At 68.7% G+C, this 53,642-nt stretch carries 64 protein-coding genes and 1 tRNA gene (2 of these 65 running past the window's edge); 27 read left to right on the plus strand and 38 right to left on the minus strand.

Annotation, left to right across the window (positions count from 1 at the left end; genetic code table 11):
• From ACVFI9_RS19500 to ACVFI9_RS19520, 5 genes are all read left to right on the plus strand, one after another.
• Positions 1-510, plus strand: partial view of a hypothetical protein gene (locus ACVFI9_RS19500; protein ID WP_474763831.1) — the 3' portion only. It extends 321 nt beyond the left edge of the window; the window shows 510 of its 831 coding nt (coding positions 322-831); the start codon falls outside the window, past its left edge; the stop codon is at positions 508-510.
• A 91-nt stretch (positions 511-601) separates the two neighbouring features.
• Complete coding sequence (locus ACVFI9_RS19505; protein WP_474763832.1) at positions 602-865, plus strand: ribbon-helix-helix protein, CopG family; 264 nt, start codon at positions 602-604, stop codon at positions 863-865.
• Complete coding sequence (locus ACVFI9_RS19510) at positions 862-1,101, plus strand: BrnT family toxin (protein ID WP_474763833.1); 240 nt, start codon at positions 862-864, stop codon at positions 1,099-1,101. The genes ACVFI9_RS19505 and ACVFI9_RS19510 overlap by 4 nt, the downstream gene beginning before the upstream one ends.
• 656 nt (positions 1,102-1,757) lie before the next feature.
• Positions 1,758-1,840 (plus strand) — tRNA-Gly (locus ACVFI9_RS19515).
• Positions 1,841-2,113: 273 nt separating this feature from the next.
• Positions 2,114-3,364, plus strand: a complete 1,251-nt coding sequence (locus ACVFI9_RS19520; RefSeq protein WP_474763374.1) for a DDE-type integrase/transposase/recombinase — start codon at positions 2,114-2,116, stop codon at positions 3,362-3,364.
• 179 nt (positions 3,365-3,543) lie between these two features.
• Here the strand turns inward: ACVFI9_RS19520 and ACVFI9_RS19525 are convergent, their stop codons facing one another.
• Entirely contained in the window at positions 3,544-4,035 is a 492-nt protein-coding gene (locus tag ACVFI9_RS19525) for an RNA polymerase sigma factor (protein WP_474763834.1), read from the minus strand.
• A 29-nt stretch (positions 4,036-4,064) separates the two neighbouring features.
• A complete protein-coding gene (locus tag ACVFI9_RS19530) occupies positions 4,065-4,718 on the minus strand; it encodes a hypothetical protein (protein ID WP_474763835.1) in 654 nt (217 codons plus the stop codon).
• A 201-nt stretch (positions 4,719-4,919) separates the two neighbouring features.
• Between ACVFI9_RS19530 and ACVFI9_RS19535 the strand changes: the two genes are divergently transcribed.
• Entirely contained in the window at positions 4,920-5,246 is a 327-nt protein-coding gene (locus tag ACVFI9_RS19535; protein ID WP_474763836.1) for a hypothetical protein, read from the plus strand.
• A gap of 52 nt (positions 5,247-5,298) precedes the next feature.
• Positions 5,299-5,658: a WapI family immunity protein gene (locus tag ACVFI9_RS19540; RefSeq protein WP_474763837.1), complete on the plus strand. Its 360-nt coding sequence runs from the start codon at positions 5,299-5,301 to the stop codon at positions 5,656-5,658.
• Here ACVFI9_RS19540 and ACVFI9_RS19545 read toward each other — a convergent pair.
• Positions 5,617-6,021: a hypothetical protein gene (locus ACVFI9_RS19545; RefSeq protein WP_474763838.1), complete on the minus strand. Its 405-nt coding sequence runs from the start codon at positions 6,019-6,021 to the stop codon at positions 5,617-5,619. The genes ACVFI9_RS19540 and ACVFI9_RS19545 overlap by 42 nt on opposite strands.
• A gap of 47 nt (positions 6,022-6,068) precedes the next feature.
• Positions 6,069-6,362 carry a hypothetical protein gene (locus tag ACVFI9_RS19550; RefSeq protein WP_474763839.1) on the minus strand — a complete coding sequence of 98 codons (294 nt, stop codon included), beginning with the start codon at positions 6,360-6,362 and terminating at the stop codon, positions 6,069-6,071.
• 157 nt (positions 6,363-6,519) lie between these two features.
• On the opposite strand from ACVFI9_RS19550, the gene ACVFI9_RS19555 reads away from it, so the two are divergent.
• Positions 6,520-7,044: a hypothetical protein gene (locus tag ACVFI9_RS19555; RefSeq protein WP_474763840.1), complete on the plus strand. Its 525-nt coding sequence runs from the start codon at positions 6,520-6,522 to the stop codon at positions 7,042-7,044.
• Positions 7,045-7,479: 435 nt separating this feature from the next.
• Here ACVFI9_RS19555 and ACVFI9_RS19560 read toward each other — a convergent pair whose 3' ends face one another.
• The gene (locus tag ACVFI9_RS19560) at positions 7,480-8,001 is read right to left on the minus strand and encodes a hypothetical protein (RefSeq protein WP_474763841.1); all 522 of its coding nucleotides are present in this window, start codon (positions 7,999-8,001) and stop codon (positions 7,480-7,482) included.
• A gap of 188 nt (positions 8,002-8,189) precedes the next feature.
• On the opposite strand from ACVFI9_RS19560, the gene ACVFI9_RS19565 reads away from it, so the two are divergent.
• On the plus strand, positions 8,190-8,780 hold the full coding sequence (locus ACVFI9_RS19565; RefSeq protein WP_474763842.1) for a heme exporter protein CcmD: 591 nt from the start codon (positions 8,190-8,192) through the stop codon (positions 8,778-8,780).
• A gap of 622 nt (positions 8,781-9,402) precedes the next feature.
• Here ACVFI9_RS19565 and ACVFI9_RS19570 read toward each other — a convergent pair.
• The gene (locus tag ACVFI9_RS19570) at positions 9,403-9,819 is read right to left on the minus strand and encodes a PNPOx family protein (protein WP_474763843.1); all 417 of its coding nucleotides are present in this window, start codon (positions 9,817-9,819) and stop codon (positions 9,403-9,405) included.
• 285 nt (positions 9,820-10,104) lie between these two features.
• On the opposite strand from ACVFI9_RS19570, the gene ACVFI9_RS19575 reads away from it, so the two are divergent.
• On the plus strand, positions 10,105-10,779 hold the full coding sequence (locus ACVFI9_RS19575; protein WP_474763844.1) for a hypothetical protein: 675 nt from the start codon (positions 10,105-10,107) through the stop codon (positions 10,777-10,779).
• Positions 10,780-10,827: 48 nt separating this feature from the next.
• Here the strand turns inward: ACVFI9_RS19575 and ACVFI9_RS19580 are convergent, their stop codons facing one another.
• Both ACVFI9_RS19580 and ACVFI9_RS19585 read right to left on the minus strand, forming a co-directional pair.
• On the minus strand, positions 10,828-11,397 hold the full coding sequence (locus ACVFI9_RS19580; protein WP_474763845.1) for a dihydrofolate reductase family protein: 570 nt from the start codon (positions 11,395-11,397) through the stop codon (positions 10,828-10,830).
• Between the two features lie 404 nt (positions 11,398-11,801).
• Complete coding sequence (locus tag ACVFI9_RS19585) at positions 11,802-12,959, minus strand: endo-1,4-beta-xylanase (protein ID WP_474763846.1); 1,158 nt, start codon at positions 12,957-12,959, stop codon at positions 11,802-11,804.
• A 381-nt stretch (positions 12,960-13,340) separates the two neighbouring features.
• Here ACVFI9_RS19585 and ACVFI9_RS19590 point away from each other — a divergent pair, with 381 nt between their 5' ends.
• Complete coding sequence (locus ACVFI9_RS19590) at positions 13,341-14,051, plus strand: hypothetical protein (RefSeq protein ID WP_474763847.1); 711 nt, start codon at positions 13,341-13,343, stop codon at positions 14,049-14,051.
• A 16-nt stretch (positions 14,052-14,067) separates the two neighbouring features.
• Here ACVFI9_RS19590 and ACVFI9_RS19595 read toward each other — a convergent pair whose 3' ends face one another.
• From ACVFI9_RS19595 to ACVFI9_RS19605, 3 genes are read right to left on the minus strand one after another with little or no spacing between them, the layout of a single operon-like run.
• Positions 14,068-14,919: an alpha/beta hydrolase gene (locus ACVFI9_RS19595; RefSeq protein WP_474763848.1), complete on the minus strand. Its 852-nt coding sequence runs from the start codon at positions 14,917-14,919 to the stop codon at positions 14,068-14,070.
• A 22-nt stretch (positions 14,920-14,941) separates the two neighbouring features.
• Positions 14,942-15,793: a fumarylacetoacetate hydrolase family protein gene (locus ACVFI9_RS19600; RefSeq protein WP_474763849.1), complete on the minus strand. Its 852-nt coding sequence runs from the start codon at positions 15,791-15,793 to the stop codon at positions 14,942-14,944.
• A 23-nt stretch (positions 15,794-15,816) separates the two neighbouring features.
• On the minus strand, positions 15,817-16,707 hold the full coding sequence (locus ACVFI9_RS19605; protein ID WP_474763850.1) for a VOC family protein: 891 nt from the start codon (positions 16,705-16,707) through the stop codon (positions 15,817-15,819).
• A gap of 103 nt (positions 16,708-16,810) precedes the next feature.
• Here ACVFI9_RS19605 and ACVFI9_RS19610 point away from each other — a divergent pair, with 103 nt between their 5' ends.
• Complete coding sequence (locus ACVFI9_RS19610; protein WP_474763851.1) at positions 16,811-17,518, plus strand: GntR family transcriptional regulator; 708 nt, start codon at positions 16,811-16,813, stop codon at positions 17,516-17,518.
• Positions 17,519-17,562: 44 nt separating this feature from the next.
• On the opposite strand, the gene ACVFI9_RS19615 is transcribed toward ACVFI9_RS19610, so the two are convergent.
• The 14 genes from ACVFI9_RS19615 to ACVFI9_RS19680 form a co-directional block, all read right to left on the minus strand.
• Positions 17,563-18,555, minus strand: coding sequence for an ABC transporter substrate-binding protein (locus tag ACVFI9_RS19615; protein WP_474763852.1), 993 nt, complete (start codon positions 18,553-18,555; stop codon positions 17,563-17,565).
• Positions 18,556-18,593: 38 nt separating this feature from the next.
• On the minus strand, positions 18,594-20,588 hold the full coding sequence (locus ACVFI9_RS19620; RefSeq protein ID WP_474763853.1) for a flavin-containing monooxygenase: 1,995 nt from the start codon (positions 20,586-20,588) through the stop codon (positions 18,594-18,596).
• On the minus strand, positions 20,585-22,243 hold the full coding sequence (locus tag ACVFI9_RS19625; RefSeq protein WP_474763854.1) for an FAD-dependent oxidoreductase: 1,659 nt from the start codon (positions 22,241-22,243) through the stop codon (positions 20,585-20,587). Before ACVFI9_RS19625 ends, ACVFI9_RS19620 begins: the two co-directional genes overlap by 4 nt.
• Positions 22,240-23,085 carry an ABC transporter ATP-binding protein gene (locus ACVFI9_RS19630; RefSeq protein ID WP_474763855.1) on the minus strand — a complete coding sequence of 282 codons (846 nt, stop codon included), beginning with the start codon at positions 23,083-23,085 and terminating at the stop codon, positions 22,240-22,242. The genes ACVFI9_RS19625 and ACVFI9_RS19630 overlap by 4 nt, the downstream gene beginning before the upstream one ends.
• Positions 23,075-23,848 (minus strand): ABC transporter permease, encoded by a 774-nt coding sequence (locus ACVFI9_RS19635; RefSeq protein WP_474763856.1) that lies wholly within the window; start codon positions 23,846-23,848, stop codon positions 23,075-23,077. The genes ACVFI9_RS19630 and ACVFI9_RS19635 overlap by 11 nt, the downstream gene beginning before the upstream one ends.
• Positions 23,845-24,690 (minus strand): ABC transporter permease, encoded by an 846-nt coding sequence (locus ACVFI9_RS19640; RefSeq protein ID WP_474763857.1) that lies wholly within the window; start codon positions 24,688-24,690, stop codon positions 23,845-23,847. Before ACVFI9_RS19640 ends, ACVFI9_RS19635 begins: the two co-directional genes overlap by 4 nt.
• A 73-nt stretch (positions 24,691-24,763) precedes the next feature.
• Positions 24,764-25,759 (minus strand): ABC transporter substrate-binding protein, encoded by a 996-nt coding sequence (locus ACVFI9_RS19645; RefSeq protein ID WP_474763858.1) that lies wholly within the window; start codon positions 25,757-25,759, stop codon positions 24,764-24,766.
• 148 nt (positions 25,760-25,907) lie between these two features.
• Positions 25,908-27,533, minus strand: coding sequence for a bifunctional 3-(3-hydroxy-phenyl)propionate/3-hydroxycinnamic acid hydroxylase MhpA (gene mhpA, locus ACVFI9_RS19650; RefSeq protein WP_474763859.1), 1,626 nt, complete (start codon positions 27,531-27,533; stop codon positions 25,908-25,910).
• Positions 27,530-28,300 (minus strand): HpcH/HpaI aldolase family protein, encoded by a 771-nt coding sequence (locus ACVFI9_RS19655; protein ID WP_474763860.1) that lies wholly within the window; start codon positions 28,298-28,300, stop codon positions 27,530-27,532. The genes mhpA and ACVFI9_RS19655 overlap by 4 nt, the downstream gene beginning before the upstream one ends.
• Complete coding sequence (locus ACVFI9_RS19660; protein WP_474763861.1) at positions 28,297-28,767, minus strand: nuclear transport factor 2 family protein; 471 nt, start codon at positions 28,765-28,767, stop codon at positions 28,297-28,299. Before ACVFI9_RS19660 ends, ACVFI9_RS19655 begins: the two co-directional genes overlap by 4 nt.
• 14 nt (positions 28,768-28,781) lie before the next feature.
• The gene (locus ACVFI9_RS19665; protein WP_474763862.1) at positions 28,782-29,576 is read right to left on the minus strand and encodes a 2-keto-4-pentenoate hydratase; all 795 of its coding nucleotides are present in this window, start codon (positions 29,574-29,576) and stop codon (positions 28,782-28,784) included.
• Entirely contained in the window at positions 29,573-30,463 is an 891-nt protein-coding gene (locus ACVFI9_RS19670; protein WP_474763863.1) for an alpha/beta fold hydrolase, read from the minus strand. The genes ACVFI9_RS19665 and ACVFI9_RS19670 overlap by 4 nt, the downstream gene beginning before the upstream one ends.
• Positions 30,460-31,395 (minus strand): 3-carboxyethylcatechol 2,3-dioxygenase, encoded by a 936-nt coding sequence (locus tag ACVFI9_RS19675; protein WP_474763864.1) that lies wholly within the window; start codon positions 31,393-31,395, stop codon positions 30,460-30,462. The genes ACVFI9_RS19670 and ACVFI9_RS19675 overlap by 4 nt, the downstream gene beginning before the upstream one ends.
• 60 nt (positions 31,396-31,455) lie before the next feature.
• On the minus strand, positions 31,456-32,808 hold the full coding sequence (locus ACVFI9_RS19680) for an MFS transporter (protein ID WP_474763865.1): 1,353 nt from the start codon (positions 32,806-32,808) through the stop codon (positions 31,456-31,458).
• 131 nt (positions 32,809-32,939) lie between these two features.
• On the opposite strand from ACVFI9_RS19680, the gene ACVFI9_RS19685 reads away from it, so the two are divergent.
• Positions 32,940-33,575, plus strand: coding sequence for a TetR/AcrR family transcriptional regulator (locus ACVFI9_RS19685; protein ID WP_474763866.1), 636 nt, complete (start codon positions 32,940-32,942; stop codon positions 33,573-33,575).
• Positions 33,568-34,305: an SDR family oxidoreductase gene (locus ACVFI9_RS19690; RefSeq protein ID WP_474763867.1), complete on the plus strand. Its 738-nt coding sequence runs from the start codon at positions 33,568-33,570 to the stop codon at positions 34,303-34,305. Before ACVFI9_RS19685 ends, ACVFI9_RS19690 begins: the two co-directional genes overlap by 8 nt.
• Before the next feature lie 11 nt (positions 34,306-34,316).
• On the opposite strand, the gene ACVFI9_RS19695 is transcribed toward ACVFI9_RS19690, so the two are convergent.
• The 5 genes from ACVFI9_RS19695 to ACVFI9_RS19715 all read right to left on the minus strand — a co-directional run bounded on the left by ACVFI9_RS19695 (position 34,317) and on the right by ACVFI9_RS19715 (position 36,904).
• Positions 34,317-34,655: a hypothetical protein gene (locus ACVFI9_RS19695; RefSeq protein WP_474763868.1), complete on the minus strand. Its 339-nt coding sequence runs from the start codon at positions 34,653-34,655 to the stop codon at positions 34,317-34,319.
• A 79-nt stretch (positions 34,656-34,734) separates the two neighbouring features.
• Complete coding sequence (locus tag ACVFI9_RS19700) at positions 34,735-35,022, minus strand: hypothetical protein (protein ID WP_474763869.1); 288 nt, start codon at positions 35,020-35,022, stop codon at positions 34,735-34,737.
• A gap of 54 nt (positions 35,023-35,076) precedes the next feature.
• Complete coding sequence (locus tag ACVFI9_RS19705; RefSeq protein ID WP_474763870.1) at positions 35,077-35,817, minus strand: hypothetical protein; 741 nt, start codon at positions 35,815-35,817, stop codon at positions 35,077-35,079.
• Positions 35,814-36,554: a hypothetical protein gene (locus ACVFI9_RS19710; protein ID WP_474763871.1), complete on the minus strand. Its 741-nt coding sequence runs from the start codon at positions 36,552-36,554 to the stop codon at positions 35,814-35,816. The genes ACVFI9_RS19705 and ACVFI9_RS19710 overlap by 4 nt, the downstream gene beginning before the upstream one ends.
• A complete protein-coding gene (locus tag ACVFI9_RS19715) occupies positions 36,551-36,904 on the minus strand; it encodes a PadR family transcriptional regulator (protein WP_474763872.1) in 354 nt (117 codons plus the stop codon). Before ACVFI9_RS19715 ends, ACVFI9_RS19710 begins: the two co-directional genes overlap by 4 nt.
• A gap of 186 nt (positions 36,905-37,090) precedes the next feature.
• On the opposite strand from ACVFI9_RS19715, the gene ACVFI9_RS19720 reads away from it, so the two are divergent.
• Positions 37,091-38,218 (plus strand): DUF4232 domain-containing protein, encoded by a 1,128-nt coding sequence (locus ACVFI9_RS19720; RefSeq protein WP_474763873.1) that lies wholly within the window; start codon positions 37,091-37,093, stop codon positions 38,216-38,218.
• Between the two features lie 83 nt (positions 38,219-38,301).
• Here the strand turns inward: ACVFI9_RS19720 and ACVFI9_RS19725 are convergent, their stop codons facing one another.
• Both ACVFI9_RS19725 and ACVFI9_RS19730 read right to left on the minus strand, forming a co-directional pair.
• Positions 38,302-38,643: a MerR family DNA-binding protein gene (locus ACVFI9_RS19725; protein WP_474763874.1), complete on the minus strand. Its 342-nt coding sequence runs from the start codon at positions 38,641-38,643 to the stop codon at positions 38,302-38,304.
• A gap of 35 nt (positions 38,644-38,678) precedes the next feature.
• Positions 38,679-38,909 carry a hypothetical protein gene (locus ACVFI9_RS19730; RefSeq protein WP_474763875.1) on the minus strand — a complete coding sequence of 77 codons (231 nt, stop codon included), beginning with the start codon at positions 38,907-38,909 and terminating at the stop codon, positions 38,679-38,681.
• A gap of 106 nt (positions 38,910-39,015) precedes the next feature.
• On the opposite strand from ACVFI9_RS19730, the gene ACVFI9_RS19735 reads away from it, so the two are divergent.
• The gene (locus tag ACVFI9_RS19735) at positions 39,016-39,201 is read left to right on the plus strand and encodes a hypothetical protein (protein WP_474763876.1); all 186 of its coding nucleotides are present in this window, start codon (positions 39,016-39,018) and stop codon (positions 39,199-39,201) included.
• Between the two features lie 62 nt (positions 39,202-39,263).
• Positions 39,264-40,304: a LacI family DNA-binding transcriptional regulator gene (locus ACVFI9_RS19740; RefSeq protein WP_474763877.1), complete on the plus strand. Its 1,041-nt coding sequence runs from the start codon at positions 39,264-39,266 to the stop codon at positions 40,302-40,304.
• 52 nt (positions 40,305-40,356) lie between these two features.
• On the opposite strand, the gene ACVFI9_RS19745 is transcribed toward ACVFI9_RS19740, so the two are convergent.
• Genes ACVFI9_RS19745 through ACVFI9_RS19760 form a run of 4 tightly spaced genes read right to left on the minus strand, consistent with a single transcriptional unit; the run spans position 40,357 to position 43,713 of the window.
• The gene (locus tag ACVFI9_RS19745) at positions 40,357-41,298 is read right to left on the minus strand and encodes a leucine-rich repeat domain-containing protein (RefSeq protein ID WP_474763878.1); all 942 of its coding nucleotides are present in this window, start codon (positions 41,296-41,298) and stop codon (positions 40,357-40,359) included.
• 24 nt (positions 41,299-41,322) lie between these two features.
• The gene (locus ACVFI9_RS19750) at positions 41,323-42,111 is read right to left on the minus strand and encodes a DivIVA domain-containing protein (protein WP_474763879.1); all 789 of its coding nucleotides are present in this window, start codon (positions 42,109-42,111) and stop codon (positions 41,323-41,325) included.
• A gap of 11 nt (positions 42,112-42,122) precedes the next feature.
• A complete protein-coding gene (locus tag ACVFI9_RS19755; RefSeq protein WP_474763880.1) occupies positions 42,123-43,316 on the minus strand; it encodes a globin domain-containing protein in 1,194 nt (397 codons plus the stop codon).
• A 4-nt stretch (positions 43,317-43,320) separates the two neighbouring features.
• Entirely contained in the window at positions 43,321-43,713 is a 393-nt protein-coding gene (locus tag ACVFI9_RS19760) for a group I truncated hemoglobin (protein WP_474763881.1), read from the minus strand.
• 136 nt (positions 43,714-43,849) lie between these two features.
• Between ACVFI9_RS19760 and ACVFI9_RS19765 the strand changes: the two genes are divergently transcribed.
• The 10 genes from ACVFI9_RS19765 to ACVFI9_RS19810 all read left to right on the plus strand — a co-directional run bounded on the left by ACVFI9_RS19765 (position 43,850) and on the right by ACVFI9_RS19810 (position 50,727).
• Entirely contained in the window at positions 43,850-44,185 is a 336-nt protein-coding gene (locus ACVFI9_RS19765; RefSeq protein WP_474763882.1) for an ArsR/SmtB family transcription factor, read from the plus strand.
• Positions 44,182-44,679 carry an SRPBCC domain-containing protein gene (locus tag ACVFI9_RS19770; protein WP_474763883.1) on the plus strand — a complete coding sequence of 166 codons (498 nt, stop codon included), beginning with the start codon at positions 44,182-44,184 and terminating at the stop codon, positions 44,677-44,679. The genes ACVFI9_RS19765 and ACVFI9_RS19770 overlap by 4 nt, the downstream gene beginning before the upstream one ends.
• Before the next feature lie 260 nt (positions 44,680-44,939).
• The gene (locus ACVFI9_RS19775) at positions 44,940-45,146 is read left to right on the plus strand and encodes a hypothetical protein (RefSeq protein ID WP_474763884.1); all 207 of its coding nucleotides are present in this window, start codon (positions 44,940-44,942) and stop codon (positions 45,144-45,146) included.
• 12 nt (positions 45,147-45,158) lie between these two features.
• Positions 45,159-45,518: a DUF7882 family protein gene (locus tag ACVFI9_RS19780; protein ID WP_474763885.1), complete on the plus strand. Its 360-nt coding sequence runs from the start codon at positions 45,159-45,161 to the stop codon at positions 45,516-45,518.
• 16 nt (positions 45,519-45,534) lie between these two features.
• A complete protein-coding gene (locus ACVFI9_RS19785; RefSeq protein ID WP_474763886.1) occupies positions 45,535-46,083 on the plus strand; it encodes a DUF2231 domain-containing protein in 549 nt (182 codons plus the stop codon).
• On the plus strand, positions 46,083-46,532 hold the full coding sequence (locus tag ACVFI9_RS19790) for an SRPBCC family protein (protein ID WP_474763887.1): 450 nt from the start codon (positions 46,083-46,085) through the stop codon (positions 46,530-46,532). Before ACVFI9_RS19785 ends, ACVFI9_RS19790 begins: the two co-directional genes overlap by 1 nt.
• A 205-nt stretch (positions 46,533-46,737) precedes the next feature.
• Positions 46,738-48,204, plus strand: a complete 1,467-nt coding sequence (locus ACVFI9_RS19795; protein WP_474763888.1) for a phytoene desaturase family protein — start codon at positions 46,738-46,740, stop codon at positions 48,202-48,204.
• A gap of 10 nt (positions 48,205-48,214) precedes the next feature.
• Positions 48,215-49,048, plus strand: a complete 834-nt coding sequence (locus ACVFI9_RS19800) for an LLM class F420-dependent oxidoreductase (protein ID WP_474763889.1) — start codon at positions 48,215-48,217, stop codon at positions 49,046-49,048.
• Between the two features lie 88 nt (positions 49,049-49,136).
• Positions 49,137-49,823, plus strand: coding sequence for a hypothetical protein (locus ACVFI9_RS19805; protein WP_474763890.1), 687 nt, complete (start codon positions 49,137-49,139; stop codon positions 49,821-49,823).
• A 151-nt stretch (positions 49,824-49,974) separates the two neighbouring features.
• Positions 49,975-50,727, plus strand: coding sequence for an LOG family protein (locus ACVFI9_RS19810; RefSeq protein WP_474763891.1), 753 nt, complete (start codon positions 49,975-49,977; stop codon positions 50,725-50,727).
• A 3-nt stretch (positions 50,728-50,730) separates the two neighbouring features.
• On the opposite strand, the gene ACVFI9_RS19815 is transcribed toward ACVFI9_RS19810, so the two are convergent.
• Positions 50,731-52,404: an ABC1 kinase family protein gene (locus ACVFI9_RS19815; protein ID WP_474763892.1), complete on the minus strand. Its 1,674-nt coding sequence runs from the start codon at positions 52,402-52,404 to the stop codon at positions 50,731-50,733.
• A 402-nt stretch (positions 52,405-52,806) separates the two neighbouring features.
• Positions 52,807-53,642, minus strand: the 3' portion of a protein-coding gene (locus tag ACVFI9_RS19820) for a hypothetical protein (RefSeq protein ID WP_474763893.1). 97 nt of this gene lie beyond the right edge of the window; the window shows 836 of its 933 coding nt (coding positions 98-933); the start codon falls outside the window, past its right edge; it ends in the stop codon at positions 52,807-52,809.

Consider the following 53,642-nt stretch of genomic DNA (forward strand, 5'->3'; position numbering starts at 1 on the left):
CCCGAAGGCGCCACGACCCTCGCGCTCGCGTTGCATTGCCTGGACCCCGGCGTTTACGAGCAGTTCCTCGGCGGCCAATCCATCGGGACGTTGACCTGCACCGAGAGCGACACCGGCTTCACCAACGGCGGCGGTGCGATCCCTGTCGCTCTGAGCGGCGACACCGATAGCCACACGCTGCAGATCATCGCCGAGCCCTCGCAGCGGTACGTCATCTGGGCGTCGTGGGCGACCCCGGCAGCCAAGTCCGAGCCATCCACGGCCCAGCAGACGGCAGTCGCGGATGGAGTCATCACCGAAGCGGAGTACCGAGACGGATTCGCACGCTATTCGGCATGCATGACGGACGCGGGCTATCCCGTCGTTCGCGTCGACGAGAGCGGCGCCATCATCACCTACTCGAACTCCGCCGATTCGGTCAGCTCCGGCAAGGAACAGCGCTGCTACGACAGCGAGTTCGCGCAGTTGGACGGCGGATGGCAGATCCAACAAGAGAGCACCCTCGAGTAGCCAGAACTGGCCCTGGGAGAGGACGATCTTTGCCGATCCTTCAACGCTACGCGCCGCGGTTGGCGGGGTATTTTCGTATTACAATGTTGCTATGAGTACGCGGGAGACGATCAATGGTGTGCCCGTCACTGAGGAGCAGATCTCCGAATGGGTCGCCGAAGCCGAAGCCGGTTACGACATGGAGGCGCTCAAGAAGCGCGGACGTGGTCGGCCGGGACGTGGCGCTGAGCCGTCGCAGGTCGTTGCGCTGCGTTTGACCAGCGAGGAACTCGCAGCGCTGGATGCGCGCGCTGCACGCGAGCACAAGACGCGGTCGGAGCTGATCCGGGACGCACTGGCCGCGTACGCCGCGTGAACGTCCACGATTCGGCACTCAAGCACGGAATCAGCCCCGAGGACGCGACACAGGCAGCATCATGGCCGATCTGGATCGAGGATCTTGACGACGACTCGCCCGCTCGGCAACTTCGACTCGGATTCGACACCCGAGGTCGATTGCTCGAAACGGTCGTGCTCGTCTTCGACAGTGGAAACGAACTGGTGATCCACGCAATGAAGGCACGACCGCAGATGCTCGATCTCCTCCCCTGAAGGCGACTCCGAACGGGATCGGCTACTGAGTACCCGTGGGGAAAGGGAGCGATTCTTGGTATCGACTGTTGTCCTGGGTGATCCATACCTTCCGACCGAGGAGTTGGCTGAGGACCTGTTCGCCGCTTCGCAGATCGAGAGGTAGGCGCGATTCCGGCATGACGACCCAGAGCTCGTCCTCGCCTGGTGTGGGGAAGAACCGTAGCTCGATGGTTTCGTCAAGCAACCGGGCAGTCGCGTGAGCGGCGGCGCACTGTCCCGCGTTCGTGTTCGTCATCAGTCCTTCGAGACTCGCCATCCCACCATTATTCGGTCGCGCCCAAATCCACGTCAGCAACCCCAGTGATGGGTCCCTCCGCGAGGCTTCGAAGCCGGCCGCCGGCGCCGCGGCGGGTTGCAGTGCCCGAACGTAGCGTCATTCGCAGAAGCCCTGTCCGATGAGGTGCCCGGACAGGGCCCCCGATTCGCGTCACGCTCAGGGGGTGCGTGGCGTCACTTGCCGGCGTCGTGCGAGACTCGTCGAGAACGCTGAGTGACCGACTCGGATCTCGCAATCACGGCACCGAAGGCACCCTCGTCGTCACTTAATAGTCACAAAATCGAGATCACGTCGATCCACTCGAGTTCACACTCCCCCGTGATTCCGGGGTTCGTGAGCCCGAGTGAAGTGGAGTGAATCACAACTGGATAACTTCTGCTTCCCAAGCAGACAGCGCGGGTTCGATTCCCGTCATCGGCTCTTCGCAAATTCCCTGATCAAGGTCACTTTCCATGCTCCCGTAGCAGGCGTGCAATCCCGCCCGTCACCGGATATCGCGCGGAAACAGTCCACGAGGATACGTCTCGACACGTTCACCGGGCTGATCAGGGATTCCGCATTGAGGGAGCCGCGACTCTCGACTGCAAAATCGCTCTTGTCATGTCGCAGGACATCGGTGACAGTTCTGAATCATTAGATCGGTGACGGTTCGGAGCGGTTTGGTGGTGACAGTTCCCCTCAGATGTTTGAGGGATGAGCCGCAATGAGCCTGTCGATCCTCGTGTCCGCCTCGCGATCTCGCAGTGGCCGCCGGATGCGCCACGTGGGGCGGTGTCGACGTTCTGCCTGGAGCACGGGATCTCGCGGAAGACGTTCTACGAGATCCGCAGGCGGGTCGCGGTTGACGGGCCGGCCGCGGCGCTCGAGCCGCGGAGCCGACGGCCGAGGACGAGCCCGACGGTCATCGCGGACGAGCTCAAGGCGCAGGCGGTCGGGGTGCGGGCCGCGTTGGAGCGGTCGGGGTTGGATCACGGGCCGATCAGCGTGCACGAGAAGATGCGCTCGCTCGGGATGATCGCACCGTCACCGGCGTCGCTGGCGCGGATCTTCCGCGACGCCGGCGTCGCGAAGCTCGAGCCGCGGAAGAAGCCGCGGGCGGCGTTTCGCCGGTTCGTGTATCCGGCGCCGAACGCGTGCTGGCAGTTGGACGCGACCGAGTACGTCCTGGCGGGTGGGCGCAAGTGCGTGATCTTCCAGCTCATCGATGACCACTCGCGGTACGCGGTCGCGTCTCTGGTGGCGGACGCGGAGACCTCGGACGCAGCGATCGCGGTCGTGGACAAGGGCATCGCCGCGCACGGGGTGCCGCAACGGCTGCTCACGGACAACGGGTCTGCGTTGAACCCGTCCCGGCGCGGCCACGACGGCCAGCTCGTCGCGCACGTGCGAGCGCTCGGCGTGCAGCCGATCACCGGGAAGCCGTACCGGCCGACGACGCAGGGGAAGAACGAGCGGTTCCACCAGACCCTGTTCCGGTTCCTCGACAAGCAGCCCATCGCCGGCACCCTCGCGCAGCTGCAGGAGCAGGTCGACCGGTTCGACGCGATCTACAACACCGAACGGCCGCACCAGGGACTGCCCGGCCGGATCACCCCACAGCAGGCGTGGGACGCGACCCCGAAAGCCGACCCTCCGAAGCCCGGCCCACCGCCGCCACGCACGCCGATCGCGTTCCGCACCGACGGCCGCGACGACCAGGTGCGAGTCGTGAAGGTCGCCGGGAACGGAACCGCGTACGCCCGCGGGATCTGCTTCCAGACCAGCCGCGACCACGTCGGCCAGCACGTGTACGTCGTCTACGAGCCCGACGGCGTCATGATCTTCGACGACCGAGGCACCCTCATCGTCGAGCACCCCTGGCCGGCACCCGGCACCCGGTACGTCGGCAGTGGGAAGCCCCGCGGCCGACGAGCCAAGACCCTCCCACCGTCACCGATGTCCTGAGACATCAACTGTTACCGATGTCCTGAGGCAGAACAGTCACCGATGTCATGAGACATCACACTGCAAAATCGCTCTTGTAGTCACTTAATAGTCACAAATTCGAGGCTGACCGTCGCCTCAGCGGCATCCGCCCTCGCACTTTGAGCCGTCGGCGACTGCGGGGTGGTCCGGGTGCGTGTTCATCTGTTGCTCCCTTCGTGCTGGTAGTCGTGGAGTCGTGTGCGAAGATTCGTGCGTGCGCGTTGGTAGCGTCCGCGCGCGGTTGACTCGCTGATGCCGACGACGACCGCGGCTTGCGGGACCGTGAATCCGTCCCAGAGGACGAGTCGGACCAGTTCCGCCTGATCGGCGGGGATCCTATCGAGCGCGGCTCGGACGTCGAGAGCCCGGTCGCCTGGATCCTCTGGCGGGGTCGCGGCGAGATGCTCCGCGAGTGCCAACGCGAACCGGTGCCGCCGTGCAGTGCCCCGGGTCGCGTTGGCGAGGACATTGCGGGCGACGCCGAACAGCCACATCCGGGCCTGCTCGTCGTCCTCGGGGAGCAGGTTGCAGCGCTTGGTGGCGATCAGGAACGTCTCGCCGAGAAGGTCCGCTGCGTCGGCGGGCACACCCACGCGGCGGCCGAAGTAGGTGAGCAGGTCGGCCGCGTTGGCGGTGTAGGCAGTGGTCAATCGCCGGTCGTCGACGTGCCGGCGGCCGATCACTCGGCTGCCCCGTGGTCGGCCGTGCAGGGTCCCGCGGCGGCCTCGAGTGCGACACCGTCCTGGAGGTGGCCTGCCTGTGCGAACTCGGCGCTGATGCGCTCGGCGATCAGATGTGTCGCGGCGCCAGAAAGTGTCGCCGGGGGCGGGGTCGTCGTGTCGGTCGTGATCGCGTCGCGCCGGGCTTGGTCGCGTTCGTACTCCGAGCGGATCTGCTCGGCGGTGATCGACGCGATCACCGGGTCCCAGTCGTGCTCGGTCAGGAATCCACGTGCCGCTTCGGTGCGACGGTCGGCATCACCATCGGAGACCGAGCCGCCGTACTCGGGAGTCACTCGGATGAACACTTCGCACAGCCCCAGCGTCTGGCCGTCATCGAGATTGAACGTGCGCTGGGCGACGACATCGGGCGACCAGCCCAGCCAGTCGATCACCGCCGGTGAGGCGGCGACCGCGCCGACGCCGACCGCCAGGACACCGAGCCCGACGCCGATCCCGCCCGCTGCCCGGCGCAGACCGGAACGCCCCCACCTCCGACCGCCGACAGTCCCAACCGCGTCCGCCGCGACCGCGGCTGCCAGCACCTCAGTTCCGGGCGTCGAGCCGAGCTCGGGCGGCGCGGCGTCCCGTACGACCTCGTCCAACCAGTCCATCGCTCGCCCTCTCCTCGGCAACTGCACTCACCATGGACATGTCTGCACGAGCGCGCGACTTAACTCTGCGCGATGAAATCCACGCGGTCCCTCCGACGAGATTCTCACCGAGGGATCCCAAATGCGATGCCGGGTGTGCCTGCTCTGGAGTGGCTGGAACGTTCGCACGGCGCTAGCGTCGATCCCGGCAAAGGAGGTCGAGTGCAAGCCGAATGGGACGAGTCGTACTTCGAAGCGCGGCAGCAAGACGCGTCGGTGTACTGGGTCTGTTTCTGGACCGGCGACGACGTTGAGCAAGCGGCGCAGCATGATCCGCAACGGATCACTGGAGCGGACTCGGTCGAAGAAGTCCTTGCCTGGCTGGCCCGAGAGAGAGGCGAGCGGAGGTTCGAACTGTTCGTTGAAACCGTCGACCACGCCGAATCACGCGAGCATGGCTGGATCGCCCGCCGAAACCTCGTCCGTCTTGCCGGCGACTTCCGCCCAGGCGGCACCTCGGTCGCCTTCACATTTGCGCAGTCAGACTGACGACGCCTCCCGCGCCCGCAGGCCGATCTTTCCTCGACGCTATGTTGAGGGGATGCGACTCGGGTCGGGCGATGGGGACAGTGTCGCGCTGGAAGTGCTCGGTTACGAGTTCCCGCAGGCAGACGGTCGCATGGATAGGTGGGATAAGAACTGGCTCGACATCCAAGGCATCGTCCGAGTCTCGGGCGGCCGCAGCTGGGGCTTCACGCACCCATGTCTGACGACCTTTGAAGCCGAACGGCTGGGCTCCTGGCTACGCGACATCCGCATCGGCCAATCCACTTCGATGCTGTTCTTCACCGAGCCGCTACTTGAATTTCAGGCGGAGCCGACCACGGACGGCCGCGTCAAGATCTCCCATAGGGCTCAGTCACGAAGCGTCACCCCCATCGGAGTTGATCCCTCCGAGTGATGGACGTGATTTCATGGTCGTCGTCACCAGGAGAAGGTCCGGTTCGGGGAGGTCGGTGGGTCGCTCATCGGTGTACCACGCATACTCGAGCGTCGTTGGCCGGCCGTCCGCAATCCACAGGAGCAACTCACCAGCCAGGCTCCCGCGGTCATCGACGATGTAGAAGCCCGTCATGGGGCCATCTGCCACCGGCAGCCTCGGCGCATCCGGGTCGACATCGAGGTTCAGCATCGTGATGGGCCCATCGACGGCGCGAAGCGACGCAGTGATGGCCTCGGTGTCAACGCTGCAATTGTCCGCTCTCTCGGGGAGCATCCGAGCGAGCAACGCACGTGCCCGGGTGAGCGTGGGCGTGTCCTCCATACCGAAAGCATTGCACTCACGCGTCAAGCGACCGTCCGTGGATTCCTCTACGCCAGATGACCGATCGCCTTCAGGACGTCGGCCAGCCATACGAGCTCCCAGTTGATCGTTCCATCGTCGTGGGCCCGTCGGAGGTTCTCCCAGGACTCGGTGAGCTGGCCGATTGTGAGCTGGGGTTGAGCACACGGAATGTCGTAGATCTCGGGGAAGGGCACAGAGTAGAAGTAGTCTTCTCGCAGCGTTACCGCGTCGCCGTTCGTATCTTCAAGGTGATCGAAGATCCGGGTCATGAGCTCGCGAAGCTCGCGCACCTCGATCCGCAGTCCGTCCCAAGACTCCACGATCCGAAACTAGCGCGCGAACGATCCTTCTCCATCGTGCCTGCTGGAAGCGCGGGACACGATCCTTCACCGCTCACCCACTCGTGCAGCAGACCCCCGTGTCGTGGCCAATCATGGCTGGTATACCGACGTCGCATCTTTGCTGACAGGATGAAGCGTGCTTGAACGGTTCCTGCGCGCTTTTCCGTCTGCGGAGGTGATCGCGCCGATCTCACAACCGACGCTCTCGGACCTGCAGCAGAGGCTGGGCGGTGCCGTGTTCGGAGGAGGTCTGCTCCGCGTGCACACGGTCGATTCCGCGCGCGTCGTGGACGCCCAGGTGGCCGCCGGATTCACCGAATTCGGTGGCCGAATCCAGTGCTTCGCATTTGACTGGCTCGGCCGGCAGTTCTCGCTGGACCCACCTCGCGGGGATCGCGACGATCCCGGCATCCTGATGTTCGAGCCAGGGACCGCGGAGGCGCTCGAGGTTCCAACGACCTTCTCGACGTTCTTCGACGAAGAACTCGTCGACTACGCGGACGCTGCGCTCGCGTCGGAGTTCTTCTCCCAATGGTTGGAGGCGGGCGGCAATGTGCCTGCGTTCAGCGAGTGCGTCGGATATCGACACCGCTGTTCCTCGGCGGAGCAGACGACATCTCCAACCTCGAGATCATCGACATGGACCTGTACTGGCTCATGATGGCCGAACTGCGTCAGGGCACTCTCGGGCTGGCTACGGGCACCCGTGTTGACGGAGTGCGTATCGACTGAGGCTTTGCAAATTCCATCCCGCTCCGACCGATTCCAAATCAGCCCGCCCACGTGGGGACGAGATTCATTCCTCGCGCCATGCGAACGGGCTGAGTTCCCACGGAGCATCGGCCGTTTGCCCGCCCGCTTGGTGCCAGGTGGCGTCGCGGCCAGTTCCGCCAGCGTTGGATCGGCACCCACAACGTGCCAGATGTGCTCGCCACACAAGCACCGGGCGCTTTCGGGTCGGCGCCGTCAGAGATGGCGGGGCAACTACCCGACCTCCCGATAGCTGGTCGCTTTCGGCAAGAGTGCCGACAGGACCCCCGTCCTGCCACCTGATGGATCCGGATTCTCGTACAGCCGTCGTCAGCCCGGCTCGGCGCTACCGGCTGTGGTGCCACTCCGAGTAGGCCGCTGGTCCGTCCTCGCCGAGCTCCAAGATCGCTTCGGCCATCTCGGTATCACCCTTCGACGCCGCGACGGCCGCGAGCACGCACGCCAGCAGGCCGCGGTCCCAGGGCCGGGCGGCAGCCTGGGCGGCCATCTGTGCCAGACGGTCCAGCGCGGCGAAGTATGGTCCCGCCAAGTCGTCTGGGATCGGCGTGTGATTGCGGATGCGGCAGATCTCAATCCACGCCGGGAACTGGAAGGAGTTGGAAGTGGCGCTGTTCAGATCCTTGGCGATCGCGTTGATGACGTGCGGCACGGCGGCGAACGAGGCGGGGTAGACGTCCCCTTGGTGCGCCAACGAGCTCCACAACGTAAACCAGGGTTCGTCGTTGGCAGAGTCGCCTTGCGCCGACTCCAGCTGTAGCAACAAACTCGGAATGTTCGCAGCGTCGCCGTATGCGTGCCTCAGATCGGCCCAGCGGGGGGCATCCAGCGCGAGTGCATCTCCGACCACTTGTTCACCCTACTCAGATGCTTCCAGGAACCGCGCGACAACCATGTGCAACTTCAGGCTCGGGGAAGCTGCTCAACGTCGCGGCGCGTGGCACGCGGGATCCTTTAGCGCGACAGTGGAGCTCATCGCTCGGGAGTATGTGAGGATGTGACGGTTCTGCCATCGGGATGAACTCTTCGTGAGTACCGTTGGCCCCGTTCATCCTGCTGTCCTTCATTGTGGCGGCCGGAGCACTGATCCTCCTGATGATCTGGACAATCAGGCGAGCGCGTCAGCACGGCACTGCGTCGATGATGGCGACGATCGGAATTTGGGCAGGTGCCGGCCTGCTCGTCACGCTTGCAGCGGTCGCAGGGGTCATGTCCAATTGGCGGTCGCCGGTGTCCGTCTCCGCAGAACAGTTGACCGGATATTGGACAAGCGAATCGCCGGAGGCTACGGCCACGATCGCATTAAGGCCGGATGGGTCCGCGTTCGTCGAGGGGGTTCCTTCGGTGGCGGCGTGGAGCTTTCGGTGGATCCATGACGCCCCTGACCTTCCGGTGGTGCTCTCCGGCGAGGGTGTGTGGGAGCCAGCTCCTTTCGAGGAGGTCGTGCTGACCTGCGCGAACGATCAGACCCTCAGTTTGCAGTGGCAGACGGTCGAGAGCCCTACGGGTTCGATGTACCTGCAGTTCATCGCAGGCGACCCGGATTCGCCGAAATACTTCGGCGAGTTCAGTCGAGTTGATTCCAGTGAGGTCCCGAATACGGAATCGAATTCCAAGCTGGCGTGCTGAGAGCCTTGCCGATGGCCATCCGGGCTGGACGGCGCGTGAGCCTTGCCTACGCGATCTCCCTCGCTCCCGCTCGTGTGCTCGGAGAGCGTTCAGCACTGCTGCCCGGACAACCAGCGGACTTGCGCGGTAGCTTGAGCGAATGGTTGCGGGCATCACTGCGAGAAGGCTGGCGGGCTTGCTCGAGAGCACTCCCGGCGACGAGGCCAGCACGCGAGCACGTCAGCTCGTGGACGAGCACGATCCGGACTCAACCCTGCCGGTCGGAACACAACCGGCGGCTGCTACTGCGGAGACGCTGCACTTGAAGTACTCGTTGGCCTCGGAGCGTGGCGCCTGGGTACTCGGGCTTGAAAGGCTGACGCATGCCTTGCGTGGGCTGGGCCCGGCGGGGGTCTCAGGGTGTTCCGTCGAAGGAGCACACCAGTTCGCCCTCGTCTTTTTCACCGAGGACGCAACCAAATTCATCGGGATCCTGTGCGTAACGCCACCGAGAGGGCCGACTGATGACATTCAAGCGTTAGCTACTCATTGATCAACCTCCGACGCACTCGGATCGTGCACCGGCGCACCGGAGCAGCGAGAGTAGTGAGTCACTTGATCGCAATCCCTTCTATGTGGGTGTTCATGTCGTGGCCGGCGGGTCCTCGCCGCGAGTGGCGGACGCGGCCCAACCGACCAAGCCGAGCACCCGCAGAACGAGTACCCGCGAGAACGGTTCGCTGGCGTACTGGGGATAGCGGGTCGCCAGCAGGTGCGCGAACGACGCTTCCATCGTGGCAGTCGGGCTCGGTTGCCAGCGCAGTTCTGCTCGTACCCACCACAGGAGTGACCAGTCGCCAGCGTCCCAGTGCTCTATCAGCAGCGCCGCCCGAGGATCGCGCTCAAGGTTGCGCTCGCGCTGGAGCCGGGCTGACGTCTTCGGCTTGACGCGATCGACGGGGATGCCCATGTAACCGTTCTCCACCGCGAAGACCACCGGCACGGCATCCACTCCACGTACGTCGTGCCTGGTGCAGAGCGCTCCGTGGGTGTGCGTCATGAGTCTCGCCCACGCTTCCTCGCTGTCGAGCCGCAACCGAGCACCTCCCGTCGGTCAAAAGGGGAACGGTCAGTGCAGGTTACGTCGCCTCGACCTTCGGCGTGACCCTTCCGTGAGACGCCTCATGTTCATCAAGCGTCTTGGACACCGGTGCACCCCTGAGGAGAGGCCCGCGAATCTTCATCGCAGTGCGGTGTGGATGCCCGATAGCCGGTCGGCTATCGAGCCAGTGGCGGCGCGCGATCACAAGGTCGCCTCTCGTCGCTTGGTGTGGTCTCATCAAGTGTGATCGAAACGGCGATCGAATATGCGAACTGGTTTGACGCGGCCCCGTCGCCCGAACGCTCAACTGTACTGTCCAGAGAGCATGCAGATACGGCCACCTGGCTAGAGATTATCGATGAGTACCCGCGTTGCCGACGCGCGATCTCTCGAAACTCCACCGTCCCACTCGAGATTCTCGAGCGGCTCCGGGTCGCACCCGACTTCGGTGTGCAGTGGTCCGTGCGCGCCCAACAGCGATGGCAAGACGCCCACCCGGACGACACCAAGCCGTTCGAGTTCGATCTCGACGAGCTCGTCGAATATGACCTCACAGCACCGGAGCGCAACGTTCTTCGGCACGGCCTTCTCGAGTGGGGCGGCCCGGCACACTGCACTGAAGAACTTGCGGTGGCCATGGGGTTCAGCTCCATCTCGGACCTGTTCACCGAAGGAGACCGAATCAGGGACGCCCTCAAACACTCTCAGCCGATGAAACACATCGACTGGGCGAGGACCTTGCTAGCCACAGAGATCGTCTTCATGAGCAATACCGTAGGTGCCGCCCTTGACTGGGAGATCGTGACCGAGATCCCTGACGTTGAGACGTTCGAGACGATAAGAGGGCTTCAGCTGCACCTGGTTGTCAGCCCGCTTATCGGCAATGCGTTCGGCACCACCTACAAGCGATCGCGATAATGCCGCGAAAGTGCCCAACAAGCGGCCAACGTGGCAGGACAGATCACGTCACGCCGTTCGTCGCGGGGGTCGGTATCGCAGGGCGACCGCGCCAGACCGGAACTCGTGGCGATCCACGAGCTCGAGCTGGATGCGCTCGCGCAGACCGGCAAGCAAGGTCGGCCCGTGTCCGGCAAGTACCGGCTGCACCAGGAACTCGTACTCGTCGATCAGCCCCAGATCCGCCAACGCCAGGGGGAGCGTCACGCCACCCACCCACAGGCCCGTACCCGGCTCCTGCTTGAGCCGCCGAACCGCTGGCCCCAATTCGCCTCGCACCAGCTCGGCGTTCCAATCGACCCCGGTCAGCGTGCTCGACACGACGTACTTCTTCGTCCGGTCGATGGTCTCGGCGAACGGGACCTCCCACTCCCGCATCCAGTCAGGCCACCTGCCCGTGGCCGGCTGCCGCCACGCCGACTCCATCATCTCGTAGGTCGTCCGGCCGAAGAGCAGGGCATCGGCTCGTTCAATCTCAGCGGTCCAGAAGCGCATCGACTCCTCATCAGGGGCGAGTCCTGCCTCGTGATGGACGCAGCCGTCGAGCGTGACGTTGATCGAGTATCGAAGGGGTCTCATCTCGCCGCTCTCCCTTGAGGCGCACACCGCGTTTTCACCCGACCGTACTCGGTGGTGGTCACCACCGCCGGGGGTGAGTGTGGGCCGACCGACGTGTCAGCTCTGGTGAAGCGCACGAAGAAAGCATCAGCATTGGGCGTCTTCTGCTTCCCAAGCAGACAGCGCGGGTGCCGGACCGTACTCCTCGACGACGTCGTGGCGGTGGCGCCGCTCGGCAACGGAGGCCGACCGGATCCATTGCCGAGCGCTACTGGCGGGGTCTGGACGAGCACCGACATCCGCGCGCAGTCGCGGTGGATGGACGCTCGACCTCAAGGCCCCGAACCCAGTTCTCGACCGTGAAGGCCGGTGGCGCGTGAACCACGGCTGGGTCCACGCGCCACCGGCGCCTCAACCGAGTGTCGCTACTGGTTCAGCCCAAGCGGCGTGCGCGGGGACGTGCCGGGCGTGGCGTCGGTGAGGCTCTCGAGCAGCGCGGAGTACGCGGGCTTCTTCTCGAACTCCTCGGTCATGATCGTCGCGTAGCCCTCGGGGAAGACGAACGGAACCCAGGAGCGCTCGTCGTCGAAGCCCCAGACCGTGTAGCTCGTGCACGCGGAAACGTTGATGCACGCCTCGAGCATCTTGTCGTACCGCTCCGCCTGGAGCGCGATCTGCGCGGCGTCCGGCTCCCCGTCCTCGCCGAGCGGCATGCGGACGTCGGCCTCGGTGACGGCCACCTTCAGCCCGAGGTCGGCGAACCGCTCGAAGTTCTCCTGGATCGACTCGTCGAAGCCGTACATGAGGCTCAGATGCCCCTGGGCGCCCATACCGTGCAGCGGCACGTCGTCGGCGAGCAGCTCCTGCGCCAGGGCGTAGTAGGCGTCGGTCTTGTTGTTGATGCCCTCGGCGTTGTAGTCGTTGAGGAAGAGCAGAGCCTCGGGGTCCGCCTCGTGCGTCCACCGGAAGAGGTCGCCGATGAGAGCCACCGGGTCCTCGGCGCACGCCTTGAGGAAGGGGTTCGCCTCGGTGCGCAGGCGCACACCGCCGGCGTCCCAGTCGTCCTGGAAGATCTCGTTGGCGACATCCCACTCGTAGATCTCGCCGGCGTAACGGCCGACGACGGTGCGGACGTGGTCCTCGAGGACGTCGCGCGCCTCCTCGCAGGTCCAGCCGTCGCTGGCCTCGGTCACCCACTGCGGGTTCTGGCTGTGCCAGAGCAGCGTGTGCCCGCGGACCTCCTGGCCGTTGGCCTGCGCGAAAGCCATGACGGCGTCCGCACCGGAGAAGTCGTAGACATCGGGCTCGGGATGGATCTCGGCCCACTTCATGTCGTTCTCGGGGGTCAGCGAGTTGAACTCGCCGGCGAGGACCCCCTGGAACGCGGTGGGGTTCTTGCGGTCGTAGCCCAAGAGGTCACGCTGACCCCACACGGCGCTGCCGACCGCGAGATCAATCGGGGCTTCGGAGCGTAAGGTCGGCTCCGACGGGACGGCCTGGGCTACGGTCGCCGACGACAGGGCGAGGGCGGCGATCGCCGCCGCGACTGCGGCGGCCCGCCTCGGGGCTGATAGATGGGACATCGTTGTTCCTCTCTGATCGGGGTGCGACGGCTTTTTGTTGAGCCTTCCAACAAATCCGTCGTGGCAGCACTGTACCGAGGGGGAGAACGATCTCTCAAGGGGGGCTTGGCAACTGTCCGCTCGATCGGATCGCTGCACGCGGCTCGAACGGGAAGATCGCCGGCCGGGCGGGTGGCGCCCCTTCTCGTGGTGGACTCCGCCGCCGTCGTGGTCGGTGGTGCGCCGTCGTGCGTGGTCGGTGAGAATCGACCGAAGCCCGCTCATGGGACGTTCGACCCGACGGCCGCAGGGCCATTCTGGTCATCTTGGAACCCGAGGGGACGGGGTGAAGTCCATGACGAGTATGTCGCCGGTCGCGACGCACAGTTAAGGGCGTGATCGATGGAAGCCATCACACGGGACGCGGTCCGCGAGGACGTCCGGCAGTGGTCTGGACTCGTCCTCACCGGCGCATGGGTTGCACTCGCGAGCGTCGCGCTCATCGTGGTGCAGATCGTCATCTACCTGCTCTGGCCGCCGGCCGTGACCACGGAAGGTCATTTCGAGGAGCTCCTTGCCAATCCGCTGCTCGGGATGGTTTCGCTCGACGCGCTCTATGTCGTGAGCAATCTGCTGGCGTATTTGCTCTACTTCGCGCTGGGGGTCGTGCTGTGGCGAGTGAGCAGGTCGACGGTGGTCATAGCGCTGGCCTTCGGCGTGCTCGGCATGTCGGCCTACATGGCCTCACCGCGCCCGGTCGAGATGCTGCAGCTCGCGAATGCGTACGCTCGCGCCGATCCCGCCGAGCAGGTCGCCCTGCTCGCCACGGGCGATGGCATGCTGGCGACCTGGATGGGGACCGCGTTCGACGTCTACTACTTCTTCAACCTGGTGACGCTGTTGCTGCTGGCGCTGCTCATGTTGCGCAGTGAGGTCTTCACCAGGCCGACCGCCGTGTGGGGCTTGATCGCGGCGGCGCTGATGGCCGTCCCGTCCAACTTCGGCACAGCCGGCGTCGTCTTCGCCCTGGCATCGCTCCTTCCCTGGGCAGTATTCGCGATACTCGTCGCGCGGCGGCTGTTCGCACTGAGATCAGCCGCAGTCGGCGGCTGATCCGCCAAGATCAGACTCACTCCCTCTGCGCGAGCGCATCCTGGATGAACTCCGCCACAGCAGCCGGGTACGCCGCGTCGAGGCCGAGCGAGTAGATCGACGTGAAATGGCTGTGGCCGGTCGCGACCCGGGGCTCGGCCACGCGTGCCGCCTGGCCGTGGAAGATGAGCGGATCATGCTCGCCGACGCCCAGCCACAGCGGAACCGACAGCGCGGCGAGCGCGGGCACGGCAGAAACGTCGCGGCCGCCGTAGTAGAGCGCAACCATGCCGGCGATCTCCTTCTCGGCCGTCGCGGGGTCGTAGATGCCGGACTGCAGCACCACTCCCGCGAGGCCCGGCTCGATCGCGCCGCCGTGCCCGGCCAGGTGCCCGGCGACGTGTGCGGCGCCCGCGGAGTGCCCGAACAGGATGATCCGGTCGGGGTCTCCCCCGATCTCGGGCGCCCGCTCCCGCAGCCGATGCAGCGCGGCTCCGACATCCTCCGCTCCCACGGGCCACAGATGTTCGGGCGCGAGTCGGTACGACATCGTCGCGCCGATCCATCCGTGGCTCGCGGCCCAGGCGCCGACGTTGTCGTAGAACGGCTGCACCGGATCGCGGCGCTCGCCGCCCACGAAGCCGCCGCCATGCACGAAGAGCAGCATCGGACGCGATGCCCCCGCCTCCAGTGGCGCGGCGGCGTGCAGGTCGAGGCGCTGCCGCTCGTGCGGCCCGTAGGCGACGTCGCGCCTCACGAACGGCGCCGTGACCGGCCCGAGCAGCTCCGTCAGCAGCTCCGCGAACAGCGCACGCTGGGCGGCGACCACCTCGGGCGTGAACGCGCGCCCGTGCTCACGCAGCACGGCCCACACGTCAGCGGGGATCATCCGTCGTCCTGGCGGTGCGAGGTCAGTCGACCTCGCGGACGACGTTGCGCAGCGTTCCGAGGCCCGTGACCTCGACCTCAACGACATCGCCGTCGCCGACGAAGCCCTGCGGGTCCATGAACAGGCCGACGCCACCCGGGGTACCAGTGACGATGACGTCGCCGGGGGCGAGCGGGGTGAAGGTCGTGACGTACTCGATGATCGACGGGATGTCGTTGATCAGGTCGGCGACGACGCCGTGCTGGCGCACCTCGCCGTTGACCCGGGTGGTGAGCTCGAGCTTCGTGACGTCGCCGACCTCATCGGCCGTGACGAGATACGGACCGAAGCCGCCGGTGCCCGGCCACGTCTTGCCCGGCAGCCACTGGCTGGCCGCGCGCTGCCAGTCGCGCACCGAGAAGTCGTTGTACACGGCGTAGCCGGCGACGTGGTCGTACGCATCGGCCTGCTTCACCTTGTAGGCGGGCTTCGAGATGACCAGGGCGACCTCGCCCTCGTAGTCGTACTCGTTCGAGACGCGCGGCTTCAGGGCGTCCTCGCCGTGGCCGATCTGGCTGTCGGCGTAGCGGGCGAAGATGACGGGCGCGGCCGGCGCGGCCTTGCCGATCTCGTCCTGGTGGCTGCGGTAGTTCACGCCGATGCAGATGATCTTGCCCGGGTTCGGGATGACCGGCGCGAGCTGCACGTCGGCGAGGGCGACCGGGTCCTCACTGTGCGAGGCGAGTCCATCGAGGGCGCGGTCGGCGATCGCCGCGGCGAGGGAGGGTGCCACGGATGTCGCGTCGTAGATCGTGTCGCCGTCGAGACGGCCCCACGCGATCGAGGTGCACTCCCCGGAGGAGGCAGGGCGGTAGTAGCTGGTGAACTTGGTCATCGGGGTTGCTCCTGTGGATGGGGTCAGTTCGCCGCGATGTGCTCGCGGGCGGGGAAGAGTCCGTGCGAGCGGAACTCGCTGAAGTCGTAGATCGACCACTTCGTGGCCCAGGCCCGGTCGTCCTGCGGCCAGACGATCGGGGGCCGGTCGTCGTCGAGGATCCACTCCATGTCGGTGTAGAGCTCGACCACGGCACCCGTGGGCTCGACGTAGTAGGCGGCCATGTTGTGGCCGGCGCCGTGGCGAACGGGCCCCATGAGCAGACGCGATCCCGCGTCGTGGAGCCGGTCGCCGAGCTTGCCGAGTTCGGCGATCGACTGCACCTGCCAGGCGTGGTGGTGCATCCAGCCCTTCCCCTTGATGAGGGCGACGCCGTGATGCTCGGCGTTGCAGCGCAGGAAGTAGGCGAAGTCGTCGCCGATGACGTCGGAGATGCGGAAGTCCAGGACGTCCGTGAAGAACGTCAGCATCGCCTGCAGGTGCTGCGGGTGCAGGTTCACGTGGCCGAACCGGTCGGGCGCGTGACCCGTCGGCGTGATGCCCACGGGCTCGAGGCCGATGTAGATCTCGAAGACGAAGCCCTCGGGGCCGACGAACGCGAACCCGTCGGCCACGCCGGGGTGCAGCGGGGTGTTCGACACGATCGGGTAGCCGGCGTCGACGATGCGGGTGCGGGCGAGATCGAGGCCCGCCTTGCCCGCCGCGACGAGGCCGATGTGACCGACGCCGTTCTCCGGCGCGTCGAGGTAGACGAGCTCGTGGTGCTGGCGGGCGCGGCTCGAGAGGTAGACCGCGTTGCCCGAGCGGTGGGTCTCGGTGAGGCCGAGGATGTCGCGTGCATGCGCGATCGTGCCCTCGATGTCCTTCGATTGCAGCGAGACGTATCCGATCTCGCTGATCACTCCGAATGCCACGAGCTCTCCTTTCGTCGTCGATTCAGAAAGTATATTATCATGTCTATCGTATATTCATGGATCATCAACGGATGATCCACCCTCATCGACCAAGATGGATGCCATGGCTACGGAGCGAACCCACAAGCGCGGGCAGGTGATCGACGCGATCCGCGCCGACGTGCTGAGCGGCGTCTGGCCTCCCGGCAGCCGCGTCCCTCCGGGCGAGCTGGCCGAACGCTACGAGACATCCACCACCGTCATTCGCGAGGCCCTCACCCGCCTCGCCGGCGAGAACTTCCTCACCATCGAGCCGAACCGCGGGTTCTTCGTCCCGGCGCTCACCGACGGCGGTCTGCGCGACATCACCGACGCACGCTGCCTCATCGAGGGACGCGCCCTCGAGCTCGCGATCGAGCGCGGCGGCGTCGACTGGGAGGGCGAGCTCATCGCCGCCCACCACCTGCTGGCGCGTACGCCTCGCCGCACCGAGGACGACCCGACCCACACCAACGCCGACTGGCTCGCCGCGCACCGGGCGTTCCACGAGAAGCTCATCGCGGCCTGCGGAGTGCCGTCGCTGTGCGACTTCTCGCGTCAGCTGACCAACGCGACCGAGCTCTTCCGCCGCTGGTCGGCCCCCGACCCGAACGCACGCGTGCGTGACGTCGAGAAGGAGCACCGGGACATCCTCGACGCCGTTCTCGCACGGGATGCCAAGACCGCCGTCGCCCTGCTGCAAGCGCACTACCAGCGGACCAGCGAGATCGTGCTGCACCGCGCCTCCCAGGAGGACGGGGCTCACCAGGAGGGCGCGGCGCGCGGCGCCTGAGGCGATCGGCCCGGCCCCATGCAGAGCCGGGGCCGACCGCACCATCACTGCTGCCAGATCACCGCGTCCACGTCAGGGGCCGCATCGACGAGGCCGTACTTCTCAGCGAGCTCGGCCCAACGCGTGACCGTCGGGCGGTCGACCACCGTCGTCCACGTCTCGAACACGGCGGCCTCCGCGGCCCTCTCGTCCGAGCCGAGCGCCTCGGGAAGGACTGCGCGCACGCCGTCCTGATCGGCGTTCGCGGCCTCGCCCGCCTCGGTGAGCGCCGCGACGAAGGCCGCGACCGTGTCGCTCTCCTCGTTCGCGAAGGCCTCGTTCGCGATGACCGAGAGCTCCATCTTCGCCACGCCGGTGTCCATCACGAAGTCGGCCAGCTGGCGGCCGCCATCCGCCTCGACCATCTGCACGAACGGCGACGGCGCCATCCCGGCGTCGATCTGCCCGCTTACGAGCTGCGCCGGAACGTCCGGGAACCCGAGCTGGATGAACGTGATGTCCTTCGCCGGATCGCCGCAGTCGTGCATCGCGTAGTCCTCCGAGATGAGGGTGTCGCCGATGTTGCCGATCGCGTTCACCGAGACGGTCTTCCCCTTGAGACCGCAGACGTCCTGGATCTCACTGTCCTTGCCGACGAGCAGCACTGCCGTGGACCCCGGCACGCCCTCGTCGGCGGTGAAGGCCGACACGATCGGCAGCGTCATTCCCTGCGCCTGGCTCACGAGCGGGGTGATCGTGGAGGACACGGCCAGGTCGAGCTTGCCCGAGTCGAGCGACGGCAGCAGGGCGGCCGAGCCCTGGCCCATGGTCGTCTCGATGTCGATGCCGTGCTTGGCGAAGATCCCCTGCTCCTCGCCGTAGGCGAAGACCGCGTTCATCGAGGAGGGGAAGATCCCGACCCGTACGGTGGTGAGGCCGGCGTCATTCTCCGCGGACGCGGCTGAGCCATCCACGGCACCGGATGCGCATCCGGCCAGCGCGAGGGCGGCGCCGGCGGCGAGCAGGGTGCCCATGAGGATTCGTTTCGGGTGTCTCATCGATCGTTCTCCTGTGAAGTGGTGATGGATCCGCGGATTCAGTCGAAGGTGTAGTCGCCGTCGGCGATGGTCTCGGTGACCGCCCAGTACTCGACGTTCGTGTACGGCCAGATCGTGACGACTCGGCCGGCGGCGTTCTGGTACCAATTGGAGATGTAGTCCTGTCCCCACGCCATCTGCCGGTTCCCGGCGTCGACCCACGAGACGAAGCGGTCGGTCGCCTCCTCGGTGACGTCGAGCGATCGGGCACCGCGGCGCAGCAGTTCGCCGACCGCGCGCACGGCGTACTCGGCCGCGCGCTCCATCATGAGATGGCCGGATCCGGCGACGACGCCGTTCACGTTGGGCCCGTAAATGAGGAAGAAGTTCGGATACCCCGGCACCGTGATGCCGTTGTACGCCCGCGAATCGCCCGCCCAGTAGTCGTGCAGCTCGACTCCCCGGCGCCCGACCACCTCGATGCCGTCGAGGAAGTCGCTCGCCTTGAAGCCCGTGGCGAAGACGATGACGTCGGCTTCGTGCAGCACGCCATCGCCGTCGACCACGCCCTCGGGGATGATGCGACCGACTCCCGAGGAGACCACGGTGGTCTGCGGCGCCTGCAGCGCCTCGGCCCACACGCCGTTGTCGCGCAGCATCCGCTTCGCGCCCGGCGGGTAGTTCGGGATGGCGAGCTCGAGCAGCTCCGGGCGGCCGCGGTACTGCTCGGCCATGCGCGCGATGAGCGCCTCGCGCACCTCGTGGTTCTTCGCGCTCACCGACAGCGGAGCGCCGTGCCAACCCTCCTCCGCGGTGACGGTGTGGAACCGACCCGGGATCCCGAGCAGCACGGTCCAGAGCCGGAACCACTGGCCGTAGTACGGCACCTTCCGCTGCAGCCAGTCGAAGGTCTCGGTCATGGGCTCGTGGTAGGTGTCGGCCGGGATCATCCAGGGCGCGCTGCGCTGGAAGACCGTCAGCTGCGCGACATCCTGGTAGATGGCCGGCACGATCTGGTAGGCGCTCGCGCCGGTGCCGATGACGACGACCCGCTTGCCCGCGGTGTCGATCGTCGCGTCCATCTCCTGCGAATGGACGGCCCGGCCCGCGAACGTGTCGAGGCCGGGGAAGTCGGGGATGTGCGGCCGGTCCAGCTGCCCGAGCGCCGAGATCACGGCATGGAACCGCCGCTCCTCGACGCCGTGCGGGCCGGCCAGGGTGACCACCCACTGCGCGGCGTCCTCGTCCCAGCGCGCCCGCTCGAACCGCGTGCCGAACTCGATGCGCTCCGTGATGCCCGCCCGGTCGGCGACCTCCGCGAGGTAGTCGTGGATCTCCGCGCCCTCCGCGTACTGGTGCGGCCAGTCGGTCTTCTGCGCGAACGAGTACGAGTAGCCGAATGTCGGGGTGTCCAGGCGCACACCCGGGTAGCGGTTCTTCCACCACGTGCCGCCGAGCGCCGGCGCCTCCTCGATCACCGTGAACGGCACTCCGGCCTGCAGGAGGCGGTAGCTCGCCGCGATGCCCGAGACTCCGGTGCCGACGACGAGCACGTCGAACTCGCGGTCGCCGGCGACGTCCGCGTACGCGAAGCCGGAGTCGCCGTTCTTGTCGGGCGCGAGGTCGAGCTCGTGCTTGAGCGACGGCCAGTACTCGGTCTGTCCGTTCGTGAGGAAGTCGAGGATCGCGTCGACCTGCTCGGCGGGCAGGACGCCGACCGAGCGGATGCCGCGGTCGCGCAGGCGCCCCAGGGCCGCGAGCGCCACCGTCCGGGCCCGGTCCACCTGCCCCGGGGTCATCCCGCCGTGGGGGTGCGCGTAGGTGTCGACGAGCGTGAGCGGCGGGCGCAGGTCGCGCTCGAGGATCGACGGATCCCCGAGGGCCGCGGCGAGCGCGGCGAGCAGCGCCGGCAGGTCGGCCCGGTCCACGATCCCCGCGAGCTCGTCGTCGGACTCGGTGATGGGCTCGTACTCGTCCCGCCAGAACAGGTCGTCGAAGGGGACCGTCAGCGGAGCGACCAGCGGTTCGGCGAGCGATCCGGCGTCGGGAGTCATGCTTCCTCCTCGCGAGTCAGGACGAGCGGGGCCTCGTAGGCCTGCAGTGCGGCGATGATCCGGTCCTCGTCTCCAGGCGCGATGACCGCGGCGACGTACTTGTCGGGACGGACGAGCAACGTGACCGCGGCCGCTCCCGCCGCGCGCGCGTCTCGGCAGAGCGACACATCGGTGTGGGCCGTCTCCACGACCGTGACGACGCCGTCGTGGTCGGCGGCCGCGGGCATCCGGCTGCCGGCGGGCAGCACGCGCACGTGACGGACCCCCAGGCCGCTCCAGTAGCCGCCCCGGGCGTGAATCCCCGTACCGTCGCCGAGCTGCACGAGCGCCCAGTCGCCGCCGAGTGCACGGTCGAGGCCGCCGGTGCTGCCGTCGGCGAAGATCACGGCGGGCTGGCCGAGTGGGCGCCCGACCTCGTGAGCGAGTGGCGCCTTCCCGCTCGGCGCCGGCACGGCCACGCCGCCGGCGTAGTCGGGCGGTGTGATGAAGCGCATGTTGCGCAGGTAGTCGTTGATCCGCGGCACGACGCTGACCGCGCGGAAGGCGGCATCTCGCAGGCGGGTCTTCGTGGCCCCCACGGCCATGACGACCGCGCCGGTCCTTCGCGACACGGTGACCATCTTCGCGCCGTGCGTGCGCCGCTCGGACTCGTAGCTGTCGAGCAGGGCCTCGGTCCCACGCCCGGCGAGCACGTCGAGGAGCTTCCAGGCGATGTTGTTCGCGTCGCGCAGGCCCGCGTTCAGACCCTGGCCGCTGAACGGCGGCATGAGGTGGGCCGCGTCGCCGACGAGGAAGGCGCGCCCGCGCCGGTAGTGCTCGGCGACTCGCTGATGTGCGACATACACGACGGCACGGCGGATGTCCTCATGGCGAACGCCCGGCTGGATCGGCTCGCAGAGCGCGATGATCCGGTCGGGCGCGCACATGGCGTCGCCGTCTTCGTGGTCGAAGAGCATGAACTCGATGCGCAGTCGGTTCTTCACTCCGGGCACGAGCACGTACGGGCGCTCGCCGTTGCCGTGGAACTCGGCGTACGGCTCGCGCGGTGTGGCGACGTTCACCAGGTCGACGACGATCCAGCGCTCCTGCTGGGTCGATCCGACCAGTCGTGTGCCGATCGCGCCACGCACGAACGACTTCCCGCCGTCGGCGCCGATCAGGTACTTGGCCCGGATCCGCTCGGCTGGCCCATCGTCGTCGCCGGCCGCACGCACCTCGACCGCGACGTGGTCCGCAGCCTGGGCGACCCCGACCGCCACCATGCCCGCTCGGAAATCGATCCGTGGATGCGTCGCCGCGCGATCCCACAGCAGGCCCTCGAGCACCGGCTGGTCGAACTGGCTCTTCGCCGGATGCCCCGAGCGGCTCGGCAGCGGCTTCGACGCCGCGAGCAGCCGGTCGCGCAAGCCGAAGTACTTGCTGCCGGTGTCGAGCAGCGCCTCCGCCTTGAGCTCGTCGGAGATCCCGAGGTGATCCATGATGCGGAAGGTCTCGTCGGCGATGCTGATCGCCCGCGGCAGGTCGCCGGGGGCCGTCTGTGCTTCGATGACCGTGACGCTCGCGCCGCCGTCGGCGAGCCACAGCGCGGCGGTCAGGCCGACGGGGCCGCCCCCGACCACGATGACGTCGCGAAGATCGACCTGCGCGTCGGTCATGCTGCGAGATCCCCGCGCGCGCGCCCCGCGTTCGTCTTGGCGAACTGCACCTCCTCGTAGACCTGCGTGCGCAGCTCGGCGAAGCGCGTCAGGGAGCGGGTGCCGACCTGATCGCGCTCGTCGGGCAGGTCGATGGCGATGTCGTCCTGGATGACCGTCGGCGAGCTGGAGAGCACCAGCACTCGGCTGCCCAGATAGACCGACTCGTCGATGTCGTGCGTGATGAACAGGATCGTCATGTCGTGCTCGCGCCACACCTTGCGCACGAGATCCTCGAGCTCGCCCCGGGTCTGCGCATCGACGGCCGCGAACGGTTCGTCCATCAGCAGCACGCTCGGGCGCGAGGCCACCGCGCGGGCGATGGCCACGCGCTGCTGCATGCCGCCCGACAGCTGCCACGGGTACGACTTCATCGCGTGCCCCAGTGAGACGGCGTTGAGCGCGTCGAGCACGCGAGCCTTGCGCTCGGCCTTGGGCACACCCGCGGTCTTGAGCGGGAGCTCGACGTTGGCCTCGACCGTCATCCACGGGAAGAGGCTGCGCGCGTACTCCTGGAACACCACCGCCAAGCCCTTGGCCGGGCCCTGCACGCGCTTGCCATCGAGGGCGACGATGCCGCCCGTCGGCTCGAGCAGGCCCGAGATCATCTTCAGCAGGGTCGTCTTGCCCGAGCCCGACGGCCCCACGAGACACGCGAACTCGCCCTGGTGCAGGTCGAAGGTGAGGCTGCGTACGGCCTCGACGGCGCCGGCGCGCCCCCGGTAGGTCTTGCTCAGGTCCTCGACATGCAGGCGGACCTCGCCGCCGATGCGCCCCGTGCCGTTCGTCATTTCAGTTGCCATCAGCCGCCGCCTTGAGTCCGTCGTACCACTTGAGGACGCCCTTCTGAACGAGGGCGAAGATCGCCGAGAGCAGCACGCCGACGACGCCGAGCAGCAGCACGCCGCTCCACATCTCGGGCACCGCGACCCGGTTCTGGAAGTTCGTGATGAGCGTGCCGATGCCGTTCGCCGACGCGAACATCTCGGACACGACCATGAGGATGAGGCCCACCGCGAGGCTCTGGCGCACGCCGGCCATGATGGCCGGCGACGCGCCGGGCAGCACGAGGTGCCAGACGCGGTTCCACCCGCGGATGCCGTACACCTTCGCCGTGTTGGAGAGCACCTCGTCGAGCGAACGCACGCCCGTGATGGTGTTCAGCAGCACGGGCCAGAGGCATCCCAGCACGATGACGGTGGTGCGCATCGCGTCGTTCAGCCCGATGACCAGCAGCAGCACCGGGATCATGATCGTCGACGGGATCGCACGGAGGAACTCGAGCATGGGCTCGGAAAACCACCGCGCCGCACGGAACGATCCGATGAGCACGCCGAGCACGACGCCGAGCACCGTCGAGATGCCCAGGGCGAGCAGCAGCCGGCCGAGGCTCGGCAACACGTCGCTGAGGATGTTGTCGCCCAGCCAGACCGAGACGAACTTCTCCCAGAGCGGCAGGGGGCGCGGCACGAACAGGCTGACGTCTCCGAGCGTCGCCAGGTACCAGACGACGATGAGCACCACCGGCAGGCCCAGCCAGTACCCGAGGTTCTTCAGAACGGTCATGCGGGGACCTCCGCGCGGATCGACTCGTGCCAGAACAGCACCTTGCGCTCGGCGGCCCTGGCGCCGAGGTTGATGACGATGCCGAGCGCGCCGGCGGTGATGATGAGGGCGTACATCGCCACCGGCGCACCGTTGAGCTGAGCCTGCGCCACCGACTGTCCGAGGCCATCGGTGCCGATGATGAGTTCGGCCGAGATGCCGAGGATCAGGGCGATCGTCGCAGACAGGCGCACGCCGGTCATGAAGTACGGCAGCAGGGTCGGGAACACGAGGTGTCGGGCCCGCTGCAGCCAGGTCATGCCCATCGTGAGCGTCGTCTCGTACGCGATCTTGTCGACATCCGCGACGCCGTAGAGGGTCTGGATGAGCACGACGAAGAAGCAGCCGTAGACGATGATCAGCAGCTCGGCCTCGAGCTGGGGACCGAACGCGAGCGCCGCGATCGGGATGAGCGCGACCGACGGGATGGGGCGCAGGAACTCGAGCACCGTGAAGGTCGCACGGCGCAGGAACCGGCTGGATCCGATCAGCACGCCGACGACGAGGCCCGCGATCGACGAGATGACGAGGCCGAGCAGCCAGGCCCACAGGGTGGCGCCGATGGCCGCCCAGAAGGACGTGAGGGCGAAGTTCGCGAAGAACTGACCGATCACCTGCGCGGGATACGGCAGGAACTCGTCGGACACCGGCCCGAACTCGGCATAGAGCTGCCAGGCGACGAGGAACGCGAGGACGCCGGCCACGCCGAGTACCCCCGGCCCCCACTGCGCCCGGCGGTCGCGGCGCATCGCCTTGACGACGCGGATGACCTGCGTCTCGGTGACAGGAAGAGGAGCGAGCATGCTTCCTTCATCCCCCTTTCTTGGTGACTGGGGTGCTGGAGACGCGGCGGGGCCGCGCCTCCAGCGGTCCGCGTCAGCGCTTCCAGATCACCGCGTCCATGTCGGGCTCGGTCGGGACGATCTCGTAGCGCGTCATCAGCTCGGCGAAGGTGTCGAGGACGGCAGGGTCGAGTTCGGACGAGTAGGTCGTCCAGACCTGCGCCTGAGCCGCCTTCTCGGGGATGTTGAGGATCGAGGGCAGCAGCGCCGCGAGCGCGTCGTGGTTGGCGTTCGCGTACTCGTAGGTCTCCTCCAGGGCCGCGACGAACTCGGCGGTCTGGTCGGCGTGCTCCTTCGCGAACGTGCCGTTCCCGGCGATGACGAGCTCGTTCTTGCCGAGGCCGTCCTCCTGGATGAAGTCGCTCAGCACCGAGCCGCCCGCGGCCTCGACCTGGCCGATCCACGGGGCGCCGGTCATGCCGGCGTCGATCTGGCCCGCCTCGAGCGCGGCCGGCACGTCGCCGAGGGCGAGCTGGATGTACGTGATCTTGCTCGGGTCGCCACCATCGGCCTCGACGGCCGCGTTGATGCCGATCTCGCCGATCGAGCCCAGGGCGTTGATCGAGACCGTCTTGCCCTCGAGGTCCTTGGGACTCGTGACGGCCGATCCGGCGCCCACCACGAGCGCGGTGGAGTCGTTCACGGTGGCCGGGTCGTTCTGCGCGTAGCCGGCGATGATCTGGACGTCGAGTCCCTGCGTGTTCGCGAGGATCGGCGAGACCGGGCTCGCGAGCATGAACTGGATCTTGCCACTGTCGAGGGCGGGAAGCTGAGCTGCCGACGACGCGGCCTGGATGATCTCGACGTCGAAGCCGTGGTCCTCGAAGAAGCCCTCGTCTTCGCCCGCCTGGATGACCGCGACCGACGGCGACGTGAAGACGCCGATCGAGATCGGGGTGAGGCCGCCCTCGGCCGCCTCGGCGGCAGGGGCTGCCGTGCTGCCGTCGACCGACCCTCCGGCGCAGCCCACCAGGCCGAGCGCGAGGGCGGCGGTGACGCCGGTGATTGCGAGTGTGCGTGCTGACGACATTGTCGACCTCTTCTTTGAGTTCAGATCCGGTCGGGCCGGTTCGGTTCGCTGGGGTTCAGATCCGGGCGATGCCCCGGGGTGAGTACACGATACTATAGATAGTGCAATATTTCAAAATAGTATATTTAGAGGCGCTCGGCGCGCACCGTCAGAGAATGCAGGCGGCTTCGTACACGAGGCCGAGCACCTCGTCGAGCTCCTGGGCCAGGCACTCGGCGGCGACGACATGGTCGGGACGCACGATGACGGCGCCGACCGGACGAGCGTCGAACCAGGCCTGGAGGCTTCCCTCGCCTCCGAGGTCGCCGACGACCGTCACGCCCTCGGACGCATGCTCGCGGACCCACGGCAGCTGCGCCTTCGGCACCACCTGCACGAGACGCCCACCGATCCGAGCGAGCGTCTCCGCGTGCCCGGGCGACACGAACTTCGCCGGGTCGTTGTTCCACATCAGCACGCGCCATCCCTGGCCCGTCGCGTCGTCGAGACGCATCTCGGCGCCCGTGGCATCCGTCGCCTGCGGCTGGGGGAAGATCGACCCGGCCATCCGCGGCACGTCGCGCGCCGGCAACGACTTGAACGTCGGCAGCGGGGTGTGCACGACCACGCCCCGATCGAACTTGGGCTGCGGCTTGAACGCCTGGCGCTGCTGCGCCTCGCGTTCCTCGGGGGTGCGGTTGGCGGCGATGCGATCCCGCTCCGCCGCGGCGGCCGGATCGTGGTCGGTCATCTCCTTGGCCATGCCGAGTGAGACCGCCACCATCTGGCCGACGTGTCCGAGACGCTCCTGCTCGTAGGTGTCGAGGAGGGCCTCGCCCGCGTGCCCATTCACCACTGCCGCGAGCTTCCAGCCCAGGTTGAACGCGTCGCGGATGCCCGAGTTCCACCCCTGGCCCCCGACGACGGGCATGACGTGCGCGGCGTCGCCCGCGAGCATGATCCGGCCGACCTTGAACGTGCCGGCGACGCGGGCGTGGTGGCGGTAGACACGACTGCGGATGATGTCCACCTTCGAGGGGTCCGGCACGTGCGGCGCCAGCAGGGAGCGGACGTACTCCTCGTCGTCGACGTTCGCCTCCTCCCCCTCGAAGAGCGTGAACTCCCAGCGACGGATGCCGTGCGGCAACGCGATCGACGCGTAGCTGCGTGTCGGGTCGCCGCCGAAGACCGCGTGCGGCGTGCCGATGGGGTCGTTCGCCACGTCGATCACGAGACCGTCCGTGGGTCGGGTCTCGCCCTCGAACGAGATGCCGAGCCGCTTGCGCGTGGGTGACGCTCCGCCCTCGGCGGCGACGACCCAGCGTGCGCGCAGGGTCTCGCCGTCGGCGAGCGTGGCGACCACGCCGTCCGCCTCTTCGACGAGGTCGGCGACCTCGGCGCCGAAGCGCACCGTGACGCTCGGGAAGCGCTCGAGACCCTCGAGCAGCACCCGGTCGACGAGTGGCTGCACGAAGCCGTTGCGGCGCGGCCAGCCGAACTCGCGGGTCGTCGGGTCGACCTCCGACAGGATGAGGCGATCGCCGTTGACCATGTAGATCTTCTGATCCGGGATGGTGTGCGGCAGCACCTCGTCGACGATCTCGGCGGTCTGCATCGCCCGCAGCGCCTCGTCGTCGACGCCGACGGCCCGGGGATAGTCGATGAGCTCGTCGCCCTTCTCGACCAGGAGGACGCCGACGCCCTGCTGACCGAGCAGGTTCGCCAGGGTCAGGCCCACCGGGCCCGCGCCGATGATGAGGACGTCGGAGGTCGGAGTCATCCGGATCTGCGTCATGAAGTGCTCCCAGAGGATCGCGCCGCATTCAGGGCGGAGATGGTGTCGCCGAACGCGCGGTTCAGCAGGACGAGGTCGATGCCGAGGCCGACGTAGTCGACGAGGCCGTCGGCGAAGAGGGCGGCCGTGTAGTCGGGACGACCCGAGTAGATGCCGAGCGTCACGTCGTGAGCGGTCGTGAGCTCGCGCAGGTGCGCGATCGCGTCTCGGACGGGGCCGTCCTCCCAGTCGCCGCGGCCGGGCAGGCCGTACGACACGGCGAGGTCGGCGGGACCGATGTAGATGGAGTCCAGGCCCGGGGTGGAGATGATGGCCTCGGCATGCTCCACGCCGATCCGGGTCTCGATCTGCGCGATCGTCGACACGGCGAGATTGCCCGCCTCGGCGTAGGAATCGCCGGCGTACAGCGCCGGCCGGGAGGGCCCCATGCTGCGGTTGCCGACCGGGAGGTACTTCGTGGCGGCGACGAGCGCCTCCGTCTGGGCGCGCGATTCGACGGTCGGAGCGATGATGCCGCGCGCGCCGCTGTCGAGCAGACGCAGGATCGGCCACGCGTCGATCGATCCCACGCGGGCGTAGGCGTACGCATTGCCTCGGGGCAGCGAGCGCAGGATGCCGCACGCCGCCTCGAGGCCGAGCTCGCCGTGCTGCAGGTCGAGGATCACCCCGTCGTAACCGGCATTCAGTGCCCACTCGGACTCGGAGAACGACGGCAACGACTGATGGAACAGCACGGGCTGCGCGCCGCCGAGCGCCGCGGCCTTCACTTCGCCTGCTCCGTGCGACCCGCCAGGCGCGCGGCGTGCGCCGCGGCGGCCTGCCCGCCGAACACGGGGACGATCTCGCGGCGTGCGTAGCGCCACTCGCCGTCGACGCGACGGTAGATCTCGCGGAACTCCCCCACGGAGGCCGGCTGCGTCGTGGGCTCGTTGGTGTCGCGGAACGTCAGGTACTGCACGGTGCCGCGCACCTCGTCGGGGACGTCGCCGGCGACGAGTCGGATCGCGCCGATGAAGTGACGGCCGACGATGTCGGTCTGCAGGGCGCGCTTGGCGCCCCACGCCTTCATGGCCTCGCGGTCCATATCGCCCATCGGGCCGACGGAGACGCCGTCCTCGGTGTAGAGCTCCCAGGTCGTGTCGGCCTGGTTGTGGTCGAGGCGATACAGCATCTCGGAGATCAGCTGTTCGATCTCGACACGGGTGATCGCGGGAACCGGGCGGTAGTCGGTCATCCTCAGGTCCTTCCTCAGGCGTTCGAGTCGACGGTCGCGGTGACGCGGCCGAGCCCGGTGATCGTGGCGACGCACTCGACGTCGGCCGGCCACGGTTCGATGTAGCCGATCGAGCCCGACAGCAGCACTTCGCCGGCGCGCAACGGATGCCCCGTGCGGATCGCCGTCTCGGCGAGCCATTGAACGGCGTTGATCGGGTCGCCGAGCACGTTGCTGCCGACACCGCGGGTGATCTCGGTGTCGCCGGCGGTGATCACCATCTCGACCTGCGTGAGGTCGACGGACCCGTACGGGTGCCGCTCTTCGCCGAGCACGAGGCCGCTGCATCCGGCGTTGTCGGCGATCGTGTCGACGATCTGCCCAACGCTGCCGTCGTACCGGAAGTCGACGATCTCGAAGGCCGGGGTGACGTAGTCGATGGCCGCCGCGACCCGCTCGGGCGTGGCCTCGAGGATGTCGGACTTGAGGACGAAGGCCACCTCGGCCTCGATGAGGAGCCGGTTGTACTTCGACGCGGGCAGCACGACCCCCGATTCGAAGACCATGTCGTCGTGGATGATCCCGTAGTCGGGCTCGAACACCCCGACGCGCTGCTGCACGAGGGGGTTCGTCAGCCCGACCTTGCGGCCGACCCGCCGCACGCCGAGCTCGCGTTCGCGCAGCGACGCGAACTCGGCGGAGATCGCGTACGCGGATTCGAGGTCGTGCTCGGGCAGTCGCGGGCTCACGTAGGGGACGGTGTAGACGCCCTCCTTCGCATCGTGCAGCTCGCGCGCGATGGCCGATATGGCCGCGGTGTCGACGGTCATGCGTTGCTCCTGTGCTTCCGGAGGAAGGCGACCGCGGCCGCGTTGAACGCGTCGGCTCCCTCCCACTGCGGCCAGTGGGCGGCTCCTTCGACGAGCAGGAACTCGCCGTCGGGGATGCGATCGGCGAGGCGCCGCCCCTCCGCCTCGTCTCCGGTGGGTTCGTGGTCGGTCCAGACGAAGAGGGCGGGCACGGGGATGGCGGCGAAGTCCTCGTCGGTGACCCGGTTGCGCCAGCGCGGCTCGGGCCGGCGCAGCACCGAGATGTGCGCCATGTTCTGCCCGGTCGGGTCCTGGCTGTAGATCGCGCGTCGCACGTTGACGAGCTCGTCGGTGATCTTCTCCGGATCGTGGATGACGACCTCGAGACGCTTCCTCACGTTCTCGAACGTGGGCTCGGTGACCGCCTGCACGCTCACCGACTGGGCCTTGTCCACCTGCTGTTCGCCGACCACGCGCCCGCCCGGCGCGCTCAGGATCACCGTGCGCAGGCGCTCGGGGTGGTGCGCGGCGAACTTCACGGCGAGCCATCCGCCGAGCGACTCGCCCGCGAGGTGCACCCGGTCGAGTCCCAGCGTGTCGAGCAGGCCGATGAGGTGCTGCTCGTACTCGGGGATCTCGAGGTCGTGATCCGTCGGCGTCGTGTACCCGTGACCCGGGTAGTCGTACCCGATCACCCGGAAACCGGCCTCGGCGAGCGCGCGGACGTTCTGGGTCCAGGCTTCGATGTGGCCGCTGGTGCCGTTCGCCAGGACGATCGTCTCCGATCCGGCCCCGGTGCCCGCCGGCTCGATCTCGAGCACGCGCGTGCGCCAGTCACCGACCTGCACGTAGTGCAGGAGATGCGGGAGATCCGCGACCGCCTCCCAGAAGGTGGACAGGCCGCTCATGCCGTGCGCGCCGCCTGGATCGCGAAGCCGGCCGCCCAGCCCTTGACCGCCCAGTAGTGGTCGACGGGGAACTCGTACGCACCCGCGGTCGACAGCGCCGAGTACGCGGCAAGCCAGCTGCGCATCTCGTGCGCCGCGGATCCACCCTCGGCGAGGAACCAGGCGTTGTCCCACCGATCGGCCGGGGTGAGATCGCCCGAGCGGAAGGTGTCGAGCAGCAGGGTGTCCCATTCCTCGTTCAGCGGATCGCTGGAGCCGCCGCCGTCGGCGATCTTCTGGATGGACGAGACGATCGCGTTCTCGCGCGCGCGTCGTTCCTCTGACGTGGGCGCATAGTCGATGAGACGCTCCTGGAGCGTGCCGGGAGCTCCCTCCCAGCGCGGGATCGGCGGGTCGTGCGAGATGCCGCCGGATGCGATGAACAACACGCGCTTGTCGAGCTGCTGGGCTGCACGGCCGAACGCCTCGCCCATCAGGCGCACGCGGTTCATCGGCGTCAGCGGGATCCCGAGCGAGTTGACGAACACCGGGATGATCGGCTGGGTGAACTCCGTTCCGAACAGGAAGTTCACCGGCTGCAGCACACCGTGGTCGACCTTCATGCGCTCCGAACGGCCGATGTCGATGCCCTGCTCGAGCACCAGACGGTGCAGCTCGCGCGCGGTCTCGCTGTCGACGGGGATCGGGCCCTCGGTGGTGCCGTAGTCGCCGATGCCCTCGGCCTGCGCGCCCACGACCCATGGCGAGATGTTCGAGTACAGCTGGCCGTTGAAGTGGTCGGGGCCGAAGACCACGATCACCTCGGGGTCGAAGTCGGCGACGAAGGCCTTGACCTCGTCGATGGCCTCGGTGATCTCGGCGAACGTGGTCCCGCCGGGATCGACGTTGCCGAAGGAGGGCGCGTGGGACAGGGCAGCGACGGCGATCGACATTGCTGGCTCCGTTTCTGTGTGGACTGCGGTTTCTGAAGAGCGGCGTTGATCGGGGACGGATCAGGGTGCCGAGATGAGGCGGTCGGCTGCGGGGCGGCGCGAGGAGCGCTTGAGGCCGAGATGCAGGATCAGTACGCCCGCGGCGGCGACCAGCATCGGCAGGGCGAAGACGGTGAAGGCCGTCCCCATGCCCCAGCCTGCGTCGAAGGCCATGCCGCCGAGGATCGGCGCCATGATGCCGCCGAAGCGACCCATGCCGATGACGACGCCGTAACCGGTCGAGCGAGCGAGCGTCGGGTAGAGGGTCGGGACGATGGCGTAGAAGCCGGCGGTGCCCGTCGAGACGAAGAAGGATGCGACGAACAGCGCCCACCAGGCGCCCGGCATCGCTGGGCCGTTGAGGCCGAAGAACGACAGGGCGGCCGTGGCCAATACCAGGAAGACCGGCGTCAGGATGCGGACATTGACGCGGTTGCCGATGACGCCGAACACCACGTTGCCGAGGATGCCGCCGAGGCTGAACGCCGTGACGAGCTGCGGTGCGAGGGCGGGATTCTGGTTCGCGCCCGCGACCGCCGTCGGCGACCAGGTGGTCATGAAGTAGAAGCTGACCATGAACGCGACGTAGGAGACGATCATGAGGAGCGTCTGCCAGAGCAGCGGGCCGCCGGCGATCGTGCGGATCGCGCCGGTCTGCTTGACGACCTCGTCCTCGGACTCGGGGAGGGCGGTCAGGGCAGGCTGGCCCATCTTCCCGAGGAGCACGTTCAGGCGCTGCAGGGAGTCGGCGCGACGGCCCTCTGCCAGCCAGGCGAGCGACTCGGGCAGCAGGAAGAACGTGGCGACAGCGGCGAGCAGGCTGAGAACGAAGCCGATCCACCAGCCGAGCTGCCAGCCGCTCGTCGCGAGCATGGGCCCGACGATGAGCGCGCCGAGGAAGCCGCCGATGTTGATCGCGGCGGCATAGATCGCCATGACGAGAGGGTAGACGCGTCGGCCGGTGTACTCGGCGAGGATGACGCCGATCACCGACACGAGCGCGCCGATGCCGACGCCCGTGACGATGCGGCTCACCACGAGCAGTCCGGTGCCGATCTCGGAGTTGGCGAACGGGCCGATGAGCATGCCGAGCGCGATGGTCGAGGTCGCGAGCACGCCCATGTTGCGGCGTCCGATGCGGTCGGCGAGCGGGGCGACCACGATCGAGCCGACGAGCATGCCGATGAGGGCGCCGGACAGCACGAGGCCGAGGGCCGTCTTCGAGACGCCGAAGTCCTGCTCGATGAAGGGCGCCGCGAAGGACACGAGCGCCACGTCGTAGCCGTCCAGCACCACGAGACCGATCGCGATGATGACGGTCCGGATCTGCAGCCCGCTCATGCGCGAGCTGGCGATGTGCTCGGTGATCCTCATGGAGGCCTCTCTGTCTCTGGGATCTGGAAGTTCGGCTCTAGAATCATAATTCTAGAATATGTGGATATCATGAGTGCACGACATCCGTACTGTCAAATGCACGCTCACGCCACACGACTCGAGGAGGCTCCATGGCCGCGAGGAAGATGACCCATCAGGCCTCGGCCGAATCCAAGCGGGCCATCCTCGAGGGCGTGCTGTCGCTCGCCGTGGAGGCGGGCTACGAGGGCACCACCATGGCCGCGGTCGCACGCGCGTCGGGCCTGCCGATCGGCTCCGTGTACTGGCACTTCCAGAACAAGGAGCAGCTCTTCGTCGAGCTGCTCGACTATTGCTTCGAGGTGTGGAAGGAGGCCAACCCGCCGAGCGGCACCATGCGGGACCGGCTGCGGCGCAGCATCGCGTCCTCCGCTGCGGCGTCCGGTGGCTCGACGGATCCCGCCGCAGCCTTCTGGAGCATCGGTCTGGTGTTCGCGTTCGAACGCCGCTTCGCCGACAACCTGGCGCGCCAGCGGTACCTCGCCATCCGCGCCGAGATGTTCGAGCTCATCGCCAGCCGCCTGCAGGAGGAGTTCCCGGCCCTGCAGGAGGAAGTCGCGCGCGACCTCGCACTCGACATCGCACGCATGGGACGCGCCCTCACCGACGGCTTCCGCGTCGCGGCGGCCGCGGGCGACGACACCGACTTCGAGCGCGCTGCCGACATGGCCGCAGACGCGCTCGAGTACCTCATCAACACCCGGATCACGGAGCTCGCCGATGCCTGACACCCCCGCCGAGCCGGACACCGGCGCCGCAGAGGTCGCGATCGTCGTCGGAGGCGGCTCTGGAATCGGCAGGGCCTGCGTCCGCGAGTTCGCGGCGAACGGCTACTCGGTCGTCGCGATGTCGCCGTCAGGACGCGCCCGCGAGCTCGCCGAGTCGCTCGGCGGTGCGGGGATCGACGGCTCGAACACCGACCCTGGGGCGCTGCGAGCCGTCGTCGACCTCGCCGCCTCCCGGTTCGGCCGCATCGACGCCGTGGTCAACAGCAGCGGGCACGCGGCGCGCGGGCCGATCCTCGAGATCACCGACGACGAGTGGCTCGCCGGCATGGACCTGTACCTCATGAACGTCGTGCGCATGGCGCGGCTCGTCACGCCGCACCTCATCGCGGCGGGCGGCGGCGCGATCGTGAACGTGTCCACGGCGGGGGCGCTCGAGCCGAGCGCGGCGTTCCCCGTGTCTGCGACGCTGCGCGCGGCGCTGGCGTCGTTCACGAAGCTCTACGCCACCGAGTACGGCCCCCAGGGCATCCGCATGAACAACGTGCTCCCCGGTCTCACGAAGGAGGATCCGTCGGCCGTGCCGGCGGAGTGGACGAAGGGCATCCCCCTCCGACGCGCGCAGAGCACCGCCGAGTTGGCTCGGGTGATCCGCTTCCTCGCCACCTCGGAGTCCGCCTACATCACGGGCCAGAACCTGCGCGCCGACGGCGGCGAGACCCGCTCGGTCTGACCAGCAGCAGGTCACGCGCCCGGCATATCACCGTCGCGGCCATTGCGTCGTGCACGCAGCCATCGCATCATGAGGCCGACTGCAGCGATACCGGCGACCATGATCGGGATGGCGATCGGCCAGAGCGGTGCGAACCCGAGCAGGAAGGCGAGTGCCTCATAGCCGACGAACGATCCGGCGGCGACGTAGACCGTCGCACTCGCGGTGAAGAGCCTGACGTTGACGGCGGTGACGGCTGCGCGGAGGCGGGCCCCGAGCCGTCGCGGTGCGGGTGCGGCATCGACTCCCGACTCCGCGACAGACGGGTCGAGCGCATCAGACGGGGTGGGGTGACCGGCGGATTCGGGCATGTCGGTTCTCCGGAGCATCGTCGTGAGCATGGATGCGGAGAGCCGGCCGCAGCGACGAGTGAGTGATGCGGAGGCCGACTCAGGCGAGCACGGCGCCCGGCGCGCGTGGCCGCGCGGTGAAGTGCGGCCAGCTCGTGGCCGGCGGATGCGAGCGGGACCGCCGTCGCGCCCGACCGCGCGCACCGCCGACGCATGAGGGCACCGGCCGCAGGACGTGGAGGTACGCCAGTACCACCGCGATCGCGGCGGTGAACAGCATCGCGAGGCCGATACCGAGGAGCACGAGCGCACCGTCGGCATGCTGACCGAGCACCGGGGTGGCGAGCACCCAGATGAACTCGATGAGTTGAAGCGGCTCGTCGAACACGCCCCCATGCTATCCACCCGGCGATCCTCGTCGCGTCGCCGCCCGGGCTTTCGGTCAGTGCATGTTGTCGTTGCCCGTGACGTGGGTGGCGTAGCCCGAGCATCCCGCGTCTTCCCAGCGGTAGGCGGCGCCGACGCCGGCGTCGCCGTACATGGCGTCCCACCAGGCATCCGTGCCGTCGTCGAACTCGCCGAAACCCTTCTCGGCCATGCACGCAGCGATCGCCTCGCGGAACAACGCGAACTCCTCCTCCTGCGTGAGCGCGTCCGGGTCGGGCTCGGGCAGTGGGGCGGAGAGTGGGGTACCGGCCGCTCGGGCCACCGCGACAGCGTGCTCGCCCACCCCGAGGCATCCGCGTCGCTCCCACTCGCCGGCCGGCACCGACCAGGTCTCACGCGCCTCGCCGTAGAAGGCATTGAGCCACATGATCGACTGCTCGAAGCTCAGGCCTCGCGGCTGAGCGTCCTGGTTGAGCCAGGGTGCGGCGGGCAGGTACTCCACGCCCTTCGCGGCCATGCACTCGGCGATCACCTGCTCGCGTCCCATGTACTCCGAGCGGACCTCGTCGGACTCGAGCCCGGAGTCGAACGTGCCGGGCAGGGTGTCGACGGCCGACGCCCCATGCCCGGTCTGGTCGGTGACGGTCTCCACAGTCTCGCCGGCCGCCGCCACGCCCGAGGGCGGCGGCTCGAACAGGGGGATCTCGAACGCGCCGGCGACCGTGAGCGCGACCGCGCCGGCGCAGATCAAGATGCCGGCCATCGCGATGGGAGCAGCCACACGCCGGACGTTCATGACGACGCCTCGTCGGACTCGGCGGCGGCTTTCGGTGCAGACCACCAGACGCCCATCGAGAGGAAGAAGAGCACGGCCGCGCCGGCCGCGACCCGATTCAGCAACACCATCTGCGCGGTGGACGTCGAGAAGAACGCCGTGAAGGTCAGGCTCGTCTCCATCAGCGCGTAGGTGCCGAAGCGCACGAGCAGGTACGCCGCGACGGCGAGCACGAACCCGCCGAACGCGCGTCGGCGCGCGATCATGAGCAGCCACGACCCGACGATGGCCAGCACGAGGCCGACGACCGAGAGTTCGGCGACATCCGCCGCGCCGTGCCAGTCGCCGATGAGCACGCTGCGAGCGACGCGCCACACGATGAACCCGCCCCAGGCGACGAGCGCGACCGCGGCGAGGTGCGCGAGCGCCGGCATGGCGAGCGGAAAGGTGCCCCTCGGTGCGCCGATGGCGGCGCGGCGCAGTCGAGCGCCACGCCACGCGAGGTCGGCCGGGATGCCGCGGACCGCCCTCCCGAGGATCGACGCCGTCGCCCGTGCGCCCGCGTGCTCTCGTTCCTCGAAGAGGTCGGAGGCGAGCTCGGCCCGACGCTCGGCCGCGACCTCGTCGGGCAGGTCGGCGGTGTACCACCGGCACCAGGCGAGCACCGCGGCATCCGCCCGCCCTGCCGAGCGGTGTCGAATGCGAGCGGATGCCGCGAGCTCGACCCCGCTGTCGGGCCCGAGCGTCACGGCACTCATGCGAACGCCGATCTCGGGCGCGCTGCGACCACGGTGCGCTGCGCGGTCTCGGCCCGATAGGCGACCTCGCCAACGCCGGTCACCCGGTAGAGCCGCCGCCGAGGACGGCCCTCTTCGGCCGCGACGCTCGGGTCCTCCCATTCGGACTCGACGAGGCCGCGTTCAGCGAGACGGCTGAGCGCCTTGTAGAGGGTGCCGTGTGCCGTGAGCGTGGTGGCGCCGGCATGGTCGGCGATGCGCTTCGCGACGGCGAAGCCGTAGAAGTCGCCGTCTTCGGCCTGGAGCTCGAGACCTGCGCCGAGGATGTCGACCTCGAGGTCGACCAGCCGCCCTTCTCGTCTGCGTGGCATGCGTACAGCATAGGAAGCGCGAGCGGAGAAGTATAGGAAGATATCGACAAGCGCTATAGGAAGATATCCCAACTCTATAGGAAGATATCTGCCCATATGCTAGCGTCCCCTCAAGTCGCCTGATCGGGCGGCTCAGAAGGGACGGATATGAACACCAAGAGGGTGGTGTTTCGGACGATCGCCGGGGTGGCATTGACGGCGGCGTTCACGGGGGGATCGGCGATGGTCGCCGGAGCGGCCGGCGCGGGCGATCGGGGCGACATCACCGCGCCGACGGCATCCGCGGCCGGCGAGATCTCCGCCGCCGTGGCGAGCACGACATCTGCCGGCACGGTGGCGGGCGTGGGACCGCTCGCGGCGGAGGTCACGGTGACGCCGGCGCCGGAGACGGGAGCGACGGCTGCCGACGTGGGTGATCCCGCTGCGCTGGCGGGTCCCGCGCACTGCGAGGACTCGCAGCTCATCATGGACTTCGTCGAGCGGCCCGACCGGTCGACATCCGACGCCCTCGGCTTCGACCTGGTCTTCACGAACACCGGGTCGCAGCCGTGTTCGTTCGACGGGTGGCCGGGCCTGGTCGCCGAGGACGCGCACGGCGCGACCCTGACCTGGGCGCTCGCGTCCGGTTCGACGAGCACGCTGACGGTCCTGCCCCCGAGCGGAGGCCAGGCCGTCGCGGAAGGCACGGCGGTCCTGCCCTCCTCGACGGGGTGCGCCGCGGTGACCTCCGACCACCTGCGCGCCTACATCTCGTCGGACGGAGCGGGCGGCGGGATCGTCGACGACGTCCAGCTCTCCGTCTGCATCGACGGAACGTGGACGCTCTGGCTCGGGCCTCTGACAGCCGTCCACGGCGCACCGGGCGAGGTCACTCCGCCTGAGGATCCGGAGCCGGCCCCCGCGAAGTGCCAGGACGAGCAGCTGACGCTCGAGTACCTCGCTCGGCCCGACCTGTCGGTCGTGGGGGCATCCGGATTCGAGCTCGTGTTCACGAATGCGTCGGACACCGCGTGCTCGATGTGGGGATGGCCCGGCCTCATCGTGGAATCGGCCGACGGGACCCGGATCGGCTCGTCGTGGGCGGTCGGCGACGACATGGGCGAGCCGTTCGTGCTCGCCCACGGCGACGCGGCCATCGTGCTGGGCTCAGCACCCGACCCCGACGCCTGGGGCTGCGAGGCGGTGACGGCCGACCACCTGCGCGCCTACGTCACGTCCGACGGCGCGGGCCCCGGCGTCGTCGGCATCGCGCAGATCCCGGTCTGCGCCGATGGGTCGACCGTGCTCGAGATCGGGCCGTTCACCGCCGCCTGAGATCGTCGCCCGGGGGGAGGACGGCGCCGCGAGTCCGCTCGCGGCGCCGTTCCATACTCGTCACAGTCCAAGCGCCGTGCGGCTCAGACGAGGGCGTCGACGACCGGGGACGTCGGATGCACGGACTTCGAGTCGACCAGCGAGGCGAGCGCCGCGCGCATCCCCTGCAGGTCGGCGATCCGCCGGTCGAGCTCGGCGAGCTTCTCCGCGACCTGATCCGTCACGTCGTCGAGCTGGATGAGCTCGGGGTCGTCGGAGAGCCGCAGCACGTCGCGCGCTTCTCGCAGCGTGAACCCGAGCTCCTGGACCCGGCGGATGAATCGCACCCGCCGCACGGATTCCTGCGAGTATCGACGGTACCCGGCATCCGAACGACCGTCGGGCGCAAGGAGTCCCTGCCGTTCATAGAACCGGAGTGTGCTCACTGCGACACCGGTGGAGTGCGCGAGGCCGCCGGAGGTCAGCGTCGGCGCAGACGCAACAGGCCGCTGAGCTGCAGGATCAGCCATGTCACCTCCCCGATCGGGAACACGACGATGGTCGCACTCTGCCCATTCAACAGGGCCCAGGTCATCCAGATCGCGAATGCCGCACGGCCGGCCGTGTCGATCGCGATGAAGCGCGGCTCGGGGCGCAGGATCCGCGCGATCGCCCACATGGTCACGGCCGTGCCGAACGTGCTCGTGAACATGTCGACCGTGCACCACGGTGCAGGGTCAAGTGCGTCAGGCCGGTGTTGCGATGATTGATCTGTACCGGTAAAGTCTGTACCGGTACAGATGAAAGGAGACAGCCTCATGGACCCGATGATGCTGACCTCGGTCGTCCTGCTCGCGAACGAGGAAGGGTGGAAGGCTCCCCGACGTGCTCGCCGATCCCCCCATCGATTCCGCGCGAGCCTCGCTCGGGGGCTGCGCTCGCTCGCGGCCGCCATCGAAGTGAAGCCCACGACGATCTGCCCCGAGCCGGTGGCTGCGCGCTGACGCGGCATCCGGTCCACCTGGCGACTCGGCGAGAATGGACACGTGACGCAGTGGAGGACCCCATGGCGCGCGTGACGCTGCGCACGATCGCCGAGGAGCTCGGTGTGAGCCGGATGACCGTCTCGAACGCGTTCTCCCGGCCCGATCAGCTCTCCCCGGCACTGCGCGACCGCATCCTCGAGACCGCGGAACGACTCGGCTACGCCGGCCCCGACCCGTCTGCCCGCGCACTCGCTCGCGGACGGACGGGCGTCGTGGGCATGGTGCTGACCGAGGACCCCCGCGACGCGTTCCGCGATGACGTCGCGATCGGATTCACCCGGGCGGTGACGGAGTCCCTCGCCGACGCCGGGTACTCGTTGGCGCTGCTGCACAACGGATCCGGCGACGTCATCCCCGCGCGCGACGTCGCCATGGATGGTGCCATCGTCTACGCATGCACGCCGCAGAGCGAAGCGGTGCGACACCTGCTCGGGCGTCATCTGCCCATCGTCCGGGTCGAGGGGCTGCCGATCGAGGGCGTCGCCGGCGTCTCCCTCGACGACGAGGCCGGCTCCGCCGAGGCCGCCGCACACCTCGTCGATCTCGGACATCGCGAGATCGCGATCGTCACGGTCGGCTTCGATGCCGACGGCGACCGGATGTCGGAGCCCCCGCCGACGCATCTGGCGATCGTCCGGCGCCGCATGACCGGCTGGCTGCGCGCGCTCACGGCAGCGGGCATCCGGCCCCGGATCTACGCCGCCCCAGGACCTCACATCGACGGCGTGCTTCGGTCGCGCATCGATCACCTCCTCGACGACGCGCCGACGGCGGTGCTCGCCTTCTCCGATCTCGCGGCGCTCGAAGTCATCGAGCGCGCCCGTGCGCGCGGCATGGATCTCCCGGCTTCCCTCTCGGTCGTGGGCTTCGACGACAATCCCATCGCCCAACGGGTCAGTCCTCGCCTGACGACCGTGCGGCAGGACCTGCAGCGGAAGGGCGAGGTCACCGTCGCCGCACTCCTGCGACAGCTCGAGGGCCGGGCTCCCGAGTCACCCGACCCGCTCCCCACCGAACTCGTCATCCGCGAATCGACCGCCCCACCGCCCCGCCGCGCGTGACGCACGAAGACGCGCCACGTGCCCCTCGCCCGGTGGCGCGGGCTCGTCGGCGTCACACGATGAAAAGGCCTTCGACCCCGGCCAATGGGCTGGTGTCCTCCACGCCGGAGTCGTCCAGCCCGAGCGTCATGAGGCTGGTCAGTCCGGCCAACGGCGCGACATCCGTGAGTGAGGTGTTGCCGTAGAGGTAGAGCTCCTCGAGGCGGGTCATCCCGGCAAGGGGAGTGAGGTCGGACAGGTTCACGTTGTACGACAGCACGAGGTACGTGAGCCCGGTCAAGCCGGCCAGCGGCTGCAGGTCGGTGAGGTCCGGCATCTGCGTCACGGTGAGTCTCGTCAGGCCGGTCAGCTCCGCCAACGGGGTCAGGTCGGTGACGGCGGGAACCCTCGCAAGGAGGAGGTGGTCCAGGCCCGACATCTCCGCCAGCGGACGGATGTCGGTGAGGGCGGCAAGCCCGGACAGTGCAAGGCGGTCGAGACCGGTGAGCTCCGCCAGGGGGCCGATATCCGTGAGGGACGGGCTGTCGGACAGCTCGATGTAGGCAAGGTCGGTCAGTGCGGCCACCGGGCCGACGTCCGTCAGCAGCGGGTTGTCCAGCAGGACGAGCGTTTCGAGCGTCGGGTGGTCGGCCAGCTCCGCGAGCGCAGTGAGGTCGGAGAGTGCCGGGTTGTCGATCAGGAGCAGCTCAGTGAGCTTCGGAAGTGCGAGGAGTTGCTCGATGCCGTCGAGCGACGTCATGTTCCTGCAGTCCACCGTGGTCAGCAGTGCACGGTCAGCGATTCCGTTCAGTGCCATGCTGTAGGCGATGCACCCGTCGATCGTGCCCTCCACGGGCAGGGTCGGTGGCCACGTCGGGGTCGAGCTCGCCGTCGCCCCGACGGCGTCGGGCTGATCGGTGGCGATGGCGGTTCCACAGCCGCTGAGGCCGACCGCGGCCAGAACCACCCCCAGCACGCCCGCGGCCTGTCGGAGCCATTGAACGGATGCGCGCACGGAAGGCCTCCTGATCGCCGCCGGTCAGAGCGGATGGACGGCGGGCTGTTCCTGCCCCTGGATCGACGGCTCCCACTCGGGTTCACCCAGCGGCTCATCGCCGGAGTCCGGTTGCGCGATGGGCTCGACGGGGGCAGCGGCCTGCGGCAGGCTGCCGAGGCGATCCACCTGCTCGGTGAGCGCGTCGAGGACCGAGCGCAACTGGATCTGCGCGACCTGGGCGTAGGTGCGCACGTACTCGATCTCGGGAACAGCCGGGCCTGGATGCGACGCGAGCGACTCGGTCGCCTGGCCCGCGCTGCTCTCGGCACGTTCGAGGATCTCGCGGTACTGGTTGCGAGCCGTGAGCACCAGGTCACGCGCGTATCGTTCGGCGTCGGCGACCGCCTTGTCGGCGATCAGCTGCGCCTGCGTGAGCAGTCCGACGGCTCCGGCCGTGATCTCGTCTTCGTCGGCCGGGGTGGCCGACTCGCGGAGCCCGGCGTTCTCGGCCCGGAGATCGGCGAGCTCCTGCTGAACGCCGGCCGCGGCCTCCCGGACGTCCGCGATCGCCTGCGAGAGCCGGGACATGAACCGGTCGACCTCGAGTCGGTCGTACGCGCCGCCCCGCATCTTCATGGTGAACGACACGGGCTGGGCGACCGGCAGGTCGCCGACGGCGTCGGCCAGGGCATTCGCCGGCGCGGCGCCGGACGTGGCCGCGGTGCCGGACGCCGGCGCGGCGCCGGACGTGGCCGCGGTGCCGGGCGCACCGCCCGACGCGTCGCCGGGCGCGGCCGCGGGGCTGTCGGGGTCGGTTCCGTTCTGCGTCATGCGTGGTCCCCCTATGCGCTCTGCGACAGCCGAGACGGCTGCGGGTGGTGGGTTTGGTGCTGCACGGCGTGACTCTCTTCGTCGAGGGTGGCGAACTGCTCGAATCGGACGTCGTCGTGGTCGATCCCCGCGTCGCGGAGCCGAGCGACCGTGTGCCGCACCATCGCGGGCGATCCGCACACGAGCGCGAGACGTGCGCGCAGCGGGCCGCTCTCGGCGGCCACATCGCCGACGCGGCCTGTTCTGCCCGGGTAGCTCGGGTCGTCGGAGACCACCGGCGTGTACGTGAACCACGGCCTGCCGGCGAGGTTCTGGAACAACCGGTTCTCGTAGAGGTTCCACGGCAACCGCGCACCGTGGAACAGGTGGACGTGCGGTGCCCGGCCCGTCGACTTCCAGTCCTGATCGATGCGTTCCAGGTGGGCTCGCAGCGGAGCCAGGCCGGTGCCGCCGGCGATCAGGATGAGGTCGCGATCGCGGTCGCCGTCGTCCAACGTCAGCGCGCGGCCGACCGGTGCGCCGAGCCGCACGGTTTCGCCGACCTCGAGGGAGCGGACGATGGTGCTGCTCACCTGGCCACCGGGAACCATCTGGACGTGGAACTCGATGCTGCCGTCGCGGCGCGGCGCGTTGGCGGGGCTGAGGTAGCGCCACAGCCGGGGCCGCGAGGCGATCTCGACCGCCACCGACTGTCCGGGCACGAACGGCAGCTCATGCTCGGGGCGGACCTGGACGACCGCGAGGTCGAGGCCCCTCCGCTCCACCGAGGCGACGTGGCCCGACCAGTATGCCGGGCTGGTGCGTTCCGATGCCTCGGCAGCCTGCACCATCACGGTCGCGATCACGCCGTAGGCCTCGGCCCAGTCGGTCGCGACCTCGTTCGTCCATCGCTCACCGAGGAAGTGCTTCAGCGTTGCGAGCAGCGACGCTCCGACGGCGTTGTAGTGCGCCGAGATGACCTCGAAACGCCGGTGATCGCGGCCCAACTGCCGGACGAATGCGGCGACCTCGTCGAGTTGATCCACGTTCGACACGATGCGACCGAGTGCACCGACGAGCCGATCGCGTTGTGTCGCCATCGAGACCGGGAACATGCTCCGCAGCTCGGGGTGGGACAGGAAGAGATGCGAGTAGAAGAACAGCGGCACCTCGTCGCCGAGGCCCTCGGCCAGCGCCCACGTCTGCTTCAGTGCGGCGGTGTCCACCGCGTCACGCGCCCGCTGAGCGGCTCTCGACGATGTCGGCCTCGGTGCCCGCGATGGTGGCGACGACACGGTCGATGATGTCGCGGTCGACGCCGGCCTCCGTCAGCGCCGTCACCAGGTGACCGGCCACGGCGGCGAAGTCGCCGTCGGAGATGTTCATGCCCTCGTGCGCCGCTCGCAGCTCACGGCCCTCGTAGCCGACCGGGCCACCCATGACCTGCGACACCAGAGCGACCTGGTGACGCTTGAGCCGCACCATCTCGGTGCCGTCGAAGTACCCGCGCAGCCGGTCGTCGCCGAGCACGAGCTGGTAGAAGCGATCCACCACTGCGGAGATGGCGGGTGCTCCTCCAACGGCGGCGTAGTCGCTTCGTTCTTCGAGGTCGGGCTGGGTCATCGGCTCATCCAATCGCTGGCAGGGCAGGAGCCTCCTTTCCTAGCAGAAGGGAATCGGTGAGCGCGTCCGGTTCTCCACAGGCCGCGACGACACGTGGCCGTTGCGCTCATCGTTCGGGCCTGCAATACTTTTCTTCGTGGCTAACTATTCTGACGAACTCGACGGCGTGCTCGTCGCCATCGCCGATCCCACGCGTCGCGAGGTGGTCCGCCGGCTCGGACACGGCCCGGCGAGTGTCGGCGAGCTGGCGCGACACTTCCCGATCACCCTGCCCTCGTTCATGAAGCACCTGCGCGCCCTCGAGTCGAGCGGACTCGTGCGCACGGCGAAGTCCGGCCGCGTGCGCACCTGCGCGCTCAACCGTGAGCGACTCGCGCTGCTCGACGGCTGGCTCGCCGAACAGCGGGCGATCTGGGACGCGCGCACCGACCGCCTCGAAGCCCTCGTCGCCCCTCAGGAGGAGAACCGATGATCACCATCACCAGCCCCGCGATCGATCCCGATCTCGACCTCACGCTGCAGCGGGTCATCCGCGCGCCGCGACATGACGTGTGGCGCGCCTGGACGGTTGCCGCTCTCCTCGAACGATGGTGGGTGCCCGCGCCGACGACGGCGCGCGTCGATGTCCTCGACGTTCGCCCCGGCGGCGGGTTCGTCACGCGAATGAGCGACGACGGCGTGGAGTTCGTGCCGCATTCCGATGCCCTGTTCCTCGTCGTCGATCAGGACGAGCGGCTGGTGTTCACGAACGCGATCGACAGCTCGTGGCGTCCGGCGACGCCCACGCCGGTGGCGATGACCGCCGAGATCATCTTCGCGGAGCATCCGGATGGCACCGAGTACCGCGTCATCGTCAGACACCGCGATCCGGCCGACCGGAGCCGGCACGAGGAACTCGGGTTCTTCGACGGCTGGGGCGCGGTCACCGAGGCGCTCGCCACGCTCGTGGAGGCGGGCGTGGTGTAACCTCCCGGTCAGGTGACGCGACCGCCGTTGCATCCGTCGGCCGCGAGGTCAAGGGCGTTCCCCTTCCCGCTCGAAGCGCCCAGACTGGGCTGGAGATGTCCGCTGGAGATGTCCACAAGGTGGGAACCAGATGTTCGGGGTGGGAACCAGATGTTCGGGGCGGGAACCAGAGCGGTGAACGGGGAGCCATGCGTGTGACGAGGATCATCATCGAACGGCGAGAGTATCGGCTTCCGGCTGATCAGAGCCTCGAAGCGATCATGGCGACGATCACCGAACTGGTCCGCGCGGGAGGCGGCTTCGTCGAACTCCTCGGCACTCCTCGACGGGCGGTGAACGTGCTCGTCTCTCCCGGAACGAGCCTGTCGATCGAGGTCGCGGACGTCGAGGATCCGGAGCCCAGACCGGTGCCGGCCGAAGCGGAACGGTGGGAGACCTCCGCGCTGGATCCCTTCGAGATGATCTGAGAGAAGGACGAGATGGGAGTACTGAATTACGGTGACCACGCGTTCGACATGGACGACCGGCTCCTCGCGCACCTCCAGCTGATCATCGGCGTCAAGCTCCGCCGCGGTGAGAACTTCTTCATGAGCTGGAAGGCGCCGACCGCCTCGGGTGAAGGACGCCATGCGGTGTGGATCGACAACGGCGTCCCCGTCTACGTCGAGTACTCGACCGGCGTCGAGCCGAAGCTCAACCTGGCCTGGGCCGAGAAGCTCGCAGACCTCGCATCGAAGGGGGGCGGTCTGGTCATCCAGGCCGAGGACGTCCCCGTCGTGATGCCCGAAGACCCTGAAGACCCGTCGCAGGCGCAGGGAGAAGGGCATGAACCCGCTTGAGGGAAGGAAGTCGACCATGAACCGCAATACCGCTTCACACCGCGGGCGGATGGACGGGGCGGACGCGCTGCACCAGGCGAAGCGGCCCCGTGTGGCGCTCGCCGGACCCTACGGCCACCCGTTCCACCCGATCCTCGTGACGATCCCGATCGGCGCGTGGATCGCGAGTGTCGTGTTCGACCTCGTCTCGCTCCTCGTCGACGACCCGGAGCCGTACGCGATCGGCGCGACCCTGCTCGTGGGCATCGGACTCGTCGGCGCCGCGCTCGCCGCCGTCTTCGGACTCCTCGACCTGCTGCAGCTCGCCCCCGGCACGCCGGCCAGACGCACCGGTCTCACGCACATGGCGCTGAACCTCGGCGTCGTCGCGGTGTTCCTGATCAGCCTCATCATCCGCCTCGCCGACGAGCCGGGCGACGTGAACATCACGGCCATCGTGCTCGGCGTGTTCGGCGTGCTCGTGCTCGGCGTCTCGGGATGGCTCGGCGGCAAGCTCGCCTACCACTACGGGGTTCGCGTGGCCGACGAGCACGAGCAGTCGGCCGGGTTCCGACGGGAGGGCTGATGTCACGCAACGTCCGCACGATGGCCTGCACGCCGCAGGCGGTGTTCGAGGTGCTCGCCGACGGCTGGCTGTATCCGTCGTGGGTGGTCGGCGCGTCCCGCATGCGCGACGTGGACCGCGACTGGCCCGCTGAGGGAAGCGAACTGCACCACTCCGTGGGCGTGTGGCCCCTCCTCATCGACGACGAGACGGTGAGCCTCGAATGGCATCCGCCGGTGCGCGCCGTCATGCGCGCGAAGGGGTGGCCGATCGGGGAGGCGAGCGTCACCATCGACGTTCGCGAGCGGGGCGACGGATGTGTCGTGCGCATCCAGGAGGAAGCGGTCGAGGGGCCTGGCAGCTGGATCCCGCGCTTCCTCACCGAGCCGATGCTGTACGTGCGGAACCGCGAGACACTGCAGCGCCTCGCGTATCTGGCCGAGGGACGCGAGAGCAACAGGACGCCCTGATGCCCGTCGCCGTGGTGCTGGGTGGATCGGCCGGACCCGGGCGCGCCGTCGTCCGGCGTCCTCGGCCACGCACCCGGGTGGGAGAATCGACCGTGTTCGCGATTCCCGGAAACCGGCATGCGGCATCCGCGATCGCCGCAGCGGCGGGCGCCGTCTCGGCCGGCGTCGCAGCCGCCGGAATCGCCCTCGCCCGGAGGCGGGCCCGATGACCGACGTGGACGCGGTCGTCGTCGGTGCCGGGCCGAACGGACTCGCCGCCGCGGTCACGCTCGCGCGCGCGGGTCTGCGCGTGCACGTCTTCGAGCGCAACCCCACCATCGGCGGCGGTGCGCGCACCTCGGAACTCACGCTGCCCGGCTTCCGGCACGACGTGTGCTCGGCGGTGCATCCGATGGCCCTCGCCTCGCGCTTCTTCCGCGACTTCGAGCTGTCCCGCCGCATCGAACTGCGCCAGCCGCCCATCTCGTACGCGCACCCGCTCGACGGCGGCCGAGCGGGGCTCGCCTACCGCGACCTCGACCGCACGGCAGCCGAGCTCGGCCGCGACGGCGAGGCGTACCGGCGCCTCATGGCGCCGCTCGTGGCGCGGGCCGACGAGGTCGCGTCGTTCACGGGGAGCAACCTCGTGGGCCTGCCGGAGCATCCGCTGACCACGATCCTGTTCGGACTGCGCGCCCTCGAGCAGGGATCACCGCTCTGGAACGCCCGGTTCGCCGAGGAGCTTGCGCCGGCCATGCTCACCGGCGTGGCGGCGCACACCATCCTCCCGATGCCGGGTCTCGCCTCGGCGGGTGCCGGCCTGGCGCTCGGCACCTACGCCCATGCGCGTGGGTGGCCGATCCCGGTCGGCGGCAGCCAGGCGATCGTCGACGCCCTCGCCGACGACCTCCTCGCGCACGGCGGTACCATCACCACGGACGCCGAGATCACCGACCTCGGCCAGTTGCCGTCATCGCGAGCGGTGCTGCTGGATGTCACGCCGAAGGCCCTCCTGCGCATGGCCCGGGCGCGGATGCCGTGGGCCTATGCCCGATCGCTGCGCCGATTCCGCTACGGCAACGGCGTCGCCAAGGTCGACTTCGCGCTCTCGGCGCCGGTACCGTGGGCGAACCCCGCGCTCGCGGGGGCGGGAACCGTGCACCTCGGCGGCACCCGCGCCGAGATCGCCCGCGCCGAGGTCGGGGTCACCAAGGGCCACCACGCCGCCTCGCCGTACGTGCTCGTGTCGCAGCCGACGATCGTCGACCCGTCGCGGGCACCCGCCGGACTGCACGTGCTCTGGACGTACACGCACGTTCCACGAGGCTCGGATCGCGACCAGCAGGAGGCGGTCACCCGGCAGGTCGAGCGCTTCGCGCCGGGATTCCGCGACGTCGTGCTGGCCGTCTCGAGCCAGACGGCCCTCGACGTCGAGGAGCACAACCCGAACTACGTGCTCGGCGACATCGCCGCGGGCACGCCGTCGATGACGCAGTTCGTGCGCCGCCCGGTGGTCTCGACCGATCCATGGCGCACCCCCGTGCGCGGGGTGTACCTCGCGTCCGCATCGACGCCGCCGGGTCCCGGGGTCACGGGACTCAACGGCTGGTACGCGGCGCTCAGCGCGCTGCGCCACGAGTTCGGGATCCGGGCGCTGCCGAACCTGGCGCTCCAGTCGTCGTCGCCGGCGTAACGTGATCGACGTGACGTCACCACTCGAACTCGGCCGCTACGGAGTCTGGCGCCCGAGCCGCACCACGACGCCCGAGATCGCCGCGGGCGTCGAGCGGCTCGGATTCGGTGCGCTGTGGCTCGGCGGCGCGGCGGAGGATCTCGCGCTCCCCGAGCGGCTCCTCGACACCACCGACCGGCTCGTCATCGCGACCGGGATCGTGAACATCTGGCGCTCGACGCCCGACGGGCTCGCGGCATCCTTCCACCGGGTGGAGGGTCGCCACCCCGGCCGGCTGCTGCTCGGCATCGGCGCGGGACATCCGGAATCGGCGGAACAGTACCGAACCCCGTATACGGCCATCGTCGAGACGCTGGACGCCCTCGAATCGCTCGGGGTTCCGCTCGGGCGGGTCGCGCTGGCCGCACTCGGGCCGCGGATGCTCCGGCTCGCGGCCGAGCGAACCGCGGGCGCCCACCCGTACCTCACGACGCCCGAGCACACCCGCACCGCTCGAACGGTGATGGGCAGTGGCCCGCTCCTCGCACCCGAGCAGAAGGTGATGCTGACGACGGATGCCTCGGCCGCCCGCTATGTCGGACACAAGGTCGTCGGCCCGTACCTCGAGCTCACGAACTACCGCGCGAACCTTCGGCGCATGGGCTTCGCCGAGGCGTCGCTGGCCGACGGCGGCACCGACGACGTCATCGACGAGCTCGTCGCACATGGCGAGGTGGCGGCGATCGTCGCGCGCCTCGACGCGCACCTCGAGGCGGGCGCCGACCACGTGGCGATCCAGGTGCTCCCGGGGCGCGACGACCCACTCTCCACGCTCGCGGCGATCGCCGGTGCGGTCGGACGCTGATTCCTCGCGCGGAATTCCGCGCGAGTCGGGGCCGGCGGCGGTTGTCAAGGCCTTCTTCTCGCGTTGACTCGCGATATAGCTTGAGGCTGTGATTCCCGCACTCGCAGAGCACCGAACCGCCGCGCCGCAGGCGCGTGCGACGACGCATACCCCGGTGGCGATCTATCTCGCCGTGGGGCTGTCCGTCGCCGCCGCACTCGCGGCCGCGGCCCTGCAGCCGTGGGTGCCGGCGACCGACCTGCTGCGCGACGCCCAGAACGTGGCGGCACGGCACGGAGACTCCCACACCGCCTACGGCCTCGTCTCCAACCTCGGCGCCGTGGTGACGGCGATGGCTGCTGGATCCGCGGTCATCGCCTGGGTCCTGCTCCGCGGAAGGACGGGCCCGCTGCGATCGCTCGTCCTGTGGAGCGCTCTGATCAGCCTCGGCCTCGTGCTCGACGACCTGCTGCTCCTGCACGAGACCGCCGCGTTCGTTCCCGGTGCCTCGATCGGCGTCGCGGCCGCGTACGGGATCGTCTTCATCCGATACCTGATCCGCTTCCGCACGACGATCCGGCAGCAGCTCGACGCCGGTCTCCTCGTGGTCGCGTTGGCCGCGTTCGCAGCCTCGGCGCTCGTCGACATCGTGATGGATCCGACGCAGTGGTCGGTGTTCGTCGAGGACGGCGCCAAGCTGCTCGGGCTCGTGGCCTGGTCGGTGTTCGTGATCCGGGGCGCCCTCGTCGCGCTCAGGCCGACGCGGTCGCACCGGCGAGTGGTCGCGGTGAACTGACCTCGGCCTGCGGCTGTGCAGGTCTCCATGGGCGTTGCGAGTGGACCGTCGACGACAACGGTCGCAGCATCAGCGCCCGATACCATTGGCATTCGATCGACGACGAGTCGGCCGTCTGGGAGCAGGCGTCCTCGGTCGACGAGGAGCGGACATGGGAGATCAACTGGGTGATGAGCTGGACTCGAACCGCCTGACGCCGGTCTGGCACCACCGCATACCCGATGTGGAGCTCCTCCGGCAGATCGCCGACACGGCGGCCGACCGGATCCGCGTCGAACGCATGCGCGACGAGATCGAGGAGGGCTTCGAGCTGCTCCGCGGCACCGAGAAGGCGGTCTCGGTCTTCGGCTCCGCCCGAACCCCGACCGAGCACCCGCACTACCTCCTCGCGCGCCGCATCGGAGCGGGTCTCGCCGCCGCGGGCTTCACCGTCATCACGGGCGGTGGGCCCGGTGTCATGGAGGCGGCGAACCGGGGCGCCATCGAGGCCGGCGGAGCGTCCGTCGGGCTCGGCATCGAGCTGCCCCACGAGCAGGGACTCAACGCCTACGTCGACCTCGCCCTCGACTTCCGCTACTTCTTCGCGCGCAAGCTGATGTTCGTGCGCTACGCCTCGGCGTTCGTCGTGCTCCCCGGGGGCTTCGGCACGCTCGACGAGACGTTCGAAGCGCTCACGCTCGTGCAGACCGGGAAGATCGAGGACTTCCCCGTAATCCTCGCGGGCTCCGACTACTGGAACGGACTCGTCGCCTGGATCAGGGAACAGCCCGCGGCATCCGGCTACATCGCCGCCGACGACCTCGACCTCATGACCGTGTCCGACGACGCCGACGAGATCGTCGAACTCGTGCAGGCCGGATGGGAGCGCCAGCAGTCGCTGGAGGAATCGAGCGGCAGCGACTGACGGTCAGGGCCGACGGCGCCCCCGCCGCTTGGCCGTCCACGCGAGGTACGCGCCCATCGCGCTGAGGACGCCGAGGCCCGTGCCGACCATCGCGCCCTCCCACGAGCGCCACTTGCGTTCCCGCGACACCACGTTGCCGATGCCCGAGATGAAGGCGGCGCTGATCATGCCCGCGACGAGGCGGTTGCCGATGCGCTCGACCCGGCCGACGATGGGCTCGAGCTCTGCCGCCCGCAGGTGCACCTGGATGCCCGTCGTGTCGGCCTGATCGATGATCCGGCGCAGCACACCGGGCAGGTCGAGGGCCAGCTCACCCATGTCGGCCGAGGCGCGCGCGAGTCGCCTCGCGAACACCAGCGCGCTGGTGCGCTCGCGGGACAACCGCTGGGCGTAGGGTTCGAGGGCTTCACCGAGCCGGAAATCGGGGTCGAGCTTCACGGCGAGCCCCTCGATCTGCAGCAGCGCCTTGAACAGCAGCGCCATCTCGCGCGGGAGCCGCAGGTGGTTGTCGCGGAGGATCCCGAACAGGTCGCCCATCATCCGTGCGAACGGGGTCTCGCGGAGGGAGCGCAGCCGGTAGTGCGTCAGGAAGACCCGCAGGTCCTCGCGCAGGACGTCCCGGTCGACGTAGGCCGCGCTGACCGAGACACCCACGAGCGCGGACGCCAGCAGGTTGTGGTCGCCGCGCACCAGGGAGATGAAGAGGTTGCTGAGGTGGCCGCGCAGCTCCTCCTCCACCACGCCGACCATGCCGAAGTCGATGAGCGCGATCGTGCCGTCGTCATGGATGAAGAGGTTGCCGGGGTGCAGGTCGGCGTGGAAGAACCGGTCCTCGAAGGTCATCTTCAGCACGATGTCCGCACCGCGGCGTGCCACGTGCTTGCGGTCCACGCCGACGGCGTCGAGGGCCGGCCCGTCGCTCACGTTGGCACCCTGCATCCGCTCGAGCGTGAGCACCCGCGACGTCGTGAACTCCCAGAACACGCGCGGGATCACGACATCCGACTCGTTCTCGAAATTCTCGGCGAAGCGCTCGGCGTTGCGGCCCTCCTGCAGGTAGTCGAGCTCGGAACGGATCGTCTTCGCGAACTCGTCGGCGAGTCCCGCGGCGTCGTACTCGCGCGCGAGGTCCCAGGAGCGGTTCGCGCGCATCGCGAGGTTCTGTACGATCTCGACGTCCTGCTGCACCTGCGCGACGGCTCCGGGGCGGCGGACCTTCACCACCACCGGCGTGCCGTCCTTCAGGGTCGCGACGTGCGCCTGCCCGATCGAGGCCGAGGCGAGCGGCTCGTTCTCGAACGAGGCGAAGAGTTCCTCGGGCTCGCCGCCGAGCTCGCGCCGGATCACGTCGCGGATCAGGTCGACCGGCACCGGCGGTGCGGCATCCTGCAGCTTGACCAGTTCGTCGATGTAGGCCGGCGGGAGGAGATCGGGGCGCGTGGAGAGCACCTGGCCGAGCTTGATGAACGTCGGACCGAGTTCCTCGAGCGCGAGCCGCAGGTGGGCCGGGGATTCGTGGGTCTCGGCGCCGGATGTCGCGGCCCCCCGCCGCCGGAAGGGCATGAGCCGATCGAGCCCGATGAGACCTCCGAGGAACCCGAGGCTGTGGCGTCGGAGGATCGCGGCGATCTCGCGGTATCGGGCGGTATGCGTCGTGTCGGCCTGGCCGGTGGTCATGTCGACCCCTCGTCGTGTCTGGGCGTCCTTCCGGGTCGTTTCAACGTACACCGGGGCCGCTCGCGGCATCCGCTCCGCCGCCGAACGCGCGACGATCTCCCAGCTCGGGGCACCGCCCGCGTACCCCGCGCACCCACTCCCCTCACCCCCAGAATCGAGAAGTCGCGGATGCACGGTGCGACCCTGCAAACGCGCCCGTTCGATCCGTTCCCGCGCCCCGCGCACCCACTCCCCTCACCCCCCACCCCCAGAATCGAGAAGTCGCGGATGCACGGTGCGACCCTGCAAACGCGCCCGTTCGATCCGTTCCCGTACCCCCTCGCCCCACCCCCAGAATCGAGAAGTCGCGGATGCACGGTGCGACCCTGCAAACGCGCCCGTTCGATCCGTTCCCGCGCCGGTTCAGGAACCGGCAGCCGGCGTCGGCAGGGGCGCGGCGAGCGCGGCGCGTGCGCTCGCCAGGAACGCCGCCCGATGCGGCCCGAGGTCGTCGGCGGTGACCTCGATGACGCGCCACCCGGCAGCGACGAGCGCGCGCCGGCGTCGCAGGTCCTCCTGCCAGCGTCGCCGATCGGTGCGGTGGATGTCGCCGAGGTACTCGAACGCGATCCGGAGGTCGGGGTATGCGAGGTCGGGATGCACGACGGTGCCGTCGGCGAGCTCGACCGGCGGGTTGGGAACCGGCTCCGGCAGGCCGCCGTCGACGAGCGTGAGCCGGAGGTGGCTCTCCTTGGGCGACTCCGCCCCCACGCGCACGCGTGGCAACGCGGCCGCGAGGTTCGCCCGGCCGCGTCGGCGTCCCCACCGCTCCGCGGCATCCCCCAGCTGGTCGATCGTCGCGTGTGCCGATGCGCGCGTCTGGCCGCTGCGCCGACCCGTGACGATCGCGTCACCGAGCGCGACGAGGTCGTACGTCGACAACCTGTTGGCGAGCTGGCACCACACATCGGCAGGCGCGACGACGCGGAACCCCTCATGCAGAAGCATCCGGGGGGCGACGGATGCCACGTGGCCGACGACGTCACGCCCGCGAGCCCTGGTGGCACGGGGCGGGGCGAGCACGTGCACCTCGGTCGCGTCCTCAGGCAGCGGCAGGCGTAACAGCATCGCCGCGGTGTCGTGCGAGAACGCCTCGCCCTCGCGGAGCAGCGGCTCGTACGCACGGCAACGCCCGACCACATCCGCGAGATCCAGCCCGACGGATCGAGCCCCCGTGAACGGCCGCTGCACATCGGTCG

Source organism: Agromyces sp. NSFZ (assembly GCF_056156205.1).

What these genes read in the sequence shown, in the direction of transcription:
- ACVFI9_RS19505 (WP_474763832.1), top strand. Translation starts at nt 602, where the DNA reads ATGAGTACGCGGGAGACGATCAATGGTGTGCCCGTCACTGAGGAGCAG.
- ACVFI9_RS19520 (WP_474763374.1), top strand. Translation starts at nt 2,114, where the DNA reads ATGAGCCGCAATGAGCCTGTCGATCCTCGTGTCCGCCTCGCGATCTCG.
- ACVFI9_RS19530 (WP_474763835.1), bottom strand. Translation starts at nt 4,718, where the DNA reads ATGGACTGGTTGGACGAGGTCGTACGGGACGCCGCGCCGCCCGAGCTC.
- ACVFI9_RS19540 (WP_474763837.1), top strand. Translation starts at nt 5,299, where the DNA reads ATGCGACTCGGGTCGGGCGATGGGGACAGTGTCGCGCTGGAAGTGCTC.
- ACVFI9_RS19545 (WP_474763838.1), bottom strand. Translation starts at nt 6,021, where the DNA reads ATGGAGGACACGCCCACGCTCACCCGGGCACGTGCGTTGCTCGCTCGG.
- ACVFI9_RS19570 (WP_474763843.1), bottom strand. Translation starts at nt 9,819, where the DNA reads ATGACGCACACCCACGGAGCGCTCTGCACCAGGCACGACGTACGTGGA.
- ACVFI9_RS19580 (WP_474763845.1), bottom strand. Translation starts at nt 11,397, where the DNA reads ATGAGACCCCTTCGATACTCGATCAACGTCACGCTCGACGGCTGCGTC.
- ACVFI9_RS19585 (WP_474763846.1), bottom strand. Translation starts at nt 12,959, where the DNA reads ATGTCCCATCTATCAGCCCCGAGGCGGGCCGCCGCAGTCGCGGCGGCG.
- ACVFI9_RS19590 (WP_474763847.1), top strand. Translation starts at nt 13,341, where the DNA reads ATGGAAGCCATCACACGGGACGCGGTCCGCGAGGACGTCCGGCAGTGG.
- ACVFI9_RS19595 (WP_474763848.1), bottom strand. Translation starts at nt 14,919, where the DNA reads ATGATCCCCGCTGACGTGTGGGCCGTGCTGCGTGAGCACGGGCGCGCG.
- ACVFI9_RS19600 (WP_474763849.1), bottom strand. Translation starts at nt 15,793, where the DNA reads ATGACCAAGTTCACCAGCTACTACCGCCCTGCCTCCTCCGGGGAGTGC.
- ACVFI9_RS19610 (WP_474763851.1), top strand. Translation starts at nt 16,811, where the DNA reads ATGGCTACGGAGCGAACCCACAAGCGCGGGCAGGTGATCGACGCGATC.
- ACVFI9_RS19615 (WP_474763852.1), bottom strand. Translation starts at nt 18,555, where the DNA reads ATGAGACACCCGAAACGAATCCTCATGGGCACCCTGCTCGCCGCCGGC.
- ACVFI9_RS19620 (WP_474763853.1), bottom strand. Translation starts at nt 20,588, where the DNA reads ATGACTCCCGACGCCGGATCGCTCGCCGAACCGCTGGTCGCTCCGCTG.
- ACVFI9_RS19625 (WP_474763854.1), bottom strand. Translation starts at nt 22,243, where the DNA reads ATGACCGACGCGCAGGTCGATCTTCGCGACGTCATCGTGGTCGGGGGC.
- ACVFI9_RS19630 (WP_474763855.1), bottom strand. Translation starts at nt 23,085, where the DNA reads ATGGCAACTGAAATGACGAACGGCACGGGGCGCATCGGCGGCGAGGTC.
- ACVFI9_RS19635 (WP_474763856.1), bottom strand. Translation starts at nt 23,848, where the DNA reads ATGACCGTTCTGAAGAACCTCGGGTACTGGCTGGGCCTGCCGGTGGTG.
- ACVFI9_RS19640 (WP_474763857.1), bottom strand. Translation starts at nt 24,690, where the DNA reads ATGCTCGCTCCTCTTCCTGTCACCGAGACGCAGGTCATCCGCGTCGTC.
- ACVFI9_RS19645 (WP_474763858.1), bottom strand. Translation starts at nt 25,759, where the DNA reads ATGTCGTCAGCACGCACACTCGCAATCACCGGCGTCACCGCCGCCCTC.
- mhpA (WP_474763859.1), bottom strand. Translation starts at nt 27,533, where the DNA reads ATGACGCAGATCCGGATGACTCCGACCTCCGACGTCCTCATCATCGGC.
- ACVFI9_RS19660 (WP_474763861.1), bottom strand. Translation starts at nt 28,767, where the DNA reads ATGACCGACTACCGCCCGGTTCCCGCGATCACCCGTGTCGAGATCGAA.
- ACVFI9_RS19665 (WP_474763862.1), bottom strand. Translation starts at nt 29,576, where the DNA reads ATGACCGTCGACACCGCGGCCATATCGGCCATCGCGCGCGAGCTGCAC.
- ACVFI9_RS19670 (WP_474763863.1), bottom strand. Translation starts at nt 30,463, where the DNA reads ATGAGCGGCCTGTCCACCTTCTGGGAGGCGGTCGCGGATCTCCCGCAT.
- ACVFI9_RS19675 (WP_474763864.1), bottom strand. Translation starts at nt 31,395, where the DNA reads ATGTCGATCGCCGTCGCTGCCCTGTCCCACGCGCCCTCCTTCGGCAAC.
- ACVFI9_RS19680 (WP_474763865.1), bottom strand. Translation starts at nt 32,808, where the DNA reads ATGAGGATCACCGAGCACATCGCCAGCTCGCGCATGAGCGGGCTGCAG.
- ACVFI9_RS19685 (WP_474763866.1), top strand. Translation starts at nt 32,940, where the DNA reads ATGGCCGCGAGGAAGATGACCCATCAGGCCTCGGCCGAATCCAAGCGG.
- ACVFI9_RS19690 (WP_474763867.1), top strand. Translation starts at nt 33,568, where the DNA reads ATGCCTGACACCCCCGCCGAGCCGGACACCGGCGCCGCAGAGGTCGCG.
- ACVFI9_RS19695 (WP_474763868.1), bottom strand. Translation starts at nt 34,655, where the DNA reads ATGCCCGAATCCGCCGGTCACCCCACCCCGTCTGATGCGCTCGACCCG.
- ACVFI9_RS19705 (WP_474763870.1), bottom strand. Translation starts at nt 35,817, where the DNA reads ATGAACGTCCGGCGTGTGGCTGCTCCCATCGCGATGGCCGGCATCTTG.
- ACVFI9_RS19710 (WP_474763871.1), bottom strand. Translation starts at nt 36,554, where the DNA reads ATGAGTGCCGTGACGCTCGGGCCCGACAGCGGGGTCGAGCTCGCGGCA.
- ACVFI9_RS19715 (WP_474763872.1), bottom strand. Translation starts at nt 36,904, where the DNA reads ATGCCACGCAGACGAGAAGGGCGGCTGGTCGACCTCGAGGTCGACATC.
- ACVFI9_RS19730 (WP_474763875.1), bottom strand. Translation starts at nt 38,909, where the DNA reads ATGTTCACGAGCACGTTCGGCACGGCCGTGACCATGTGGGCGATCGCG.
- ACVFI9_RS19735 (WP_474763876.1), top strand. Translation starts at nt 39,016, where the DNA reads ATGGACCCGATGATGCTGACCTCGGTCGTCCTGCTCGCGAACGAGGAA.
- ACVFI9_RS19740 (WP_474763877.1), top strand. Translation starts at nt 39,264, where the DNA reads ATGGCGCGCGTGACGCTGCGCACGATCGCCGAGGAGCTCGGTGTGAGC.
- ACVFI9_RS19750 (WP_474763879.1), bottom strand. Translation starts at nt 42,111, where the DNA reads ATGACGCAGAACGGAACCGACCCCGACAGCCCCGCGGCCGCGCCCGGC.
- ACVFI9_RS19760 (WP_474763881.1), bottom strand. Translation starts at nt 43,713, where the DNA reads ATGACCCAGCCCGACCTCGAAGAACGAAGCGACTACGCCGCCGTTGGA.
- ACVFI9_RS19770 (WP_474763883.1), top strand. Translation starts at nt 44,182, where the DNA reads ATGATCACCATCACCAGCCCCGCGATCGATCCCGATCTCGACCTCACG.
- ACVFI9_RS19775 (WP_474763884.1), top strand. Translation starts at nt 44,940, where the DNA reads ATGGCGACGATCACCGAACTGGTCCGCGCGGGAGGCGGCTTCGTCGAA.
- ACVFI9_RS19780 (WP_474763885.1), top strand. Translation starts at nt 45,159, where the DNA reads ATGGGAGTACTGAATTACGGTGACCACGCGTTCGACATGGACGACCGG.
- ACVFI9_RS19785 (WP_474763886.1), top strand. Translation starts at nt 45,535, where the DNA reads ATGAACCGCAATACCGCTTCACACCGCGGGCGGATGGACGGGGCGGAC.
- ACVFI9_RS19790 (WP_474763887.1), top strand. Translation starts at nt 46,083, where the DNA reads ATGTCACGCAACGTCCGCACGATGGCCTGCACGCCGCAGGCGGTGTTC.
- ACVFI9_RS19795 (WP_474763888.1), top strand. Translation starts at nt 46,738, where the DNA reads ATGACCGACGTGGACGCGGTCGTCGTCGGTGCCGGGCCGAACGGACTC.
- ACVFI9_RS19810 (WP_474763891.1), top strand. Translation starts at nt 49,975, where the DNA reads ATGGGAGATCAACTGGGTGATGAGCTGGACTCGAACCGCCTGACGCCG.
- ACVFI9_RS19815 (WP_474763892.1), bottom strand. Translation starts at nt 52,404, where the DNA reads ATGACCACCGGCCAGGCCGACACGACGCATACCGCCCGATACCGCGAG.